Source organism: Bacillus sp. FSL W8-1202, from assembly GCF_038006165.1.
Lineage (GTDB): Bacteria > Bacillota > Bacilli > Bacillales > Bacillaceae > Bacillus > Bacillus subtilis.
Map to the genome: position 1 here is coordinate 3,701,338 of NZ_JBBOUR010000001.1, position 57,671 is coordinate 3,759,008.

Annotated in this window: 58 protein-coding genes and 2 other annotated features (2 of these 60 only partly in view); of the genes, 10 read left to right on the forward strand and 48 right to left on the reverse strand. The window is 43.9% G+C overall.

The window, feature by feature from the left end; genetic code table 11:
* Together NSQ09_RS19620 and iolG are read right to left on the reverse strand one after the other, a co-directional pair.
* On the reverse strand, positions 1 to 1,180 hold the 5' portion of the coding sequence (locus tag NSQ09_RS19620) for an MFS transporter (protein WP_017696346.1). It extends 128 nt beyond the left edge of the window; the window shows 1,180 of its 1,308 coding nt (coding positions 1–1,180); the start codon lies at positions 1,178 to 1,180; its stop codon lies off the left edge, out of view.
* 70 nt (positions 1,181 to 1,250) lie between these two features.
* The gene (iolG, locus tag NSQ09_RS19625; protein ID WP_326043375.1) at positions 1,251 to 2,276 is read right to left on the reverse strand and encodes an inositol 2-dehydrogenase; all 1,026 of its coding nucleotides are present in this window, start codon (positions 2,274 to 2,276) and stop codon (positions 1,251 to 1,253) included.
* A 237-nt stretch (positions 2,277 to 2,513) separates the two neighbouring features.
* Between iolG and NSQ09_RS19630 the strand changes: the two genes are divergently transcribed.
* Positions 2,514 to 3,161 (forward strand): phosphotransferase, encoded by a 648-nt coding sequence (locus NSQ09_RS19630; RefSeq protein WP_003246159.1) that lies wholly within the window; start codon positions 2,514 to 2,516, stop codon positions 3,159 to 3,161.
* Positions 3,162 to 3,206: 45 nt separating this feature from the next.
* On the opposite strand, the gene NSQ09_RS19635 is transcribed toward NSQ09_RS19630, so the two are convergent.
* The gene (locus tag NSQ09_RS19635) at positions 3,207 to 3,329 is read right to left on the reverse strand and encodes a hypothetical protein (RefSeq protein WP_003229707.1); all 123 of its coding nucleotides are present in this window, start codon (positions 3,327 to 3,329) and stop codon (positions 3,207 to 3,209) included.
* A gap of 162 nt (positions 3,330 to 3,491) precedes the next feature.
* Here NSQ09_RS19635 and NSQ09_RS19645 point away from each other — a divergent pair, with 162 nt between their 5' ends.
* The 3 genes from NSQ09_RS19645 (at position 3,492) to NSQ09_RS19655 (ending at position 5,625) form a co-directional block, all read left to right on the forward strand.
* Positions 3,492 to 3,860 carry a DUF5412 family protein gene (locus NSQ09_RS19645; RefSeq protein ID WP_341032536.1) on the forward strand — a complete coding sequence of 123 codons (369 nt, stop codon included), beginning with the start codon at positions 3,492 to 3,494 and terminating at the stop codon, positions 3,858 to 3,860.
* Positions 3,861 to 3,866: 6 nt separating this feature from the next.
* Positions 3,867 to 4,007: a hypothetical protein gene (locus NSQ09_RS19650; RefSeq protein ID WP_017696343.1), complete on the forward strand. Its 141-nt coding sequence runs from the start codon at positions 3,867 to 3,869 to the stop codon at positions 4,005 to 4,007.
* A 163-nt stretch (positions 4,008 to 4,170) separates the two neighbouring features.
* Entirely contained in the window at positions 4,171 to 5,625 is a 1,455-nt protein-coding gene (locus NSQ09_RS19655; RefSeq protein ID WP_017696342.1) for an alanine/glycine:cation symporter family protein, read from the forward strand.
* A gap of 39 nt (positions 5,626 to 5,664) precedes the next feature.
* On the opposite strand, the gene NSQ09_RS19660 is transcribed toward NSQ09_RS19655, so the two are convergent.
* From NSQ09_RS19660 to nadB, 6 genes are all read right to left on the reverse strand, one after another.
* On the reverse strand, positions 5,665 to 6,387 hold the full coding sequence (locus NSQ09_RS19660) for a YebC/PmpR family DNA-binding transcriptional regulator (RefSeq protein WP_017696341.1): 723 nt from the start codon (positions 6,385 to 6,387) through the stop codon (positions 5,665 to 5,667).
* A gap of 103 nt (positions 6,388 to 6,490) precedes the next feature.
* Positions 6,491 to 7,087 carry a spore germination protein SgpA gene (gene sgpA, locus NSQ09_RS19665; RefSeq protein ID WP_017696340.1) on the reverse strand — a complete coding sequence of 199 codons (597 nt, stop codon included), beginning with the start codon at positions 7,085 to 7,087 and terminating at the stop codon, positions 6,491 to 6,493.
* A gap of 147 nt (positions 7,088 to 7,234) precedes the next feature.
* Positions 7,235 to 8,398: a spore coat assembly protein SafA gene (gene safA / locus NSQ09_RS19670; RefSeq protein WP_144452792.1), complete on the reverse strand. Its 1,164-nt coding sequence runs from the start codon at positions 8,396 to 8,398 to the stop codon at positions 7,235 to 7,237.
* Between the two features lie 116 nt (positions 8,399 to 8,514).
* Positions 8,515 to 9,621 (reverse strand): quinolinate synthase NadA, encoded by a 1,107-nt coding sequence (nadA, locus tag NSQ09_RS19675; RefSeq protein WP_017696338.1) that lies wholly within the window; start codon positions 9,619 to 9,621, stop codon positions 8,515 to 8,517.
* Positions 9,608 to 10,477, reverse strand: coding sequence for a carboxylating nicotinate-nucleotide diphosphorylase (nadC, locus tag NSQ09_RS19680; RefSeq protein ID WP_017696337.1), 870 nt, complete (start codon positions 10,475 to 10,477; stop codon positions 9,608 to 9,610). Before nadC ends, nadA begins: the two co-directional genes overlap by 14 nt.
* Positions 10,431 to 12,026 carry an L-aspartate oxidase gene (nadB, locus tag NSQ09_RS19685; RefSeq protein WP_017696336.1) on the reverse strand — a complete coding sequence of 532 codons (1,596 nt, stop codon included), beginning with the start codon at positions 12,024 to 12,026 and terminating at the stop codon, positions 10,431 to 10,433. The genes nadC and nadB overlap by 47 nt, the downstream gene beginning before the upstream one ends.
* Positions 12,027 to 12,128: 102 nt before the next feature.
* On the opposite strand from nadB, the gene nifS reads away from it, so the two are divergent.
* Positions 12,129 to 13,316: a cysteine desulfurase NifS gene (gene nifS / locus NSQ09_RS19690; protein ID WP_017696335.1), complete on the forward strand. Its 1,188-nt coding sequence runs from the start codon at positions 12,129 to 12,131 to the stop codon at positions 13,314 to 13,316.
* Positions 13,276 to 13,818 carry a transcription repressor NadR gene (locus NSQ09_RS19695; RefSeq protein WP_017696334.1) on the forward strand — a complete coding sequence of 181 codons (543 nt, stop codon included), beginning with the start codon at positions 13,276 to 13,278 and terminating at the stop codon, positions 13,816 to 13,818. The genes nifS and NSQ09_RS19695 overlap by 41 nt, the downstream gene beginning before the upstream one ends.
* A 24-nt stretch (positions 13,819 to 13,842) precedes the next feature.
* Here NSQ09_RS19695 and pheA read toward each other — a convergent pair whose 3' ends face one another.
* From pheA to spo0B, 4 genes are read right to left on the reverse strand one after another with little or no spacing between them, the layout of a single operon-like run.
* Complete coding sequence (gene pheA / locus NSQ09_RS19700; protein WP_004398512.1) at positions 13,843 to 14,700, reverse strand: prephenate dehydratase; 858 nt, start codon at positions 14,698 to 14,700, stop codon at positions 13,843 to 13,845.
* Positions 14,701 to 14,716: 16 nt separating this feature from the next.
* A complete protein-coding gene (gene thrR / locus NSQ09_RS19705) occupies positions 14,717 to 15,160 on the reverse strand; it encodes a transcriptional regulator ThrR (protein ID WP_003222630.1) in 444 nt (147 codons plus the stop codon).
* Positions 15,161 to 15,220: 60 nt separating this feature from the next.
* Positions 15,221 to 16,507, reverse strand: a complete 1,287-nt coding sequence (obgE, locus tag NSQ09_RS19710; RefSeq protein WP_017696333.1) for a GTPase ObgE — start codon at positions 16,505 to 16,507, stop codon at positions 15,221 to 15,223.
* Positions 16,508 to 16,540: 33 nt separating this feature from the next.
* Entirely contained in the window at positions 16,541 to 17,119 is a 579-nt protein-coding gene (gene spo0B, locus NSQ09_RS19715; protein WP_004399131.1) for a sporulation initiation phosphotransferase Sop0B, read from the reverse strand.
* 55 nt (positions 17,120 to 17,174) lie between these two features.
* Between spo0B and NSQ09_RS19720 the strand changes: the two genes are divergently transcribed.
* Positions 17,175 to 17,318, forward strand: a complete 144-nt coding sequence (locus NSQ09_RS19720) for a hypothetical protein (RefSeq protein WP_129093560.1) — start codon at positions 17,175 to 17,177, stop codon at positions 17,316 to 17,318.
* 120 nt (positions 17,319 to 17,438) lie between these two features.
* Here NSQ09_RS19720 and rpmA read toward each other — a convergent pair whose 3' ends face one another.
* From rpmA to valS, 16 genes are all read right to left on the reverse strand, one after another.
* Positions 17,439 to 17,723 (reverse strand): 50S ribosomal protein L27, encoded by a 285-nt coding sequence (rpmA, locus tag NSQ09_RS19725; RefSeq protein WP_003222623.1) that lies wholly within the window; start codon positions 17,721 to 17,723, stop codon positions 17,439 to 17,441.
* A gap of 12 nt (positions 17,724 to 17,735) precedes the next feature.
* Entirely contained in the window at positions 17,736 to 18,074 is a 339-nt protein-coding gene (locus NSQ09_RS19730; protein WP_003229669.1) for a ribosomal-processing cysteine protease Prp, read from the reverse strand.
* A 2-nt stretch (positions 18,075 to 18,076) separates the two neighbouring features.
* Positions 18,077 to 18,385, reverse strand: coding sequence for a 50S ribosomal protein L21 (rplU, locus tag NSQ09_RS19735; protein ID WP_003229668.1), 309 nt, complete (start codon positions 18,383 to 18,385; stop codon positions 18,077 to 18,079).
* A 13-nt stretch (positions 18,386 to 18,398) separates the two neighbouring features.
* Positions 18,399 to 18,474 (reverse strand) — a sequence feature (ribosomal protein L21 leader region).
* Between the two features lie 57 nt (positions 18,475 to 18,531).
* Positions 18,532 to 19,398: a stage IV sporulation intramembrane metalloprotease SpoIVFB gene (gene spoIVFB / locus NSQ09_RS19740; protein ID WP_014480452.1), complete on the reverse strand. Its 867-nt coding sequence runs from the start codon at positions 19,396 to 19,398 to the stop codon at positions 18,532 to 18,534.
* Entirely contained in the window at positions 19,391 to 20,185 is a 795-nt protein-coding gene (gene spoIVFA, locus NSQ09_RS19745) for a stage IV sporulation protein SpoIVFA (RefSeq protein WP_004398684.1), read from the reverse strand. Before spoIVFA ends, spoIVFB begins: the two co-directional genes overlap by 8 nt.
* 148 nt (positions 20,186 to 20,333) lie before the next feature.
* The gene (gene minD, locus NSQ09_RS19750) at positions 20,334 to 21,140 is read right to left on the reverse strand and encodes a septum site-determining protein MinD (protein WP_014664846.1); all 807 of its coding nucleotides are present in this window, start codon (positions 21,138 to 21,140) and stop codon (positions 20,334 to 20,336) included.
* A 1-nt stretch (position 21,141) separates the two neighbouring features.
* Positions 21,142 to 21,822 carry a septum site-determining protein MinC gene (gene minC, locus NSQ09_RS19755; protein WP_042975117.1) on the reverse strand — a complete coding sequence of 227 codons (681 nt, stop codon included), beginning with the start codon at positions 21,820 to 21,822 and terminating at the stop codon, positions 21,142 to 21,144.
* Positions 21,823 to 21,874: 52 nt separating this feature from the next.
* A complete protein-coding gene (gene mreD / locus NSQ09_RS19760) occupies positions 21,875 to 22,393 on the reverse strand; it encodes a rod shape-determining protein MreD (RefSeq protein ID WP_004398811.1) in 519 nt (172 codons plus the stop codon).
* Entirely contained in the window at positions 22,390 to 23,262 is an 873-nt protein-coding gene (mreC, locus tag NSQ09_RS19765; protein ID WP_009967915.1) for a rod shape-determining protein MreC, read from the reverse strand. The genes mreD and mreC overlap by 4 nt, the downstream gene beginning before the upstream one ends.
* A gap of 30 nt (positions 23,263 to 23,292) precedes the next feature.
* Complete coding sequence (gene mreB, locus NSQ09_RS19770; protein WP_003229650.1) at positions 23,293 to 24,306, reverse strand: cell shape-determining protein MreB; 1,014 nt, start codon at positions 24,304 to 24,306, stop codon at positions 23,293 to 23,295.
* A 91-nt stretch (positions 24,307 to 24,397) separates the two neighbouring features.
* Positions 24,398 to 25,093 carry a RadC family protein gene (gene radC, locus NSQ09_RS19775; RefSeq protein ID WP_003246034.1) on the reverse strand — a complete coding sequence of 232 codons (696 nt, stop codon included), beginning with the start codon at positions 25,091 to 25,093 and terminating at the stop codon, positions 24,398 to 24,400.
* Positions 25,094 to 25,129: 36 nt separating this feature from the next.
* A complete protein-coding gene (locus tag NSQ09_RS19780) occupies positions 25,130 to 25,699 on the reverse strand; it encodes a Maf family nucleotide pyrophosphatase (RefSeq protein ID WP_004398496.1) in 570 nt (189 codons plus the stop codon).
* A 152-nt stretch (positions 25,700 to 25,851) separates the two neighbouring features.
* On the reverse strand, positions 25,852 to 26,850 hold the full coding sequence (gene spoIIB / locus NSQ09_RS19785; protein WP_103330181.1) for a stage II sporulation protein SpoIIB: 999 nt from the start codon (positions 26,848 to 26,850) through the stop codon (positions 25,852 to 25,854).
* A gap of 133 nt (positions 26,851 to 26,983) precedes the next feature.
* Positions 26,984 to 27,730: a prepilin peptidase gene (locus NSQ09_RS19790; protein ID WP_026113741.1), complete on the reverse strand. Its 747-nt coding sequence runs from the start codon at positions 27,728 to 27,730 to the stop codon at positions 26,984 to 26,986.
* A gap of 138 nt (positions 27,731 to 27,868) precedes the next feature.
* Positions 27,869 to 29,161, reverse strand: coding sequence for a bifunctional folylpolyglutamate synthase/dihydrofolate synthase (locus NSQ09_RS19795; RefSeq protein WP_003229640.1), 1,293 nt, complete (start codon positions 29,159 to 29,161; stop codon positions 27,869 to 27,871).
* Between the two features lie 59 nt (positions 29,162 to 29,220).
* Positions 29,221 to 31,863 carry a valine--tRNA ligase gene (gene valS, locus NSQ09_RS19800; protein ID WP_257986702.1) on the reverse strand — a complete coding sequence of 881 codons (2,643 nt, stop codon included), beginning with the start codon at positions 31,861 to 31,863 and terminating at the stop codon, positions 29,221 to 29,223.
* 59 nt (positions 31,864 to 31,922) lie between these two features.
* Positions 31,923 to 32,145: a binding site (T-box leader), on the reverse strand.
* A gap of 165 nt (positions 32,146 to 32,310) precedes the next feature.
* Between valS and NSQ09_RS19805 the strand changes: the two genes are divergently transcribed.
* Complete coding sequence (locus NSQ09_RS19805) at positions 32,311 to 32,502, forward strand: hypothetical protein (protein ID WP_003222590.1); 192 nt, start codon at positions 32,311 to 32,313, stop codon at positions 32,500 to 32,502.
* An 18-nt stretch (positions 32,503 to 32,520) separates the two neighbouring features.
* Here the strand turns inward: NSQ09_RS19805 and cotN are convergent, their stop codons facing one another.
* The 8 genes from cotN to hemA form a co-directional block, all read right to left on the reverse strand.
* The gene (gene cotN / locus NSQ09_RS19810; protein WP_033882934.1) at positions 32,521 to 33,546 is read right to left on the reverse strand and encodes a spore coat protein CotN; all 1,026 of its coding nucleotides are present in this window, start codon (positions 33,544 to 33,546) and stop codon (positions 32,521 to 32,523) included.
* Between the two features lie 32 nt (positions 33,547 to 33,578).
* Positions 33,579 to 35,297: a spore coat morphogenetic protein SpoVID gene (spoVID, locus tag NSQ09_RS19815; RefSeq protein WP_341032469.1), complete on the reverse strand. Its 1,719-nt coding sequence runs from the start codon at positions 35,295 to 35,297 to the stop codon at positions 33,579 to 33,581.
* Between the two features lie 130 nt (positions 35,298 to 35,427).
* Complete coding sequence (hemL, locus tag NSQ09_RS19820) at positions 35,428 to 36,720, reverse strand: glutamate-1-semialdehyde 2,1-aminomutase (protein ID WP_015384279.1); 1,293 nt, start codon at positions 36,718 to 36,720, stop codon at positions 35,428 to 35,430.
* Between the two features lie 29 nt (positions 36,721 to 36,749).
* The gene (gene hemB / locus NSQ09_RS19825) at positions 36,750 to 37,724 is read right to left on the reverse strand and encodes a porphobilinogen synthase (RefSeq protein WP_015483525.1); all 975 of its coding nucleotides are present in this window, start codon (positions 37,722 to 37,724) and stop codon (positions 36,750 to 36,752) included.
* Entirely contained in the window at positions 37,721 to 38,509 is a 789-nt protein-coding gene (hemD, locus tag NSQ09_RS19830) for a uroporphyrinogen-III synthase (protein WP_021480246.1), read from the reverse strand. Before hemD ends, hemB begins: the two co-directional genes overlap by 4 nt.
* Positions 38,499 to 39,443: a hydroxymethylbilane synthase gene (hemC, locus tag NSQ09_RS19835; RefSeq protein WP_021480247.1), complete on the reverse strand. Its 945-nt coding sequence runs from the start codon at positions 39,441 to 39,443 to the stop codon at positions 38,499 to 38,501. Before hemC ends, hemD begins: the two co-directional genes overlap by 11 nt.
* A 32-nt stretch (positions 39,444 to 39,475) precedes the next feature.
* A complete protein-coding gene (locus tag NSQ09_RS19840) occupies positions 39,476 to 40,306 on the reverse strand; it encodes a cytochrome c biogenesis protein (RefSeq protein ID WP_003222575.1) in 831 nt (276 codons plus the stop codon).
* A 7-nt stretch (positions 40,307 to 40,313) separates the two neighbouring features.
* Entirely contained in the window at positions 40,314 to 41,681 is a 1,368-nt protein-coding gene (hemA, locus tag NSQ09_RS19845; protein WP_041336248.1) for a glutamyl-tRNA reductase, read from the reverse strand.
* 229 nt (positions 41,682 to 41,910) lie between these two features.
* Here hemA and NSQ09_RS19850 point away from each other — a divergent pair, with 229 nt between their 5' ends.
* On the forward strand, positions 41,911 to 42,408 hold the full coding sequence (locus tag NSQ09_RS19850; protein WP_003229624.1) for a hypothetical protein: 498 nt from the start codon (positions 41,911 to 41,913) through the stop codon (positions 42,406 to 42,408).
* A 113-nt stretch (positions 42,409 to 42,521) separates the two neighbouring features.
* Positions 42,522 to 43,672 (forward strand): IS3 family transposase gene (locus NSQ09_RS19855; RefSeq protein WP_087614160.1). Its coding sequence is split into 2 segments (ribosomal slippage): positions 42,522 to 42,795 and positions 42,795 to 43,672, totalling 1,152 coding nucleotides; the frame shifts between segments, so codons are not numbered across the junction.
* A 47-nt stretch (positions 43,673 to 43,719) separates the two neighbouring features.
* Here NSQ09_RS19855 and yihA read toward each other — a convergent pair.
* From yihA to ilvC, 11 genes are all read right to left on the reverse strand, one after another.
* Positions 43,720 to 44,307 (reverse strand): ribosome biogenesis GTP-binding protein YihA/YsxC, encoded by a 588-nt coding sequence (gene yihA / locus NSQ09_RS19860; RefSeq protein ID WP_041336250.1) that lies wholly within the window; start codon positions 44,305 to 44,307, stop codon positions 43,720 to 43,722.
* A complete protein-coding gene (gene lon, locus NSQ09_RS19865) occupies positions 44,304 to 46,628 on the reverse strand; it encodes an endopeptidase La (protein WP_014480468.1) in 2,325 nt (774 codons plus the stop codon). Before lon ends, yihA begins: the two co-directional genes overlap by 4 nt.
* Positions 46,629 to 46,808: 180 nt before the next feature.
* Complete coding sequence (gene lonB, locus NSQ09_RS19870) at positions 46,809 to 48,467, reverse strand: ATP-dependent protease LonB (protein ID WP_004398923.1); 1,659 nt, start codon at positions 48,465 to 48,467, stop codon at positions 46,809 to 46,811.
* A gap of 152 nt (positions 48,468 to 48,619) precedes the next feature.
* Complete coding sequence (gene clpX / locus NSQ09_RS19875; RefSeq protein WP_003229613.1) at positions 48,620 to 49,882, reverse strand: ATP-dependent protease ATP-binding subunit ClpX; 1,263 nt, start codon at positions 49,880 to 49,882, stop codon at positions 48,620 to 48,622.
* Between the two features lie 271 nt (positions 49,883 to 50,153).
* Entirely contained in the window at positions 50,154 to 51,428 is a 1,275-nt protein-coding gene (gene tig / locus NSQ09_RS19880; RefSeq protein ID WP_014477565.1) for a trigger factor, read from the reverse strand.
* A 227-nt stretch (positions 51,429 to 51,655) separates the two neighbouring features.
* A complete protein-coding gene (ddcA, locus tag NSQ09_RS19885; protein WP_144452774.1) occupies positions 51,656 to 52,660 on the reverse strand; it encodes a DNA damage checkpoint antagonist DdcA in 1,005 nt (334 codons plus the stop codon).
* Between the two features lie 118 nt (positions 52,661 to 52,778).
* Complete coding sequence (gene leuD, locus NSQ09_RS19890; protein WP_014480472.1) at positions 52,779 to 53,378, reverse strand: 3-isopropylmalate dehydratase small subunit; 600 nt, start codon at positions 53,376 to 53,378, stop codon at positions 52,779 to 52,781.
* Between the two features lie 12 nt (positions 53,379 to 53,390).
* Positions 53,391 to 54,809, reverse strand: a complete 1,419-nt coding sequence (leuC, locus tag NSQ09_RS19895; protein ID WP_003229604.1) for a 3-isopropylmalate dehydratase large subunit — start codon at positions 54,807 to 54,809, stop codon at positions 53,391 to 53,393.
* A 49-nt stretch (positions 54,810 to 54,858) separates the two neighbouring features.
* Positions 54,859 to 55,956: a 3-isopropylmalate dehydrogenase gene (leuB, locus tag NSQ09_RS19900; RefSeq protein WP_015251530.1), complete on the reverse strand. Its 1,098-nt coding sequence runs from the start codon at positions 55,954 to 55,956 to the stop codon at positions 54,859 to 54,861.
* Positions 55,957 to 55,976: 20 nt separating this feature from the next.
* Complete coding sequence (locus NSQ09_RS19905; RefSeq protein ID WP_087614649.1) at positions 55,977 to 57,533, reverse strand: 2-isopropylmalate synthase; 1,557 nt, start codon at positions 57,531 to 57,533, stop codon at positions 55,977 to 55,979.
* Positions 57,520 to 57,671: the final stretch of a ketol-acid reductoisomerase gene (ilvC, locus tag NSQ09_RS19910; RefSeq protein ID WP_003222549.1), read on the reverse strand. 877 nt of this gene lie beyond the right edge of the window; only the last 152 of its 1,029 coding nucleotides appear in the window; the start codon falls outside the window, past its right edge; the stop codon is at positions 57,520 to 57,522. The genes NSQ09_RS19905 and ilvC overlap by 14 nt, the downstream gene beginning before the upstream one ends.

The following is a 57,671-nucleotide window of genomic DNA, read 5'->3' on the forward strand; positions in this document are numbered from 1 at the left end:
ATGCCGCAAAGATCCAAATCACGCCACCTGCACCGAGCGGCCCAATGAAAAGACTCACGATGCCCGGCGCGATAAACGCACATAAACCAGATCCCAAATTCAACACTGACATGGCAGCACCTTTATTATCAGGTGCAAGCGTCGGCAAAAGCGCGCTTAATGGGACGTACCCTGCTAAAGCCGCGCCGTAGCAGCAGGCAATAATCATGAGCACCCAATACTGATGCCCGATCAGCTGAGGCGTGTAATACAGCGCCAGCGTAAAAATACCGCATCCGACACCGCCAAACCACATGACCGTATTGCGCCAGCCAAGTTTATCTCCGACTGCACCGAAAATGATATTGAACACAATATTCACAAAAAACAGCGTCCCCCATATTTGCAGCCATTCCGAAACCGAATACCCGTATCGTGCTAAATAAGTAGGAAGAAAGATGGCAAATCCAAATTGTCCTATCGCATTAATCGTCTTGACCACTCCGCCGATGCCGACCTTAGGGTTTTCAAACATAATTGTAAATGCCTTCGACAATTCTTTCCATTTCGGCTGATCTTGTTTTTGTATCGGAGTAAATTTATCTTTGTTAAAAAACAAGGCCAGAAATCCGCCTGCCGCCACAAACAGTAAAGCGCTCCAAAGCGTATTGATTTCTCCAAAGGCCGGAACCGCATAGCTGGAATAGAACGGGCCGAGCACGTTAAGGCCGCACGTAAACATAAACCAAAACCATCCGACGGCTTTTCCGAGAATATTTTGAGAGGTGCTGTATGACACCCATACGAGAAAAGAGTATGCAAACAGCGGATATCCCAAGCCTCTAAGAGCATAGCTGCCCAAGAGAGCCGGATAATACATATGAGGAATCGCCCAGCCGATAAAAGCGGCCGAACCGAGGATAAATGCAAGCAATCCGACAGTCATCGTTTTTCTCGGCCCCCAAGTTTGGACAAACGTTCCTGAAAGCCAAGCTGAGATGGTGACAGCAATGCCGTACATGGTAAATAACGATGCGGATTGCTGCATACTGAGACCATGATCAACGAGAAAAGGAGACAGCCAGCCTTGTTCGAGGCCGTCTCCAACCATAAAGATGACAACGCCAATATAACCCCAAACCATGTGAGAAGGAATTCCGATTTTGTTCAAAACATTTCCTTTAGCATGTACTGTATTCATTTTCTCCACCGCCTACTTAAAGTATCAATGGAGTATATACCCAAGCTTGCTGAATTGTAATCCTGTTAGATTAAAAAGCGATTTTTTCAGTGTGCTCAATGCTGACAGGCATGCCAAAAGCAAGCGATTGCTGTGCTGCTCTGGCGATCCTTCCGGCCTGTAAACCGTCATTGCCGGTGCAGGGAGTCTCCTGGTTTGTGCCGATCGCTTCTGCAAAACGGAGAATCTCCTCCTCATATGAATCCTTATAGCGTTCAAGGAAAAAGAAATGCGGTTTATCCTTCATCACAAAATCAGCTGTTGACACCTCAACCGTTGTCGGCCTGCTATTGTCAGCCGCTGCAGAGCCTTTCGTCCCGAAAACCTCAACCCGCTGGTCATATCCGTACACAGCTTGGCGGCTGTTATCAATCACAGCCATGGCACCGTTTTCAAAAGTCAGTGTAATAACAGCTGTATCAATATCACCCAGTTCCGCAAAAGAAGGATTCACCAAAGCCGCCCCTTTGGCATACACTTCCGTCACTTCGCTCCCCAAAATATATCTGGCCATATCAAAATCATGGATCGACATATCCATAAACAACCCGCAGAACGTACGGACATAATCTATATTCGGGGGTTCTGGGTCCCGAGAAGTGATTTTTAATAAATGAGGCGTACCGATTTCACCATTTTCAACAATCGTTTTGATTTTCTTAAAATGAGGATCAAAGCGGCGGTTAAATCCGACTTGAAGTGTTACCCCGTGTTTCCGGACAGCCGCAAGCGCTTCACTCGTTTCGTCCAGAGAGAAACTAACGGGCTTCTCACAAAATATATGCTTTTTCGCCTCGGCTGCTTCTTTGATCATCTGTGCATGTACGGCTGTAGGAGAGCAAATAAAAATAGCATCAATATCAGGATCATGTAATAAATCACGATAATCAGAGGTTATGTATTCAATCTGATGACTGTCGGCCCAGCTTTTTATACGGCTCGCCTGAATGTCAGAGACTGCTTTTATTTTCATGTGAGGAATCCGGCTTATATTTTGAACATGAAGTTTGCCGATGCGGCCTGCACCGATAATCCCTGTCACAATCTGTTTTGTCATGACTTCTTCCCCCTTGATCATTCACGAAAGCGCTTTATTTAAAATTAATACTATCCCATTTGTAAGCGCTTTTCAAGAATGGAAATTAAACGTTCTATGTCTCTTTTATCACAATTCATGCTTATAAGTAGCCTTCTTCTTCAAGACCAGATACACTAGAATTAGGCTCTTTTTCCTGAACAGTTTATGATTTTCCTATAAACAGCTGCATAAAATAGAGCAAAGAAGGTGAATGAAATGCTGACAAAAGCAGAGGCACTGGCCCATACCGTCATATACCGCAAGAACAGCAGATTTGATAAAGTCAAAGAGAAATCCGAGGAATTAACACTAATCGGCAAGGGAAGAAGCGCCTATGTGTTTGCCTTAACAGAAGGCGGTCGAAAAATGGCGCTGAAAGTATTTTTTCCGGAATATCAAGCGACAGCAGTCAAAGAAGCAGCGATCTATGAAAAATTAGCCGGGTCCGCATTCTATCCTGACATTTACGAAACTGGCGATTCATTTATTCTCATGGAATATATTAAAGGTGAAACCTTTTATAACTGTCTGAAGAAAGGCATTGCAATCAGTGATGACATGATTCAGCAGGTTGAAGAAGCGCTTTCTGACGCCCGGGCAGCCGGACTGAACCCGTCAGATATTCATTTGCGGAATCTGATATTGACAGAAACCGGGGCGGTGCGGGTGATTGATGTTGCGAGATTTGAGCAGACAAAAACATGCACGCAGTGGGACGACTTAAAATCCGCATATCATGCACTCTACAAAAAACCGATATTCCCCAAAAAGATTCCGGGTTTTTGGCTGGAGATCATCGCATTTTTATATAAGAAAGATTGGTTTCAAAAGCATTTCGCACAGCGGAAAAGAAAATATTCTTAAATCAAAAAGGCAGCCGCACAAGCGGCTGCCTTTATCATGTATTTTTTACTTTCTGACGGCAGAAATCAGTTTCATTTGTTCAGGCGACAGCTTAATTCGATAGCCTCTCACAGTTAAGTAGACCGCTTCTGGGTCCTTCTCGCCGGAATGACAATACGTTTTTTCCATTTCTGTCTCCCCTCACCCTTTATTGGCTTTATTTCATCTTATCATTGCTTTATTAAGGTAATTTTAAAGAAATGTAAAGATCATATGAATCCGATATATAGTAAAATGAGAGAAAAAAAGGGAGAGAGTCACATTAAGACACGCAGCAACATCCCGCTTATTATGTTTGCCCTGCTGGTCTTCTTCGGCGGCGCCATCTATTGGATGTTATTTTCACTAAAAAGCGTTCCGAAAGGCAATCTCGTCCAATCGGTTGAATCGCCGGACGGCAGCTATACGTTAAACACTTATGTATCCGAAAACACCTTGAGCTTAGATGCAGCCAGAGGTGAACTTGTAAATGAAAAAACACTTGTCAAGAGAACAATCTACTGGAATTACCCGGACAGCCGCCCAGCAGTGACGTGGATCAATCAAAATACAGTGAAAATCGGCAATCAGACTTTACATCTTGATACTGATGAAACGTATGATTGGCGAAAAGATGATCATTGGATCCGTGAAGAACCGCCGCAGGCGTCAGCGAGGTGATGAAACATGAATAAGATAAACGGAACAAATGATGACAAGCATTTCAATCATTTTGTGATTGCTTTATCCTTTATATACGGTTTGACTGAACTAGGCTATTTGTTGCTGAAGGATTTTATAACAATTGCCATAAGTTTGCCTCTGTAGAAAAACGCAGCGTAGTCGATACGCCGCGTTTTTTCTTTTTCCCTTCCTCTTCTTATTGATAATTACAGGTCATATAATGTGACAAATCGATTGTAGAAATAGTTCGATTAGACCAAAATCCTTTTTATACATGTATTCGAATTTGAAGTGAGGGGGAAGCTTGATGGCAGATTTTGTTGCTAGTTTGAATGCGGTCTTATGGAGTACGCCCGTCATTTATATTTTATTGGGAATTGGATTCGCCTTTTCAATTATGACCCGTTTTTTACAAGTCCGACATTTAAAAGAAATGATTGTTCAGATGTTCAAAGGCAAGAGCTCTGAAGCCGGCGTTTCATCTTTCCAAGCGTTATCGATTGCGCTGTCCGGCCGTGTGGGCACAGGAAACATCGCGGGAGTGGCGACAGCAATTGCATTCGGCGGACCCGGTGCGGTGTTCTGGATGTGGGCGATTGCCTTTATCGGGGCGGCGAGTGCCTTTGTAGAATCAACACTTGCTCAAATTTACAAAGTAAAACAAGACGGTCAATATCGGGGCGGCCCTGCTTATTATATAGAAAAAGGCTTAGGCATTAAGTGGTTTGCCGTCTTATTTGCCGCTGCTGCCCTTATTGCAATGGCCTTTCTAATGCCAGGCGTACAGTCCAACTCCATTGCGGCTGGGATCCAAAATGCATTCGGCATCTCTCCTTTCGTCACAGGGTGCGGTCTGGTTTTATTATTAGGGTTTATTATTTTTGGCGGCGTCAAACGAATTGCCAGTGCGGCGCAAATGATTGTTCCATTTATGGCCATTGGATATATCCTGCTGTCTTTGATTATTATTGTCATGAATGTGTCTGAATTACCTGCTGTGCTCTCATTAATATTCAAAAGCGCCTTTGCATTGGATTCCGCTTTTGGCGGCTTGATCGGCATGGCGATTTCCTGGGGCGTTAAACGTGGCATTTACTCAAACGAAGCCGGCCAGGGAACAGGCCCGCATCCGGCAGCCGCTGCAGAGGTTTCTCATCCGGTCAAGCAGGGACTGGTTCAGGCATTTTCTGTTTATATTGACACCTTGTTTGTATGTTCCGCTACAGCTTTCATGATCTTGTTTACCGGCATGTACAATACCCAGGCTGCAGATGGTTCCTTTATCGTTCACCAGCTTAAAGGCGTAGAAGCAGGACCTGGTTTCACACAAGCGGCAATTGACAGTGTTCTTCCCGGATTCGGTGCAGGCTTTGTTGCCATCGCTTTATTCTTCTTCGCTTTTACAACAATTATGGCGTATTACTACATCGCAGAAACAAATATCGCCTATTTAGCACGAGGCAGAGAAAGTAAATGGGCAATGCTTGGCTTAAAACTGATTATTTTAGCCGCCACATTCTATGGTACTGTGAAAACAGCTTCACTTGCTTGGGCATTAGGGGATGCAGGGCTTGGCATTATGGTATGGCTGAACGTCATTGCCATTGTGTTGCTTGCCAAACCGGCGCTTCTTGCTTTAAAGGATTATGAGCGCCAAAAGAAGCAGGGCTTAGACCCGGTCTTTGATCCAAAAGCGCTGGGTATCAAAAACGCTGATTTCTGGGAGAAAGAATACACTCATGATAGTGAACGTGTCTCCTGAACTACTAAAACCGGCCCGATATGACATCGTGCCGGTTTTTTATGAGCGATAGTTTGTATACACTTCTTGAACATCATCGTCATCTTCAAGGATATCTATTAATGTTTCCAGCTTCTCAACAGCCTGATCATCGGCAGCTGCATAGGTATTGGGAAGCATGGTCACCTCCGCCGAAGAAATTGGATATTTCGATTCGAGGGCTGTTTTCACCTCTTCAAAATGCTCAGGCTCTGTGAAAACCTCATATAGGTCTTCTTCAATTCGCAGCTCTTCTCCTCCTGCTTCAAGCACATCAAGCATGAGCTCATCTTCTTCTATTTGCCGTTCAGTGCGGTCTATCGTAATGAACCCCTTTCGTTCAAATAAAAAGGCTACACATCCGCTTTCTCCCAGACTTCCGCCATTTTTATTAAAGGCTGTCCGCACATTTGACGCCGTTCGGTTTTTATTATCTGTTACGCATTCAACCATGACGGCAATCCCTGAAGGGCCGTAGCCTTCATAGGTGATTTCTTCATAACTGCTTCCATCTTGGCCTCCCGCAGCTTTTTTAATGGCTCGATCTATATTTTCATTCGGCATATTGGCGCCTTTTGCTTTTTCGATGACAAGACGCAATGCTGAATTTGCTTCTGGATCCGCTCCGCCTTCTTTCGCTGCCACATAGATTTCTTTTGCCAGCTTCATAAATATTTTGCCGCGCTTTGCATCCTGTGCATTTTTTCTTTTTTGAATGTTTTTCCACTTGGAATGGCCTGCCATGTTTTCACCTTCTTTTTACATTTTCTATGTACACTTTAATAGGAATTGTTCGCTGATGCAAAGAAAAAGGCTGCCGAATATCACTTCCGGCAGCCCTTCCTTCCTAGCGGTTGTTCATTTTATGAAGTTTTCTGAACAGCCCTTTATCTGTTGATACTTGGACGTCACGGCCATTTGCATAGTTGCGCGCTGCTTTTACGACATTATCTCTGTCAGACTTTGTGAACTCTCTGTGGCTTTTGACTGCGATAACTACTCGGTCATCCGATACCATAACTTGTGTGTCATTGATGTTTTTCACTTGTTTCACACGGTTGGCAATTTTTGCAGCCAGTCTTCTGTTTTCTTGGTTGTCATACCCGTTGTTCGCTGCATTCCGATTCATGTTTCGGTTATTCGTGTTGTTATATGTTCCGTCAGTTGCCAAAGGAACACGATCGTCAGCAGTAACACGGTCACGGTTATTTACATTCGTGGTGTTTCGGTTACCGTCGTTCTGATCCTCCATTAATTCAGAAACAGGACCATCGTGGTCGATTCCGTCTCCCTGTCTATCGGCGTCATTTTCATTTGTATAATATCCGATTGGACGGGTATTGCCGTTATTGCGCGTATCATTCATAGCATTATCGTTTGCTCCGCATGCTGTTAAGCCAGCTGTCATTAGAATCAAGCTAGCGATCGTCATTTTTTTATCCAATGGAAAAACCCCCCGTGGACGAATTGAGCATGTTTGCTCGCTTTTATCATGTGCGTATGGGGGGCATGTTAAGCGTGTCAGTTCTCTCCATTTGGCAGTGATCTGCTTGAAAACAAAAAAAGGAACGATTTACATCGTTCCGAACGATCACTCATTTTCTTCTTCCGGCCGGCCAAACATTTGGTTTACAGAAGGCTGATTCGTCATTGGCATAGAAACTCCTGCCGAATATGGGTTTGGATTTAGGTTAGCTGTGCCATATGGCATATTAGGGCTTCCATAAACTCCCATTCCCGAATGGCCAGGCGCAGAGAAATATGGCTGATGATCACCGTCACAGCCGCAGTCGTCATGATCTTTGTATGGCATGTAACCATGAGCCGCAGCAGGCTGGTATGCTCCCATTACTTGGGGAGTGCCGTAATAAGGGCCATACGGCATATGTCCATACGGAGATCCATAAGCCGGAGATGCGTATTGCGGCGCACCGTATGAACCGTAATGTCCGTGATGACTGTTTTCATGATGCTGGTTTTCATAACCCGGGTCATACTGAGGCGATACAAAGCCTGGCTGGTATCCATGCATCGGATGCATTGGAAAAGCCTGTGCCGGATAGTACGGATAGCATAATCCTGTTCCTGGAAGAATTGGCGAAACAGGTACCGGACACGGTACGAAATGAGCCGGATAATGATAATAAGGCTGAACAGCCGGCATCGGCATATTCGGAACTGTGTGATGAACGTTTTCCTCTTCTATACCGCCTACCTCTGGCGCCTTTGGCATATTAGGCATATTCGGATAATTTGCATTTTCCATATTACTCATAGCCTCCTGTTGTGGAAATTGGTCTTGCATATGATACATATGATCCATATTTCCGTCATGATGTTTTTTCGGCTCCTCCGGTTTAGGAGGCGACCAAGGCTGGAAAAGCTGTTTCATATCATAATAATCGTTCACATCAGCTTCAGGGTGCACATTTTCCTGCAAATTAGGCATCTGCGGGACATACGGCATGGACTTCTTTTCTTTCGGCTTTGTGTCTTCTACATCGACAACGGATTTAGGCTTCTCTTTCGCATATGGATGTTCTTGCTTCACACTCCCGGCCGCAGGACTTTTGCCCGCTTTTGGCTCTTTTCTGACCGGGACTCCTTCTGACGGCACTTTTATTTTCATTCCAGGCATGATTAAGTCTGGATTGCTAAGCTGTGTATTGAGTTTTTTCACTTCCTCAACATCGACTCCGTACTTTTCAGCTATTTTCCAGAGCGAATCGCCTTTTTGAACGATATGGATTTTCAACGTTTTCCCCTCCTATGCAAAACGTGAATAGTTCAGCTGTGATTACAATATGTTTCTTCACAACATATGCCTGAACAAAAGAAGTTATGCGTAAAGGAAGGGAAAATATTTCTGATCTACGTGATCGAAAGCATTCGATTCAGGGCAAGGAGTGCATTTTCCTGAATGGCTTTTGGCACCTTGATGACGCCTGAAGGTTCTCCTTTTTCAATTTGTTCCAGCGACCACAACAAATGCGGCAAATCAATTCGGTTCATTGTCAGGCAAGGGCACATGTCAGGGTTGAGTGATTCGATTTGTTTATCTGGATGCTCGTGAATGATCCGCTGAACAAGATTCATTTCTGTCCCGATTGCCCACTTGCTTCCCGCCGGAGCCTGATTGATTGTGTCGATAATATATTTCGTTGATCCGTTATCATCGCTTAGTGTCACGACTTCGTGTGAGCATTCCGGGTGCACAATGATCTGAATGTCGGGGTCTCGCTCTCTCATATCATGGATATTTTTAGTGGTGAATTTCTCGTGAACAGAGCAATGCCCTTTCCACAAAATCACTTTCACATTCGTATGCCCGGATTCAGCTACTAATTCATCTTTCATCGGGTCCCACACAGCCATATCTTCAAGCGCAATGCCCAGATCATAAGCCGTATTTCTCCCTAAATGCTGATCAGGCAAAAATAAAATTCTTTTTTTCTGTGTAAACGCCCATTCAAGCACTTTTTTCGCATTCGAAGAAGTCACAGTTGCTCCGCCATGCTTTCCGACGAATGCCTTGATCTCCGCAGTGGAGTTCACATAAGTTAAAGGTATGATCGTATCTCCAAATATATGCTGAAGCTTCTTCCATGCCCTATTGGTCTGCTGCATGTCAGCCATGTCAGCCATAGAACATCCAGCTCTCATATCCGGCAGGACGACCGTTTGCTGCTCGCTTGTCAGCATATCGGCGGTTTCTGCCATAAAGTGAACACCGCAAAATACGATATAATCCGCATCTTTGTTTTTTTCCGCTACTTGGGCCAATTGCAGGGAGTCGCCTGTTTGGTCAGCAAATTGCATCACTTCATCCTTTTGATAATGATGGCCTGGTATAAAGAGCCTGCTGCCGAACTTTTTCTTAATGGCGGCAACGCGCGTTTCCATATCCTTTCTCGATAGTTCTTTATAACTTTCGGGCATCATATCATTCGATTGTTTGATCACATCAAGAATTGACATAATGGCATTCCTCCACAGATTCATTTGATAACGTAACATCCATACTGATATCTAAACTTTTGACGGAATGAGTCAGAAATCCTAATGAAATATAATTCACACCCGTCCCTTTAAAAGCAGGCAAAGATTCTAACGTAATCCCGCCGGAGGCTTCAGTTTTTATATGATCCGGTGTGAGCTTTGCAAAATGACGGACCGTATCAGGCGGACAGTTGTCAAACATAATAACATCCGCGCCAGCTGCAATTGCTTCCCGCAGCTGTTCCTCCGTTTCAATTTCCACCTCGATATTTACCATGTGCCCCGCGGCCTGACGGGCTTTTTTGCACGCCTCTAAAATAGAACCGCATGCTGCGATATGATTATCTTTAATCATGATGCCGTCATACAAACCGAATCGATGATTATACCCGCCGCCGGCTCTGACAGCATATTTCTCCAGCATTCTGAGCCCCGGTGTTGTTTTTCTCGTGTCACAAATTTTAATCTGTTCATCATCCAGACACCGAACAGCCTCTTTTGTCATTGTCGCAATTCCTGACAGCCTCTGAATAAGATTTAATACAACCCGCTCTCCTGAAAGGAGCGCAGCTGCGGGACCGTGTAACTCGGCAATCACTTCACCTTTATGCAACATGCCCCCATCTGATTTGCGTAATATGGTTCGAACATTTTCGTCCAATAATGAAAAGCCTTCTTTTATGATCGCTGCTCCTGCAAAAATACCCTCTGACTTTGCAACGATCTCCGCTTCACAGCTCTGTTCTCCAAAAATAGACTGCGATGTAAGATCCCCTGTCCCAATATCCTCAAGAAAAAAGTGATTCAGTAATTTTTTCAGCTGTAAATGATTCATTGTTCCAAATCCCTTCGTTTTTTTTGATCTTCGTTCCTTTTTTTGTATGGACAATTTGTTTTCCTTGCCAGCTCACCTCAGCATGAGGAAAATCGGTGCGGAAGTGAGCCCCTCTGCTTTCCTCCCGCAAAAGCGCAGAAAACGTCATCAGCTTTGCAGTTTGCCATAGATGAGAAAGTTCCATCTGCCGAATTGTGATGTCCTTCACATTCATTTTTTGAAAAGGCAGCGTATGAAGCCAGATGCTAAGCTCAATCAAACTGCTTTGTTCCCGCAGAATAGACATGTGGCTTGTCATTTTGCTTTGCAGTTCATACACCTCTATATCCGGCACCTCGTAGACGACACTGGTTTCTAGCCCTGATTGATATTGCCTGTTATAAACCGGTTTTTGGATAATATGCTCTGCTGCCCTTTTTCCAAATACCAGCGCTTCCAATAAAGAATTGCTTGCAAGCCGATTTGCTCCATGTAAACCGGAGCATGCTGTCTCGCCAATCGCATAAAGTCCCGGCACTGTCGTTTCTCCCCAGCGATTAACTGAAACACCTCCCATTAAGAAATGCATTCCCGGAGCAACAGGAATTTTTCCGCTGTGGATATCAACCCCTGCTTTTTCACAAATAGCGGTGATAGTAGGGAAACGCGTTTCAAAATCAGAAATCGCACTGAAGTCTATATAAACGCGATTTCCTTTTGCCATTTCTTCGTGAATAACCCGTGAGACAATATCTCTTGGAGCCAGGTCACCTAAAGGATGCCGTTCAGCCATAATCCTGCGGCCGTTTTCGTCTACTAAACATCCGCCTTCCCCTCTGACAGCTTCTGAAACAAGCCCGTAGGAAACACCATTTTTCACAAGCAGTGTCGGGTGAAATTGAGTAAACTCCAAATCCGTTAATTCCGCCCCGGCCCGGTAAGCCAGAGAAAGACCGTCACCTGTGACAGTGGGATCATTCGTATGGTGAAGAAACAGGTTTCCACAGCCGCCGGCAGCCAGCACAACTTCGTCTGCGTGCCTTACCTTGAGCCGCCCTTTGCTGTCTTTTGTCATGACGCCGATACATCGTCCGTCCTCTATAAGCAAATCTGCTGCCGTTTCATTCTCGATTAACTTGATTTTGCTGTTGATCCGTTTGAGCAAATAATCGATAAGCAGCCTGCCTGTTGCGTCTCCGCCTGCATGAAATATGCGGTTGTATGAGTGGGCCCCTTCTCTTCCAAGACAAACACCGCCTCGTTCATTGCGGTCGAATGGAAATCCACGCTCCAATAGGCTTTGAACCATCATTTTTCCATCATGTAAAACGTCTGCTGCAATAGCTAGATTATTATGGCCGCACCCTGCATATAACGTATCCTCCAGATGGGCTTCAATCGAGTCATCTTTTGCATAGGCCGCAGCAATCCCGCCTTGTGCATAGACAGAATTGCTGTTTTTGACGCTTTTTTTTGTGATAATAGTCACTTCGTATGATGGCGGGAAAGCTGCAGCAAAGGAAAGTGCCGCCGCCCCTGAACCGATGACTGCAATCGTCTTTTTAGACATATGCCACCCTCCTGTTGTTTACACCTGTCTTGACATCTATATTTACACAAGGATAAAATAAACTCAAGAGTTTTTTATGGAGAACGGATGGAGGAAGACCGGATGATTTATTTAGATTATGCAGCGACAACGCCTATTTGTGAGGAAGCCCTTACCGTATATCAGAAGCTTAGTATGGATATGTACGGAAATGCCAGCAGCCTGCATGATGCAGGAGGAAAAGCAAAGCACATACTGGAGTACTGCCGTGAAAAAATCGCCAACATCATTGGCGGAGAAGCAAGCGGCATCTATTTTACAAGCGGCGGCACTGAATCCAATTTTCTGGCCATTCAATCATTGCTAAACGGCCTGCCAAAAACAAAAAGACATTTTATTACGACTGCCATGGAGCATCAGTCCATTCATAATTGCGCTGCTTTTTTGAAACAGCAGGGATATGATGTAACAGTCATTGAACCGAATGAATACGGGCTTATTATTGAGGAAATATTACTAGCCCATATCCGGCCGGAAACAGGTCTTGTATCTATTCAGCATGCCAATTCTGAAACCGGGATCATTCAGCCCATTCAACGCCTGTCTTCATACCTGCACAATAAGGGGATCTTTCTTCATTGCGACGCTGTTCAAACGTTTGGAAAGATCCCGATCAATACAAAAAATCTGGGAGTAGATGCTCTCTCAATGTCCAGCCATAAAATCCACGGTCCTAAAGGAGTGGGGGCTGTCTATATCCGGCCGGATGTCCCTTGGAAACCCGTTTATCCTCTGACTACCCACGAATACGGATTCAGAGCCGGCACCGTAAATGTTCCCGGGATCGGTGCCTTCACTGCCGCTGCAGAATTGATCGTAAGCGAAATGGAAAAACAGATATCCCGCAATGAGGCATTAAGAACATACTTTCTAGACCAAATCCGTATTCGGTCTCTCCCTGTAACCCTTGCGGCAGACACTTCGCAAGCAGAATGTCTTCCGCATATTATAGGGTGTTTTTTTCACTCATTTGAAGGACAATATGTTATGTTAGAATGTAATCGGAGTAATATTTGCATTTCAACCGGCAGCGCTTGTTCTGCAGGTTACCACGGTCCGTCTGAAACAATGAAAGCATTAAGAAAAACCGAACAAGAAGCTCTGCAATTTATCCGCATCTCTTTTGGCAGGCATACAACAGCTGAACAGCTGAAACAGTTATTACATACGTTTACAGTGCTTTGGGAACAAAAGAAAGGAGAATTTGATATTGACCGAAGAATTAAAGCTAATGGGCGCCAACAGGCGTGACCAGCTTCTTCTGTGGCTGAAGGAATCTAAATCACCGCTGACAGGAGGAGAACTCGCAAAAAAAGCGAACGTTTCAAGACAGGTTATTGTACAGGATATATCGCTCTTGAAAGCGAAAAATGTACCGATTATCGCCACAAGCCAAGGATATGTATACATGGATGCAGCCGCTCAGCAGCACCAGCAGGCAGAAAGAATCATAGCATGTCTGCACGGTCCTGAACGGACAGAAGAGGAACTGCAGCTCATCGTCGACGAAGGCGTTACAGTAAAAGACGTAAAAATCGAGCATCCCGTATATGGAGATTTAACTGCAGCCATCCAAGTAGGCACCCGGAAGGAAGTTAGCCATTTCATCAAAAAAATCAATTCTACGAATGCTGCCTACTTATCACAGCTGACCGACGGCGTGCACCTGCATACATTGACAGCACCTGATGAACATCGCATCGATCTAGCCTGCCAAGCCCTCGAAGAAGCCGGCATTTTAATTAAAGACTAAAAAAAGCCCTCTAGTGGGCTTTTTTTATAATTGGTAAGACTGGTATGCACCCAGAAGCCTCACTTTGCAGCCGAGCGCTTCAAGCTCCTGCATGGCTCCTGGAATCAATACATCATCAAACGCTTTCTCAATATCAATAATAAAGAAATAATGGCCTAATCCGGTTTTAGTCGGACGTGACTCAATTTTTGACAAGTTTAAATTTCTCCAAGAAAATGCAGACAGCACTCTATGCAGCGCCCCGGACTGATCATCCTGCGGCAGCATGACCATTAAGGTCGTTTTGGGCCTAGAACTCAATTTTGAATTCACTTCAAAAGATATGTTTTCATCAGGAGACAGGATAACAAATCTTGTATGATTGTCCCTATAATCCTGTATATCCCGTTTCACGATTTTTAATTCGTATGTAGAAGCTGCCATATCATTGGCAATGACCCCGATATTCAGCTCGGGATGGTCACTGACAAACTTTGCTGCCGCCCCGGTAGAATTGGCGTATTCATATGGAACGGAAGGAAAATGTCGATGAAGAAATTTATGGCATTGCGCAATCGCGTGTGAATGTGAGTAAATTTTGTCGAGCTCTTTCCATGCATTCTCTCTAGAGGGATGGACGAGCAAGTGCTGATGAATCGGCAACGTCATTTCACCCACGATTGGCAAGGGCTGTTCATGTATTAAATAGTCTATTGTTAGATTAACAGATCCTTCTAAAGCATTTTCCAAAGGAACAAAAGCAAAATCAACTTCGCCTGCAACGGCTGCATCTATACACTCCGGAATGGTGCGGTAAGCAACATGTTCGGCGCCGTTTTGAAAACAAGAACTGACTGCTAGATGTGTAAATGTAGCTGCTGGACCTAAATAACCGACTTTCATGACGATTTTCTCTCCCTTATGCACCTGAACCTAATATTTCAACCTTTTCTACAAAATCAAACTTCCTGAGCTTATTCATTAATGTATGAATGTCTTCTTCCATTGCCGACGTACTGATAGACAGTGTCACATTTGCTCTGCCTTGAAGCGGAATGGTCTGGTGAATGGAAAGAACGTTGCTTCCAGAATCAGCTACCGCCTGAAGAAGCTGAGATAACGCACCTGACCTATCCTCCAAATGAAAGAAAAGTGTGATAATTTGTTCTTTTACCATGGTGTAGAATGGAAAAACAGCATCCCTGTATTTATAAAACGCACTTCTGCTTAAATCGACCTTTTGAACGGCATCTGCTACTGAATCTGCTTTTTTTCGATCAAGCAGCTTTTTGACTTCTAATGTTTTTCTCATTGCATCGGGCAATACATCTTCACGGACAAGATAAAATGTCTCCTCTTTCATTTGCATCCCCCCTTTAAAATAGAGAGCCTGACACCAGGCTCTCTTTTCAGCCAACATTCATTAATCAATAAATTCAAATTCAAATTCCAGAAGCCTGATTATATCTCCATCCTTGGCTCCGCGTTCTCTGAGTGCTTCATCAACACCCATTCCGCGCATCTGTCTTGCAAACCGTTTAACCGATTCATCACGTGAGAAATCAGTCATCTTGAATAACCGCTCAAGGCTGTCTCCTGAAAGCACAAATACACCGTCTGGATCGCGTGTAATGTTAAATGGCACTTCTTCATTTTCCATCGTGTACATCACACGGTTTTGTGTAAGCTCTTCCTCGTCATACAGCGGGAACTCCGGCGTGTTCTCAAGCTGATTGGCAACCTCAAACAGAAGCTCACGCAGACCTTCTCTTGTCACCGCACTGACCGGGAATACCGGATAATCATCCGTTAGCTTTTCTTTAAAGGCTTCAAGATTTTCCGCAGCCTGCGGCATGTCCATTTTATTTGCAACGATAATTTGCGGACGCTCAGTGAGACGCAGATTGTACTCGCTCAGCTCCTGGTTAATCGTAAGATAATCATCATATGGATCACGGCCTTCTAAGCCTGACATGTCAATGACGTGAACAATAACCCTCGTCCGTTCAATATGGCGCAAAAACTGGTGGCCAAGTCCGACGCCTTGGTGTGCGCCTTCAATCAGCCCCGGCAAATCGGCCATGACAAAGCTGCGTCCGTCATCCGTTTCAACCATGCCGAGATTTGGGACAAGCGTTGTAAAGTGATAGTCCGCAATTTTCGGTTTTGCAGATGAGACAACAGACAGCAAAGTAGATTTTCCCACACTCGGGAACCCGACAAGTCCGACATCTGCAAGCACTTTTAATTCAAGAACAATGTAGCGTTCTTTTCCCGGCTCGCCGTTTTCTGAAAGCTGAGGCGCGGGATTAGCCGGTGTAGCAAAGCGGCTATTCCCTCTTCCTCCTCTTCCGCCTCTTGCAATGACAGCCCGCTGTCCGTGCTCTGTTAAATCAGCGATGACCTGTTTTGTATCATCGTCTGTCACAACGGTGCCCGGCGGAACTTTAATGACCATATCATCAGCATTTCGCCCGTGCTGGTTTTTGGACATGCCATGCTCGCCGCGAATCGCTTTAAAGTGTTTTTTGTATCTAAAATCCATCAGGGTGCGGAGACCTTCATCTACTTCAAAAACGACGTCTCCTCCCTTTCCTCCGTCACCGCCGGCAGGGCCGCCTTTCGGCACATATTTTTCACGGCGAAACGCAACCATACCGTTGCCGCCGTCGCCGCCTTTTACATATACTTTGACCTGATCTACAAACATAATGTCCTCCGTTCTAAACCGTTAAAAACTCCGCTAGTCCAACCCAATCTCAATCAGACATTCGTGACTCGTGATTTCAAAACGCATGATATCAACGTCCTCATATCCATTCTGCCGAATATCATCAAAAGCAGATGGATCGGCAAAGGCGCCGTGAAAATCAAGGTACAGAATCAGCTGTCTGTCAGGATGATCCGTTTGAAGCGAAACCGTTAAATGATTTTCACTCTCTCTGCTGACTGCTTGATCAAACAGATGAAACAGCTTTCTCATCAGTTTCGCCAGCTTTTGATCATAAGCCGACAAATCCTTAATTTCTCCGAGAACTTCATATTCAAGCGTCATATAATGGGTTTTCCAATTAAACGTAAGAAAATCAAACGCCAAATGCGGTGTTTTCAGGTTTGAGAGCTTTGATTCGTGCTTTGCGTCTATAACCATTTCTTCAATCATTTCAAAGACACGGTCATACTTCTGTAAGCTTAAGTTTCCTTTAATCAGCTGCAGCTTATTCATCCAATCATGCCGGGAATGGCCAAGCAGATGAATCAGTTCGTTTGTTAATGCCGTGTCGCTTATATTTTCTTCTTGATTTTTTGAAACATCCTTCATTTTCGCACTCCCAATCATTTAATTTCTTATTTAGGAGTCTGTATAAGTGTGTATTATGAATTATAACAGAGAAGGCTTTGTTAGAAAAACAATTGTTTTCCCAGAAATATCATGTTCCTTTTTTCTGGCTTTGGTTGATTTGCAGCCAGGCAGAACATTTTATGTATTACTGCTTGGGGAACATATCCAGTGGGTTTGAGATATTTATTCTCATTCTTGGCGGGGTCTGCTCGCACATACTCTGCATTTCATTCTAGGTGTTTACTCCGCATATTGCAAAAAAAACTCCAGTCATCATCGACCGGAGTTTTTTGAATCATTATTGAGCTACAGGATATACGCTCACTTTTTTGCGGTCACGGCCGAAACGTTCGAATTTAACAGTTCCGTCGATTTTCGCAAATAGAGTGTCATCTCCGCCGCGGCCCACGTTTTCACCTGGGTAAATTTTTGTTCCGCGTTGACGGTAAAGGATAGAACCGCCTGTTACGAATTGACCGTCAGCACGTTTAGCACCTAAACGTTTAGCCTCAGAGTCACGTCCGTTCTTTGTAGAACCTACTCCTTTTTTAGAAGCGAAAAACTGAAGATCTAATCTAAGCATGTAGCTCACCTCCTATATTATGTTTGTGGTCACACGCAAGTTGTCTTTGTAATCCCGTTCGATTGTCTCCAGCGAAACAATCATGCCTTCAATCAGCAGCTGAGCTTTTTGGCGTGCCTCTGGATCAAGAGATTCAGGGAATTCAAAATAAAAATAACCCCCGTCCTCCCCTATATCAAGAAGCGGCTCGAAGCCCGCGAGCACAATGACCGCGTTAACGGCTCCAAACACAACGGCTGTCACTCCGGCACAAACAAGATCTTGTCCATGTTCAGCAAAATTCGCATGGCCCGTCATTTCAAAAGACAATATGCCTTTATCATGAGACCTTCTGATTGTTGCCTGAATCATGCTTACGCGTTGATTTTTTCGATCGTCACTTTAGTGTAAGGCTGACGATGACCTTGTTTTTTATGAACGTTTTTCTTTGGTTTGTATCTGAAAACAGTGATTTTTTTCGCGCGGCCTTGTTTTTCAACTTTAGCCGTTACTGTTGCGCCTTCAACTGTAGGGTTGCCGACTTTCACGTTGTCTCCGCCAACAAACAAAACGTCTTCAAAAGTAACTGTTTCACCTGCTTCAGCAGCAAGTTTTTCGATGTAAACAGTTTGGCCTTCTTCAACTTTGATTTGTTTACCGCCTGTTTTAATGATTGCGTACATTCTCTGCACCTCCTATTAGACTAAGACTCGCCAGATACCAGGGGGCTGTAAAAGCTCTTAACACCTGTACTGAGCGGTTGTAGCAATGGTGCTACATCCATAACATTAAAAAATATACCAAAATACAAGGCGTTTGTCAATCAGTTTTAGTAGGGCAGAAGCAGTTCCTCCATGGAAGAATTCGTCCGCTTATCGGCAAAGTAAGCGTGCAGCACTTCATTCTCGTCAAGCTGGCTGAGCTTTTGGCCTGATTTTTCTATAATAATCGGATGCTTACAGCCACGTTTGAACTCGGCCATCACATGATAGACTTTATCCTCCGCCTTTACTGTCAGCGGCAGAAGTTTCTCAAGCTCCCTGTTTTTTCCGTAATACCTTTCGAGGAGAAATCTCACATGGATATAGTGCCTTTGCCGATATTCCTCAAACAAGGAAACAGCCAGAAAGACAAACAAAACCCATGCGCTGATTTGCAGAGGAATCACGAATAAAACCCAGCACCCGAGCAACAGGCAGAAGCAGAGCGACGTTTTTAGATTAAGCCGGTGAGCCTTTTGAAAAGGCAGCTGTTTGGAAAACAACAAAAATAACAGTTTTCCTCCATCCAGCGGCCAGATCGGCAGTAAATTGACAAATAAGATAGAAAGATTATAAAAGGTGAAGAGTTCAAAGGTATGCTGATGAATCACTGAGACTTCTGCAAGCATCCAGGCGGCAAACTGAAGCCAGATGTGCTGAAGAGGGCCGGCAATAATGACCGCAAACTCTTCCTTTAACGGCCGATTCCCGTGCTCTTCCACTTCGACCGTTCCCCCAAACGGCAGCAAAAAAACACGCTTGATTCTCCAAGAAAAAAACACAGCCAGAGCAGCATGCCCCAGCTCATGAATCAATACAATCAGGAGCAGACAAAATAATGCTTTCATATGGCCTGTGAGCAAGCCCAGCGCCGCGATAATCCAAAGAAAAGGATGCACATGGATCTTTAAGATAAGGTCGAGCCATTTATTCAAATGAAATCACCTGAATCGGATCAATAAATTTATCGCCGTCTTTCATGGCAAAATAATAGACCCCTTTATTATGATCATCAAGCTTAATCGAACCGAGCTTTTTGCCTTTATCCACAAAATCATATAAAGCAACATCCACATCTTTGAGCTCGCCATAGATACTATAGGTGTTGTCAGCATGCTGCACCTTAACCGTCAGTCCCGTTTGGCTGTCTTTGCTGACTTCAACCACATAGCCTTCTTTTACGCTATCAATCTTATCACTGCTTGTTTCGACTTTAATTCCTTCCCCATTGTCCTGAAAATCCTGCTGTACTTTCCCGGATGCAGGCGCGATCAGATCTTTGCCTACTTCAATCTGCTGTTCCTTATTTTTGTGTTCAGGAGCCAGGAAAGCAAGCGGATTTCCGAATTTGGTTTCGAACCAATGGCTTGCTGAAGCAAATTGAAATTCAGTTTCAAAGGTTTTGGCTACGGCGGGTTTAATCTGACTGACGGGTCCAATGTTTGTTTTATAGGCTATAGCTGAAACGAGAACAAGGCAGGCCGACAGAAGACATTTCAGGATAATTGAATCTGTTTTCACCAATGGGTGTTTTCCGTTGAATGTTGGCATGTTATCTTCGTAGACCGGAAGTGTTCCATGCTTTTCCTGATCCGTTACCATCACCCAGGACGGGGGTTTCTGCTTTTCAGAAACTGTCTGAGTAGAGAAACGTTTTGAGCCGGAAAGCTGCTTTCTTCTTTTCTCTAATCGTTTTCTGATTTCATCTGCTCTGTGACTCATTGCCATCATCCTTTGCATTCGTTGGGTTTGTACATCATATGTCTTGTCCATGGCAAATATTCGGTTTAGTCAAGAACAAAGCAGGCAAAAACAAAAAAACCTGACACAGCATATGCTTTGTCAGATTCTTCTCTTTGATTCTATCACATTAAGATCTTACTCCGAAAAATGACTTAATCTTAGCCATCATTCCTTTGTTTTGCTCTTCAAGCACCTGTAAAGGAACAGATTCACCTAAGATGCGGCGGGCAATATTGCGATATGCAATAGAAGCGCGGTTTTTCGGGTCCATCGCAATCGGTTCACCATGGTTGGAAGCTTTGATGACTTCATCATCATCAGCCACGATTCCGAGCAAATCGATCGACAGATGCTGTACGATTTCGTCGATATCCATCGTGTCACCGTTTTTCATCAGGTGATTTCTGATTCTGTTTACAACAAGCCGCGGCGATTCAACATTTTCTTCTTGCTCCAGCAGCCCTATAATACGGTCAGCATCACGAACAGCTGAGATTTCAGGCGTAGTGACCACAATCGCTTTATCAGCTCCGGAAACGGCATTTTTGTACCCTTGCTCGATTCCGGCAGGACAGTCTATGATGACATAGTCAAATTCCTGTTTGAGCTCTTGGACCATGTTTTTAATTTGTTCAGGAGCAACAGCTGTCTTATCGCTCGTTTGAGCAGCGGGCATTAAATAGAGCAGATCATCGAAACGTTTGTCTTTTACGAGCGCCTGATGCATTTTGCATCTGCCCTCTACAACGTCTACCAGATCGTAAATAATTCTATTTTCAAGACCCATTACAACATCAAGGTTGCGCAGTCCTATATCAGTATCTACTAAGCATACACGCTTCCCTAAAATGGCTAAGGCGGTACCGAGGTTCGCAGATGTTGTTGTCTTACCTACTCCGCCTTTTCCCGAAGTTATTACGATAGCCTCACCCAATTCACATTCCTCCCTCAAGCCTTGTTAGATCAGGTCTTAAATGAGCCAAATGTTGAAGGCGTTCAATGACCATATTTCCGTCTGTATCTAAATAAGCACATTCCATTTCGTTCCCTTTTTGAATGTGGTCTGGGGAGCGATTTAACACATGATTGATTCTTAATTGTGTCGGAAGCATTTCAGAGGCGGCGATGACCGCTTGATTATTTCCATTAAATCCGGCATGCGCGATTCCTTTCAGTGAGCCCAGAACAAAAATGTTCCCTCCGGCCCTGACTGTTCCGCCGGGATTCACGTCACCGATCAGGAGCAAGTCGCCTTTTACCTGCAGCACTTGGCCTGAACGGACAATTTTTGATACAGAAATAATTTCGGCTTCCTCTCTAATCTGCTGTGCTTCTTTTTTAGTAATGACTTCACTGTCAATAGAATGAACAAACAAATCTTTCTTTGACGCAATCAATTCGGTTAGCTGTTCCTCTTGCTCCTTATATAAAAGGCGATTTCCCAGCTTAACATGAACACTGATTTTCTGGCCTTTTCCATCGGTATATTGTTCAATTGACAGCATATTCTGAAGACCATCGAGAAGCTCATCAAAAGAACACGCATCATCCAGATGCAATGTTAGTCCATTCTTTGTTCCTTTTATTGTTACATATTGCTGCTTTTTGGTCTTCACAATATTCACCTCAACAACATACTCATTTCGTCAAAAAAAGATAAAATCCTTTTTACTCATCTCTCAATTCTTTCTTTAGACTCATAAAAAACAATCTAAATGGCAGAACAAGAATAAGAGCTGCTGCAATATTTAATAAAATTGTCGGTATAAACCGGTCAAGCACAAATCCGTTAAACGTCATAATGTCTTTATGAATCAAAGACTGAATGCCGAATACGTAAAATTCGAGCAGACAGACAGCCAGAACTGCTATCAATATCACTACAAATGCGTTTGTATGCAACACTTTAAACGCTTTTGAAGCCAAATAGCATAGCCCTGCAAAACCAAACATGTAAACGCCTAATAGACTTGTATAGTTCATGTCATATAGAAAGCCAAAAATAAATCCGTAAATCATCGCGTGTTTTTGGTTGATAAAAGCCGACATGAATATCAATACAAGCATCAAAAAACGCGGGGCGAGCACTTGGTCATCTGTAACGAAAGGAAAATGCACCAAATCTGTAAAAATGCTTTCCGCAGAAAAAACAAGCATCATAACGAAAGGGAGAAGGAAACGTTTCACGATCCTTCCTCCTCTGTATCGACAGTCGGCACGTCACGGTTAACAACGATCACATTATTTAAATCTGTAAGGTCAGCCGCAGGTTTTACATAAGCAACCTTCGTTAATCCATAGGAATCTGACTCGATATCAGTCACTTCACCGATTGTCAGCCCTTCTGGGAAAACACCGCCTGTCCCTGATGTTTCAATAAGATCGCCTTTTTTCACGTCTTGTTTATCCTTACGCTCAATAATTGTCATCTTAAGACGTTTTTTCTCTTTGTCATATCCTTCGATCAAGCCGTAGCCTTTGCTGCCTTTTTTTCCGGAAATTTTTGTCGCGACTCTGTTATTGCGGTCAGTATCGCTTAAAAGCTGAACAGCAGACGTAAAATTGTTAAGTCCGGAGCTTTTGATCTTGCCGATTAATGCGCCTTTTTCGTTTGTAACGGCCATATCTTTCGCTACGTTTTGCTGAGTCCCCTTGTTAATGGTGACCTGTTTCGCCCAATTATCAGGGCTTCTGGCGATGACCGTTGCTAAAATCGGCTTGTAATCTTTAATCGATTTGACATGGCCAAGCTCGTCACGCAAGGATTTGTTTTCTTCTTCAAGCTCTTGAAGCTTGGCTTCATATTGTGTCTGTCCGTCAAGTTTTTCTCTTAGACGCTCGTTTTCTTTGTATGTGTTTTTTAAATCATTGATGTTCTCAAATATTCCTGCAAAAAATTCGGCAGGCGTATGAAAAATATTTTGAAATACTCCCGTCGTATCGCCGATCACTTTCTCAGGCCAGGTGGTATTGCGGCCGCCCTTCAGCGAAAATCCAATCATAGCCACCAATATGATAATACACAGAAGTAATAGCATTAACCGCTTATTCGGCATCGTGTTACACCTCTTCTATTGAACTCCCGATTATCTAGTTTTCCCTTTGAAAAGATGGATGTGCTCCAGTGCTTTCCCTGTTCCGATCGCTACACAATCAAGCGGATCTTCGGCGATAAGGACCGGCATTTTTGTTTCTTCGCTGATGACTTTGTCCAAATTGCGCAAAAGCGCTCCGCCGCCGGTTAACACTATACCTCTGTCCATGATATCTGCTGCAAGCTCAGGCGGTGTTTTTTCGAGTGTGCTCTTCACTGCTTCGACAATTGTAGATACAGTGTCGCGTAGAGCGTTAGAAATCTCTTTTCCTGTAATTTCAATTGTTTTCGGCAAACCTGTCAGCAAATCGCGGCCGCGGATTTCCATGTTGTCGGATTCTTCAGGAGCTTCTGCAGATCCGATTTCCATTTTAATCGCTTCAGCTGTACGGTCACCGATCATCAGATTGTACGTTTTTCTGATGTAGTTGATAATCGCGTCATCCATCTCATCACCGGCTACACGGATTGACTGAGACGTTACGATGCCTCCGAGGGAAATAATCGCAACTTCTGTCGTACCGCCCCCGATATCAACAACCATGCTTCCAGTCGGTTCCCAAACTGGCAGATTGGCTCCGATTGCTGCGGCAAAAGGCTCTTCAATCGGATACGCGTCACGCGCTCCCGCCTGTCTTGTCGCATCGATAACAGCGCGTTCTTCAACAGCTGTAATGCCTGATGGGACACATACCATTACATATGGTTTTCTGGCAAACATGCCTTTATTTTTTATGGCCTGATTGATGTAATATTTCATCATCGTCGCCGTTGTTTCATAATCAGCGATAACGCCGTCTTTCATCGGGCGAAGAGCCACCACGTTGCCCGGTGTCCGTCCAATCATATTTTTCGCATCATTTCCGACAGCGACAATCGATTTCGTATCCGTCTGCAAAGCGACAACTGACGGCTCTCTCACAACAATTCCTTTTCCTTTTACAAAAACAAGCGTATTCGCAGTTCCAAGATCTATACCAAGGTCTCTAGCACCAATTCCAAACATATGTATGTATCTTCCTTTCTTAAAGCAAAAATACCCTAAAGGGAAAAACTCATAAACTCTATTATAGCTTAATTCGACGAAAAAAAAAGTGTTACAAATATCCTTTTTCCTTTAAACTCACAAATTTTTTATCCCCGATCACCAAATGGTCAAGCAGCTCGATGCCAATCAGGTTTCCGCATTCAAACAGCCGTCTTGTCACTTCAATATCTTCCCTGCTCGGCGTCGGATCTCCAGAAGGATGATTATGAACACAGATAAAGGAAGCGGCAGATCGTTTAAACGCTTCTTTAAACACCTCTCGCGGGTGGACAATAGATGAATTCAGGCTTCCGATAAATACGGTGCGTTTATGGATGACTTGATTTTTTGTATTTAAGTATAAACAGACAAAATGCTCCTGGGTTAAAAAGCGCATATCCTCCATGACAAGATTAGCGCCGTCTTCCGGGGAGCGAATAACGAAATGTTCTTCGTTGGCTAATTTATGAATTCGGCTTCCAAGCTCAACTGCTGCCAGTATTTGAATCGCTTTTACCATACCGATTCCCGGGATGCTTGACAGCTCTTCAACCGATGCTTCCTTGAGCAGGCGCAGCCCGTCAAATGAGCGCAGCAGCCGGTTTGACAGGTCCAAAACAGATTCGTGTTTAGTCCCTGTCCGCAATAATATAGCCAAAAGTTCATGATTCGCTAAGTTCTCGGCTCCGACTTTCAGGAGCCGTTCCCTTGGCTTTTCTTTCATTGGGAAATCTTTGAGTTTTAATGGCAGATCGTGTATGACCAAGCACTCCTTTTCTTTCCCTTCCCGTTTATAGAACCGTCATGCCCTTATATCAAAATGGCGAAGAGCTCTCATTGTTTTTGATATAGGAAGGCCCATGACTGAATAATAATCTCCGTCTATTTTCTTTACAAAAAGCGCGCCTCTTCCTTGGATGCCGTATGCACCTGCTTTATCCATCGGCTCTTTTGTTTCAATATATGTCCAAATCTCTTCTTCACTGAGGGACCAAAACGCAACTTCTGTCTTATCATAAAAAGTCTCGCTGTGATTTTCAGCTTGAATGCTGACCGCGGTTATTACTGAGTGACTTCGGCCTGAAAGCCTCCGCAGCATAGAAGCAGCTTCTTCTTGATCCTGCGGTTTGCCAAGGCATTCGCCGTCAAGGCATACCATTGTATCAGCACCGATAACGATTGCATGCGGGTGGAGATCAGCTACAGCCTTAGCTTTTTGTTTTGCCAACCATTGGACGTTTTCTTCTGGTGAAAAGTTTCGATTTAATTTTTCTTCTACTTCACTGACAATAATGGAGTAGGGCAGCTGGAGAAGATCGAGGAGTTCTTTCCTGCGCGGAGATTGGGATGCAAGTATTAGCGGTTTTGTCATGTTCGTCATCCTTTCAGGGTTTGCTTAAGAAAAAAAGATACTCGTTTATCCTACCAAATCACGAGGCTTGTCACAATTTCAGAAAAATAACTTTTTCATGACAAAATAAAAAAAGCCTGTCACTAAAGGACGAAGGCTCAGGGCACTATCTCTTATTTAACGACGGCTAACAGCTCCTGCTGAGCCTTCCATCCGGCTTCAGCACTTGGGTCTTCTAATTCCTTTAAAGCCTGCAAAATCGCTTTTTTCTCTCCTGTTTCTGACGCTTTTGTTTCACTAAGCGACTTTTCTATTTTCTCTACACTCGCTTTTGTAATGTCTTCGCCGAGAATCGCCTTTGCTGCAAGCTCAGCTGTTTCCTTAAAAGAATCTGTCATATCTGACTCTATTGGTAAGGAAAGCTCCTTGCCTCCCCAGGCTTCAAAATCACTGTCGATTAAAACCTGTCCTAACTGCTGTGAGACATCCTTATCACTGGCTAAGCCCGCGATGACATACGTATACCCGTCATCCTTTGACAGTGACACGGCGGAATATCCTTTTTCGGTCAATTGTTCTGTTAACGTTTCGGCACCCTTTTCATTTGAAAATTTTCCGGCTTGTACAGCGTATGTTTTATATGTACCTTCAGTTTGCGCCGCTTGTTTTTCTGTGCCTGAAGTTTGTTTATCAGTTGAAGTATCCCCTGCTTTTGCCGTTTGGCTGCCTAGAGAATCCTCTAAAGAGGCCGGTGCTGACGCTTCTTTATTCCCCGATATGTTTAACGCGAATAGCCCTAATCCAGTGCCAATGACAGCCGCGAAGGCAATCGTCGCAGCCACTCTTTTTACTGGTTTGGCAGTCCCGGTCTTTCCTTTTGCATAAGACTTTGTTTTTTTCTTTTGAAAAGGAGGAACAACTTTTGGGTCCTCTTTAAACACCTTGTCTTCCTCTGAATCCCAATTGAATTCATCTTCATCAGGATGTTCCTGGGATGCCGCAACCTCTTGTTCTGCCTGTCTTTTTTCCTCCCAATTTGAAAATGTCATGCTTTTATCCGCCTCTGTCTCAGGCGTCTCTTGTTCGTAAACCGTCTCTTCTTTTCCATTAATCGTCACCTTGAGGGCTTTTTCTGCGGCTTTACTGTTTTTTTTATTCTTTCTTTTTTTCAATTCCGCTTCCTCCCTTCATTTGCTTGACCGTTCTTGTCGGCTTTTCATGCTACACACTTTAGCACAGGCAAAGAAAAAAAGAACAAGACTTTTGTCGCCTTGTCCAAAAAACGTTCGTCAAATTTTTCAGCAGTCAGCCCAATGCCATTTTGATATAAAAAGAAATGATAGAGTCACCGTATAAATAGGCTAAAATGCTCCCTGCGGCTATAGCGGGGGCGAAGGGAAGCGGCTGCCTTTTAGCGAGTCTACCAGTCAGAACGGCTGCCGCTCCATATAATGCACCTATCAAAACAGAAAAGAAAAAGGCAGCTGCCAGCATTTTCACACCAAGCACAAAGCCAATCACCGCAAATAATTTAATATCTCCTCCCCCTACCCCCCCATGGGTGATTGCGGCAATTACAGCCAGAAACAGAAATCCGGCTGCCGCACCTAACAGGCCTGCATACCAGGAATCAAGCGGAGAAATCAATCTCGCGGCCGCCAAAAAGGGAAGAAAGAAAATCAATATTCGATTTGGAATCAGCATAAAATGAAGATCTGTCACTGCAACAATAATGAGAAGAGAGATAAACACCACAGCGGGAAACAGTTCCAGCGACGTGCCAAAACGTATTCCTGCGGCGGCAAATAAACACGCTGTCACAAGCTCTGCTGCGGGATACATAAAAGAAATCCTATGCCCGCAGCTTTTACATTTACCTTTTTGAAATAGGAATGACAGGATGGGAATTAATTCTGCAGGAGTTAATGTCCGCCGGCAAAACGGGCATGATGAACGAGGCGCAATAATAGATAGATGTAAGGGGATACGGCACCCGGCCGTATAGTAAAAAGAACCAAGGATAAGCCCAAAGATAAAAAGAATGGATAGCATAGACAACACACCTTTACTCATTGAGTTCTGGTATGGATTGTAGCAAAATGGACATCCTGAGCTCCAATTGGGAATATTCAATTTTACACATAAAAAAACGGCAGAATCTTTTTTTGATTCTGCCGGAGCCGGATGCTTTTATTTCAACCTTTTTCGAATGTCAGAAATAAAGTAAAGAGATCCGGTAATCAGCACAATTTCATTTGAGCCCTTTTTGCTTTCTATGAATTTGATCACATCGTCTGGATCTTCACTCCAGCTTTTATTGCTGATTTCACTTGCATCATAGAGATCTTTTGCAAGAGAAGCACGCGGGAAATCAAAAGAAGCAAAATGAATCGCATGAGCAATGGTTTCCAGTCTTTTAATCATGTTCTGATACGGTTTGTCCTTTAACGCACTAAACACCACAGAAATGCGTGAATTGGCGAAACGCTGCTTCATCGTTTCCGCCAGCTTTTCAACACCTTCTTCGTTATGCGCACCGTCTAAATATACCGGAGGATGTTCCTGAACAAGCTCTAACCGTCCCGGCCAAGCAGCCTTCACAAGCCCGCTCCTTAACGCTTCGTCACTGATATGGGCGATATTCTCCTTATTGAGCCACTCCGCAGCCAAAATGGACAAAGCAGCATTTTGTCTTTGATGGGTGCCAATCAGAGATGTCCGAATATCTTCATAGCATTTCTCTTCCGTTTTGAATGAAAACTGTTCTCCTGCAGGCAGAGCCTCTTCATTGAAAATAACACATGCATCATGCAATGACTGGAACGGCGCAGCATGCCGTTCGGCTTCGTGGCGGATGACCTGTAAAGCTTCCGGCTGGGTAACTGCTGTAACGATTGGAATACCTTCTTTAATAATACCGGCCTTTTCTCCTGCAATTTCTTCAATGGTGTTTCCCAAAATGTTCATATGATCGTGTCCGATGCTTGTAATCACAGTTAAGAGCGGTTCAACCACATTAGTAGAATCGAATCTACCGCCCAAACCTGTTTCAAAAATAACAAAATCGACCTTATGAAATTCTGCAAAATATAAAAATGCACAGGCCGTCATAATTTCAAATTCTGTCGGCTGTCCGTATTCCGTTTGATCAAGGGCTTCAACGTGCGGTTTCATTTGATTGACGAGTGCTGTCCATTCCTCATCTGAAATCGGTATCCCGTTTACGCTGATCCGTTCATTAAACGTAATAATATAAGGCGATGTAAATGTTCCAACCGTATATCCGGCTTCCTGCAGCATAGAACGGATAAAAGCGACAGTTGATCCTTTACCGTTTGTTCCTGCGACGTGGAACGCTCGGATTTTTTTTTCAGGATGTCCTAACCGCGCCATCAGCTGTTTCATTCGGCCAAGTCCGGGCTTCACCCCGAATTTCAGCCTCCCGTGAATCCAGCTGCGCGCATCTTGATATGCAGTAAACAATGATAATCCCCTCTTTTATAAGACAAGGCGGTTTCTCTAGAAACCGCCCCGGCTTTTCATTAACCCTTCAGCTCAGCCATTCGTTTTTGAACAGCGTCACGCTTCGCCACATAATCTTTTTCTTTTTCACGTTCTTCATCAATTACGTGTGCAGGCGCTTTTTTCATAAATCCTTCATTTCCAAGTTTCTTTTGGACACGCTCAACTTCTTTTGTCAGTTTATCAAATTCTTTTTGCAGACGGGCAATTTCTTCATCAATATTGATTAAGCCTTCAAGCGGAAGAATAACCTCTGCTCCTGAGACAACGGCCGTCATCGCCTTATCAACAGCCTCAATATCGATGCCAATTTTAAGCACGCTCGGATTCGTAAAGCGTTCAACATATGAACGGTTCGCTTCGAGGCGGGCTGCTATTTCGTCTGTGCTTGTTTTAATGTACAGTTCAACCTGCTTGCTCATTGGCGTATTGACTTCACTGCGGATATTGCGCACAGAACGGATCAGCTCAACAAGAAGCTTCATGTCAGCTGCCGCTTCAGTATCGGTATGCTCCTGCACTACTACAGGCCATTGACTTACTGTAATCGATTCCCCTTGGTGAGGAAGGTGCTGCCAAATTTCCTCCGTTAAGAATGGCATAAACGGATGGAGCAGACGCATCGTTTGATCAAGTACGTAAGCAAGGATGGAACGGGTAGTTTTCTTAGCCGCTTCGTCTTCTCCATAAAGCGGAAGCTTCGCCATTTCAATATACCAATCACAGAAATCATCCCAAATAAAGTTATATAAATGGCGTCCTACTTCACCAAATTCATATCGATCAGCAAGCTGGGTCACGTGCTCGATCGTTTCATTTAATCGCGTTAAAATCCACTTGTCAGCGACTGACTTTTCGCCTGACAGATCAAGCTCATCGTACGTCATGCCATCCATATTCATTAATGCAAAACGGGAGGCGTTCCAAATTTTATTGGCAAAATTCCAGGTCGATTCCACTTTTTCATAGCTGAAGCGCAGATCCTGGCCAGGAGAGCTTCCAGTCGCAAGGAAATAACGCAGAGAATCGGCTCCGTACTTGTCAATCACATCCATCGGGTCGACACCGTTGCCAAGAGATTTACTCATTTTCCGGCCTTGCTCGTCACGGATTAAGCCGTGGATTAAAACATCTTTGAACGGGCGCTCGCCTGTAAATTCAATGCCTTGGAAAATCATGCGTGATACCCAGAAGAAAATGATATCGTACCCTGTCACGAGAACATCTGTCGGATAGTAGCGTTTAAAGTCTTCAGCCGTTACATCAGGCCAGCCCATTGTGGAGAAAGGCCATAGCGCAGAACTGAACCATGTATCCAGTACGTCTGTATCCTGTTCCCAATTTTCGCTGTCTTCCGGCGCTTCAAGCCCGACATATAGCTCGCCTGTTTCTTTATGATACCAGGCAGGAATACGATGGCCCCACCACAATTGACGGGAGATACACCAGTCGCGGATATTTTCCATCCAGTGTAAATACGTTTTTTCGAAACGGTCAGGCACAAAGTTGACCTTTTCTTCTTTCTTTTGCAGCTCAATCGCTGCATCAGCAAGCGGCTGCATGCGCACAAACCATTGTGTAGAAAGATAAGGCTCCACAACAGCCCCGCTTCGTTCACTATGGCCGACAGAGTGCATATGATCCTCGATCTTGAAGAGAACTCCCGCCTCCTGTAAATCTTTCACGAGCTTTTTGCGGCATTCAAAACGATCCATACCTTGATATTGGAGCGCATTTTCATTCATCGTGCCATCTTCATTCATGACAAGGATGCGTTCTAAATTGTGGCGGTTGCCAAGCTCGAAGTCGTTCGGATCATGAGCAGGCGTAATTTTCACGGCACCTGAACCAAATTCCATATCAACATAGTCATCACCGACAATCGGAATTTCACGATTGACAATCGGCAGGATCACCGTTTTTCCGATAAGGTGTTTATAGCGCTCGTCTTCAGGGTGAACGGCAACAGCTGTATCACCGAGCATTGTTTCAGGACGTGTCGTCGCAATTTCAATTGAGCCTGAACCGTCAGCAAGCGGATAGCTCATATGATAGAATGCGCCTTGAACATCCTTGTAAATCACCTCAATGTCGGATAGGGCTGTTTTTGTCGCTGGGTCCCAGTTAATAATATATTCGCCTCTGTAGATCAGGCCTTTTTCATAAAGCTTAACGAATACTTCCCTTACCGCTTTGCTCAAGCCTTCATCCAGCGTAAAACGTTCACGGGAATAATCTAGGCCAAGACCTAATTTCGCCCACTGGCTGCGAATAAAGTCAGCATATTCTTCCTTCCACTTCCACGTTTCTTCGAGGAATTTTTCACGGCCTAAATCGTAGCGGGATTTGCCTTCTTCACGAAGTTTCGCCTCTACTTTAGCCTGTGTCGCGATGCCGGCGTGGTCCATGCCAGGAAGCCACAGCACATCATAGCCCTGCATGCGTTTCATTCTTGTTACAATGTCTTGCAGCGTTGTGTCCCATGCGTGGCCAAGGTGAAGTCTTCCTGTTACGTTTGGCGGCGGGATGACAACAGAGTATGGCTCTTTTGTCTGGTCACTGCCCGCTTCAAAAAATTTGCCTTTTAGCCAAAAATCATATCGGTCTTTTTCAACCGCTGCCGGATCATATTTCGTCGGCATTGTTTGTTCATTCGTTTCCATCATAACCCTCCAGCATGTTTAAAAATGGCTGAGAACGAAAAAAGAGCTCTTCATCCCTGTAAAAGGACGAAAAGCTCTTTCGCGGTACCACCTTTTTTCATGAACTCTATCAGTTCATGCACTTATAACGGATAACGGGTGTTTCCCGAATTTCTCTACTCTTCTTTCAAGAAATTATGCTCCCGGGCGACCTTCCAATCAGACAACATAAGAAGCCTTTCAGCAAACGGCTTCTCTCTCTGCATGCGCCTTTTTTGTACTCTTCCCGTTCTAAGCAGGTGTATTTATCAGCTCATTGTATACATTATTTATGTTCTTTATTATAGTAAAAGTGTTTTTGATTCGTCAATCATCTTTTCCAAAAACACCGCTATCTATACAGATGGGCAGGCACCTATTGCCCAAGTTTACATATGATGCTTGTAAATGCGTAGAGGAGGATGCACCGTGAAGAAACGTTTCAGCTCTTATTCGCTGCCGCCATGGGTAAGGCAAATTCGGCTTGTATCCGCACAAGTGATTATTCCCATTACGATTTTTCAAGGAATCAGAACCATTTTCTTTCCGACAACCTTTGATGTTTTACTGCTCGCAATCCTAATCTTTTTAGCTTGCGCCCTTCATTTAGAATGGATATAAACAAACAAGTCCGCGCCATTAAGACGTGGACTCGTTTTCAGCCTGAAATTTTTTCTCTTGTTCAATCTGATGAATTTTCATCACAAACGGCTCTATATTTTTCATTTGCCAATAAGCCTTTAATAATTGTGTACATTCCTCTTTTTCATGCTGTCTTTTCCCAGTTTGATAACCGTTCAGCACCTTGTACATGGCTGCCGGATATGCCATATAGCTGAGAAAAAGGCTGACTTCCGCTTCACGCAAAGGGAATGATTTCGTATATCCATAAAACCATTCGACGCATTCCGGACAAGCTTTCGGAAAGCCCCTGAACATTTTTGTATAAAAGCCGAGCAGGTCGTTTTGCGGCGGACCGACAGATGCTCTTTCGAAGTTTGTAAAATATCCGGTCCCGGCATCATTATACAGAAAATGGTGTATAGACAGGCTGCCGTGGTTCATTACAACCCTTGAAACGTCCTTTTCCTTTGCAGACTCATACCAGTCCTCCAGCCGTTCCAGCGCAAAATTCACCGCCGAAATGGTTTCTGAAAAATAGGTTATGGCCTGGAGTTCAAAAGGAGAAAGGTACCATTCCTTCTCCGCTCTATCCACAAACTGCTCATAGAAAATTTTATCTTGTTCCCACTTTTTTTTCGTTTGCCCGTAATAACGTTCAATCTCATCACGTCTAACCTTTAGTTCCTGCGCGGTTCTCTCGTGAAGACGGGCTGTTTCTCTAAATAAATAAGCATGTTTCTGATCCCGCTCTTCCTCTTGGTCAAATTGGAGCCAAGGCATTAAATAGTAAGTATCTCCGTATTGTATGCCTGCTGAGAAAAACTCACCGCTATTTGTTCTGTAAACGGGAACGAATGAACGAAAGCCTTTTTCCTCAATCGCCACCATATGATCTGTAAAATGCTTGCCGCGACCCTCTTTCAATTTTTTCAGGGCAAATACACCGTAGTCTGTATACACTTTCCAAACAAGAGGACTGACAGGCTCAATAAATTGAGCAGTCAGTCCGTATTCCTGAAGAACCGATTGGGTATCTTCCATTTCATTCACCACATTTTCCGATCGCTTACGGTTTACGCATGGCTATTTTTATATTGAGGAATATAGAGAATCTGTCCTGCTTTTAATTCATCATCCAAGGCTAAAGAATTCATCCTGATCAGCTGCTGGGATGTAATTTCATACCGTTCGCATAAACGCTCGATCGTATCTTCCTGCTGCACAATACAAATTTTCATTCTCGAAAACTCATCCGCTTCTTTTGTAAAGAGTTTTGTTAAATAAAGAGAATTATCACTTTCCTTTGTTTGAGGTTCCTTCGTTTCAGCAGCAGGAGCAACCCTAGGAACAGCATCCGTTTCCTTCCTTTCAGTCTCAGAAGATTCAGGCAGCTGGAAGGATTGAAAAGGTGTTTCTTCCTTAGGCTCTTCAGCTGATGGTGTTTTTCTCACTTCAATTTCGAAGCTCTCTTCCTCTTGTTCTTCCTCCTCCAGCAGCTTAGGCGCTGAATAAAAAGAATCCTCCTCTTCTTGTTCAGGCAGGAAGGTACGGTATGCCGGTTCAGGCAATTCTTCTTGAGATGCCTCCTCCGAGCTTGTTTTTTGATTGAAATGGAAATGTAAATCGGCATTGTCATTCTCCATATATACAGCTGAAGCTGTTTCTCTGCTATCTTCTACGGAGAGAGCGGCCTCTGATACACTCTCAAAAGCTTCATCCGGTTCCGCCTCTTCTTGGCAAAGCGCAGGATCAGCCTGATCCGATTGAGCTGCTTCTTCATTTTGAGCCTCTTGGCGCAGCGCATATTCATGATTAGGAGACACTGTTGTTTCCGCTTTTTCCTCTGCAATCACAGTCTCTGAATGAAGCTCAGCTTCCAAAGCAGGCGATTCTTCTGCTCCAACGTGTTCACGAAGCTCAGTCTCCGCTGGAGAGTCTGCTTCTTCACGAACATCCGCTATTGCAGCTGCCGGCTCTGCCGTTTCTTTTTTTGCTTTAACGATCTCTTGAATCTCTATTTCTGAAGGATCAGGTTCTGGCTCAGATTCTTCTGTTTCCGATTCAGCACGAACCTCCGTTTCCGGCACAGCAAGCTCTTCTGACTCTTTCACATCTTCTCTGGCCTCTGGTTCTGAAGCAACCGATTCAGGCGGCTCAGATTCTGCTTTTTCTGTCTCCAGTTCTTCACGGAGCCCCGCTTTCGAGATAAAAAGTTCTGGCGGTTCGGCTGGCGGTTCATGCTGAAGAACTGCTTCCTCTGCCGATGATGCACCCGGTTCTTCTACTACACTATGTGCCGGCGGCTCTGAAAGCTCTTCCTCCCTGAATGCCGCAGGAGCTTCATATAAAGGTATCTCCGGCTCTTTGTCTTGCGTATCATCCAAAAGCCCTTCAATCGCTAAATCAGCTTGAATTGTTAAAATGCGCGAATCCGTCAATTGATAGTCAAATGCGTCAATAAAGACGAAGACATCCTGTAAATGGCTCACTTTATTTTTCGGAATGGTAATATCCACAGGAAAACAGTGAGTCAGTTCCGCACTTCCATCCTCTCTCTTTCTGACTTGTTCAACAAACCGCTTATCTGTATAAATCTCTTCGGTATGTTTGTTTTGATCTATGTTGTACTCACCTGTAAGTTCAAGCGATCCTATGATTGATACATAATCATTTACTTCCTGAACCCTAATATCAGGATCTAATGAAATAGAAAGCAGTTCAGAAACTTCCTGTCCTTTTTGGAAACAGATCGATTCTTCTACAGAAAATTGCAATCGATGATTTTGCGGCAAGTTCATATCCTCCTTTCATCTAATCCTTAAAATTAGATGTCACTAAAGGTGTATGTATGAACTGGAGAAAATATGAGTGGGAGAGCACGAAAAAACCGGCACAAGGAGTCCTTGATACCGGTTTTCACTCTTATCTGCGGCTGATCTCAGCAAATACTTTCTCAGCTGCCTGGATTGTGTTTTCAATATCTTCATCAGTATGGGCCGTTGAGAGGAAAAGACCTTCGAATTGTGATGGCGGAAGGAATACCCCTTCATTTGCCATCCCTTTATAATAGCTTGCGAACAGCTTCAAATCAGATGATTTCGCTGTTTCATAATTGATGACTGGTTCGTTTGTAAAGAAGAAACCGATCATCGAACCTGCACGGTTAAAGGTATGCGGAATGCCATGAGCCTCGGCAGCTTTTGAAATTCCTTCTTCCAGTCTGTCGCCTTTTTTGATGAAATTCTTGTAGGAATCAGGTGTCAGCTGTTTCAATGTCTCTAAGCCAGCCGTCATCGCAAGCGGATTGCCTGACAATGTACCAGCTTGATAGATCGGGCCGCTTGGAGCGATCTGCTCCATGATTTCTGCCTTTCCGCCATAAGCGCCGACAGGAAGTCCGCCCCCGATTACTTTTCCTAAACAAGTCAGATCAGGCGTTACGCCGAAGTAGCCTTGAGCGCAGTTATAATCGACCCGGAAGCCAGTCATCACTTCATCAAAAATCAGCAGGGAGCCGTACTGCTCAGTGATATCACGCAGACCCTGCAGGAAACCTTCTTGCGGCGGAACAACACCCATATTTCCGGCAACTGGCTCTACAATGACTCCCGCAATGTCTTCACCGAATTGCTGGAAAGCAAGCTTTACACTTTCTAAATCATTGTACGGAACGGTGATGGTGTTTTTCGCAATGCCTTCAGGCACCCCCGGGCTGTCAGGCAGTCCGAGAGTGGCAACACCTGAACCAGCTTTAATCAAGAGAGAATCGCCGTGTCCGTGGTAGCAGCCCTCAAATTTTAAAATCTTGTTGCGGCCCGTATAGCCCCTTGCCAAACGGAGGGCACTCATTGTAGCCTCTGTTCCGGAGCTTACCATTCGTACAATTTCTACAGATGGCACACGATCAATGACGAGCTTAGCCAGTTCATTTTCTACTTCAGTCGGAGCACCGAAGCTTGTCCCATATTCAGCCACTTTTTTGAGGCTTTCTACGACGCGGTCATTTGTATGCCCTAAAATTAAAGGCCCCCATGACAAGACGTAGTCAATATATTCATTCCCGTCAATATCAAAGATTTTCGAGCCTTTTCCGCGCTCCATAAAAATCGGGTCCATGTCTACCGATTTAAATGCGCGAACGGGACTGTTCACACCGCCCGGCATGAGTTTTTGTGCTTCTTTAAAAGCCGTTTTTGATTTTTCATAGCTTCTCATCTGCCTCAACTCCTATCAACTGAATAAAATTACTCCGCAAGCCATTTCGCTGCGTCTTTCGCATGATACGTAATAATCAGGTCGGCACCCGCGCGCTTCATGCTTGTCAAAATTTCCAACACAATTTCTTTTTCTTTGATCCAGCCGTTCTGCGCTGCAGCCTTCACCATTGAATACTCTCCGCTTACATTATAAGCGACGAGCGGCAAAGTAAACTCATTTTTTACGTCACGCATGATATCCATATAAGAAAGCGAAGGTTTGACAATCAAAAAGTCCGCGCCTTCCTCGACATCTGATTGTGCTTCGCGGAGTGCCTCCATACGGTTGGCAGGGTCCATCTGATATGTTTTGCGGTCTCCGAATTGCGGTGTGCTGTTTGCTGCATCACGGAACGGACCGTAAAACTCGCTAGAATATTTCACAGCGTAAGACATGATTGGAATATTGACGAATCCTTCTTTATCAAGTGCTTCTCTGATCACTGTAACAAATCCGTCCATCATGTTTGATGGCGCAATGATATCCGCACCTGCTTTCGCTTGGCTGACAGCTGTCTGCGCCAAAAGCTCCAGCGATTCATCATTGAGAATGACTCCGTCTTTGACAAGTCCGCAATGGCCGTGGTCTGTGTATTCGCACAGGCACGTGTCAGCGACAACAACCATTTCAGGGAAGTGTTCTTTAATTTCTGTGATGGCTTTTTGGACAATTCCGTGATCATGGTACGCTTGTGTTCCGCAATCATCTTTTTCTTCCGGGATGCCGAATACGATAACAGATTGAATGCCCAGTTTGACCAGCTCCGCTACTTCATCCTTCAATAAATCTAATGATACATGGTAAACATCAGGCATTGACGGAACAGCTTTTTTGCCTTCCAGCCCTTCAACGACAAAAATCGGATAAATAAAATCTGATGGATGCAAACGTGTTTCCTTTACCATTTCTCTCATTGCTTTTGATGTCCGCAGGCGGCGGTGTCTATTAAATGATTGACTCATATTCTCTCTTCCTCTCTTGACATGCTGCACATTAATTCAAGCATGCCATCTATTGTAAATGTATCAGGCGTATGCGATGTGATGCCGTACGTCAGAAGGGCATCATTTGTTAAAGGCCCAATGCTGATACAGGCCGTCCCATTCGCCTTCCACTTTTTTAATTCTTCTCCCAAGACATGCATAAACGTATGTACGGTTGATGAACTCGTAAATGTTACATAGTCAAAGGAATATTGACCCGCAGCGTCTTTCAGTTCCTCAATGCCTTCTTCATCCGGAATCGTTTCGTAGAGAACCCATTCCTTTACTTCAAAACCGAGCGGGACAAGCTCTTGTTTTATCACATCACGTGACAAATTCCCTTTCATCACGGTAATGGGCTCCCCCGGTTCAGCATGCTGTTTAAGAGCGTCAGCCAATTGTTCAGCAATATACTCCTGTGGCATCACATCAACCGATACGTTATGCGTTTTTAAACGGCGGGCGGTTTTTTCACCGACGGCTGCAATTTTTTTATGCGCAGGGAGAATAAGCTGATTTTCCTTCAGATAAGAAAAAAAGAAGTCTGCCCCATTCACACTTGTAAAAACAAGCCAGCCTGGCGCGGCAAGATCCTCACTTACCTGTTCCGCAACATCATTCGGCAAAGCGCGGCGAAACGTAATCAAAGAGGTTAAAACCGCTTTACCGCCAAGCGCCTCCACTTTTTGCTGAAATGATGTTGCCTGTGCCTTATTCCGGGTGACAAGCACTGTTTTTCCTTCCAACGGAAAATCATTTTCCATCCTCATCAAGCTCCCGTTTTACACGATCAATTAAATCTTTTGCTCCTTTGTCAGCCATAAGAGCGGCACAGCGCTTTCCTACTTCCTCCGGATCGTTTCCGGTGACGGTTTCTTTAAAAATGATTTTGCCGTCAGGTGAAGCGACAAGACCTGTCATTTCAATTTCATCCTGTCCATTTAACACGGAGTAGCCCGCGATCGGAACCTGGCAGCCGCCCTCCATCGCGTTTAAAAAAGCACGTTCCGCTAAGACAGTCCGTTTTGTATATTCATCTGTAAACTGAGAAAACAACGCCAACAGCGCTTCATCCGATTCTCGGCACTCAATCGCCAGTGCTCCCTGCCCCACAGCAGGCAAACAGCGCTCTGGCTCAAGGAATTCGGTTACGACATCTTGCTTCCACCCCATTCTAGAAAGGCCGGCAGCCGCTAAAATAATCGCGTCATAATCCTCTGTTTCCAGCTTTTGAAGTCTTGTATCTATATTACCTCTAATCCATTTAATTGTAAGGTCAGGGCGCTCAATCAAAAGCTGCGCGCTTCTTCTTAAACTGCTTGTGCCAATGACAGCACCTTCCTTCATTTCTGAAAGCTTTACGCGATTCTTTGAAATAAGGGCATCACGCGGGTCCTCCCGTTCAGGAATGCAGCCGATCACAAGGCCTTCAGGCAAAACAGCAGGCATGTCCTTCATGCTGTGCACTGCCATATCAATCTCTTCGTTTAAAAGCGCCTGTTCAATTTCTTTGACAAACAGCCCTTTTCCACCCACTTTTGAGAGTGTAACATCGACAATCCGGTCGCCCTTTGTCACGATCTCTTTAATTTCAAAAGCAAACGAAGGATTGATTTCCTTCAGTTTTTGAATAACCCATTTTGTTTGAGTCATAGCGAGTTTGCTTCGTCTGGAACCTACTTTAATCGTTCTCATCATTTCTTTCCTCCCGAATCTGCTTGGGACATCGTTTAACTGAACCAATGGAATTGCGACAGGCTTCCAAGCAGGAAATAATTGATCATCAGCACCAGAAAACAAGCCGTATTCCACAGTGCAGCGACCTTTCCTTGCAGCTCTTTAATCAGCCTGATATAAAGATAATAGCTGTACAGCAGCAGGACGACAAACGAACCAAGCACTTTGGCGTCAAACCAATACAGCGTTTCTAGTGAGACATATGCCCATATGACGCCGAGAATCAAACTCAGCAGCAGCATCGGAACCCCGATGACATTTAAAACATACGCCATATAATCAAGCTTAGATAAATCTTCTATTCTCAACAGCCATTTTCCCCACTTTTTCTTTTTCAGCAGATGATATTGAAACATATATAGCACAGAAAAAACGAAAGAAAGGGAAAAAGCGCCGTATGAAAGAATCGCCATTGTAATATGAATCACCAAAAGCTCGGATACAAGCTGCCCGGAAAAAGCAGCTGACTGCTGCTCTGTCGGTGAAAATGTGTGAATGGCGATCATAGAAAATCCTATAACATTTGTAAAAAACACGATAAAGTCAACACGTAAAAGCTTTGTCAGTACAAGTGACAGCGTGACAAGCACCCAGGCATAAAAATAAAGCGCCTCTGTCACATTTAATACCGGAAACCGCCCCGTCACCCACATAAAATAGGCCAAATACACGGTTTGCAGAGTCCAGACAATAGAAAGCAACCAGAAGGCCATTTTTCCAGCCTTCCGGTTGTGTTGAAGAAAATCTATAAAATAAAAGAGTACACTTAACGCGTAAATGACGATTGTCCCCTCATTAAGTCTTGCCATTGCAGTATCAATCATTCAGCTTTCACTCACTTACAAGTGGGCTAAAGCCCGCTTTTGATTCAGCCTTCTTAAAAGAGTGGATCTTCTGGCTGCTTTCAACGGTTTTCATCATTTGACGGCCCGCAGCTTCTTCAATATCAAAAATCTGCATAAACAACGCGAGCTTTTCTTCAGAATCAGCATCTGCCGCAAGCTCTTTCACCTTTAAAATCGGATCACGAAGCATTTGGTTAATAATACTTTTGGTGTGTTTGTTCAACAGTTTTTTCTCTCTTGTGCTTAAGTGAGGCAGCTTACGCTCAATGCTGTCCATCGTTTCTGACTGGATGGCAAGCGCCTTTTCGCGCAATGCAGAAATAACAGGCACAACACCAAGTGTATTCATCCATTGTTTAAATTCCACAATGGTTTCTTCAATTAACAGTTCAACTTTTTCAGCTGTTTCTCTCCGCTCTTTCATGTTCGCTTCTACAATGCCTTCCAGATCGTCGATATCATAAAGAAAAACACCTTCAAGATCATTCAGCGCCGGATCTAGATCTCTAGGCACGGCAATGTCGACCATAAACAGCGGACGTCCCTTGCGAAGCTTATTCGCGTTTTCCATCATCTCTTTGGACACGACAAATTCACTTGCACCGGTTGAACTGATTAAAATATCAGCCTCCGCAAGCGCGCTTTCAAGCTGATTCAAGCTTCTCGCTTCACCTGAGAAACGGTCTGCAAGCTCCTTCGCTTTCAAGTATGTTCGGTTAATGACAGTGACCTTGCCGATTCCCTGTCCGTGCAGGTTTTCCGCAGCAAGCTCGCCCATTTTTCCCGCGCCGAGAATCAATATGTGCTTGCTTGAAAGATTTCCGAAGATTTTTTTAGCAAGTTCAACTGCAGCATAGCTTACTGACACCGCATTTGAGCCAATGTCTGTTTCGGCGTGAGTCCGTTTGCCCACTGTAACTGCCTGCTTAAACAGCTCATTAAAAATAGTCCCGATCGTTTTTTCTTGCTGAGCTGTTTTAAAGCTGTCGCGTACCTGTCCGAGAATCTGCGTTTCGCCAATCACCATAGAGTCAAGTCCGCAGGCTACACGGAATAAATGCTCAACAGCGGCATCGCTCTCATAAAACGTTAAGAACGGTGACAGCTCTTCTTTGCTTAATTGAAACCAATCAGCTAAAAACTTTTTTATATAATAACGGCCGGTATGGAGCTGGTCGACTACCGCATAAATTTCAGTGCGGTTGCAGGTTGAGACAATGATGTTTTCAAGAATGCTTTTCTCTTCTTTCAGCTGCACCATTGCTTCTGCCAGCTCATTCGGCTGAAAACTTACTTTTTCACGTATCTCAATAGGGGCGGATTTATAATCTACTCCCACAACAAGTATATGCATCGCTCTAATTACACCCCCAACACCCAATCTTAATTTATAATCATTCTAACATAGAACTCATTATTTATAATAATTATAACATAGTTTCTTTCACAAAATGTGAACAGATTTTAAAATTCTTATGCTATATTAGAAAAAGCTTCAGGGAAAAGAAGCATTCCTATTGACAATACCAAAAACAGCAGAAATTTACTACACATCAGCTCTAAAAAACAAGAAGGTGATATGCATGAAACAAAAATCAATTTTATTCCCTTGTCTGCTGCTTGCCGCTTCTGTATATGCATGGCTAGAAAGCGGTCAAGCCGAACTGTTTTCAGGGCAGGATCAATGGCCTGTTCTCCTCATGTTATTAGGCGCAGCCTTTGTATATCAAGGAAAAAAAGAAGCCGTTACACCCCATTTTTTTATTGGTTTACTTCTCTTCGGGATCGGTTTACACTTTTTTGCCAAGCCGAAATGGGTATGGTGGCCGGATGATTTTGAAATGCTCCTCTTTATGATCGGCTTCTCACTTCTCGTTTCAACCGTTCAAAAAAAAGAATATGTATATGAAGCTGTGTCGATGATTTGTTTTTCCCTGTTTTTATACTTTTTCAAACAAATTATGGCATGGCTTGAGTCTGCGCATATTCCAACAGCGCTTCTGAAGGAGTATTGGCCGTTTGTCTTTATTGGAATCAGTTTATTGTTATTATTGATAAAACGAAAAAAATCTATACGATAAATAAAACCGGTAGAGAATCGGGACTGACCCCATAAGATGAGACAAATAAAAACACCTTCAAGTTTGAATACGGATGATTGTTATCCGAAATTAGACTTGGAGGTGTTTTTTCTATGGGGACAAGAGTGAGTTATCCGGTTGAAGTGAAACAGAAGGCTGTAGAAATGAGATTGGCAGGCGTACCTATGAAAGAGATCATGCAGGAGTTGAATATCAAAAATAATACGCAGATTAAGACATGGGTCAGATGGTATAAGGCTGGTGATACACATCGATTTGAACAGCCTGTTGGTAAGCAATACACTTATGGAAAAGGTCCGGAGTATTCTTCCGAATTAGAGAAACTGCAGGCAGAGAATCGATATCTGAGACAACAGAATGAAGTGTTAAAAAAGTACAACGAATTGGAAAGGAAGTTGATAGCCAAACGTCAGTCGAACTTGTAGAAGAATTGCACAGCACAATGACCGTGCAGGATATCTGTATTCATTTAGGTATCTCTCGCTCGTCTTATTATCGTTGGAAGAAGAATCTGAAGAAAGATCATCCCAAGCGCCATTTAGAAAAACAAATCGGCACGTTGTGCCGAGAGCACCAGTATCGATATGGATATCGAAAAATCACAGCTATATTAAAAAAGAGAATGTGTATTAACCATAAAACGGTTCAGCGTATTATGCAGAAAAATCAGTGGCAGTGCCGGGTTAAGGTGAAAAAGCGCAAGAAGAATGGGCAGCCATATGCCGTGGTCGACAATATATTAGATCGGAACTTTCAGTCTGATCATCCTCTTGAAAAACTAGTAACAGACATCACGTATTTGCCTTATGGACAGAAACAATTGTACCTTTCCAGTATATTGGATGTATATAATGGAGAAGTGATTGCTTTTACGATTGGAGATAAGCAGGACACAGACTTTGTCTTACACACACTTGATCAACTGCCAACACTGCCTGAGAACTGCGTGTTACATAGTGACCAAGGATCTGTGTATACATCTTACGAGTATCAGAAAGCTGTTAAAACAAAAGGCATTACCATGAGCATGTCCCGCAAAGGGACACCCGCTGATAATGCCTCCATCGAATCGTTTCATTCCTCACTAAAGTCTGAAACGTTCTATCTTAACAGCATTGATCGAACCACGACCGCCATCGTAGAACGCACTGTCATAGAATACATTCATTATTATAACAATATTCGTATTCAAACGAAACTAAACAACCAATCACCGATAAATTATCGGCAATTGGCTGTTTAAAAGGTGTTTTGATCCCTGTCTCAAAAACGGGGGTCAGTCCCAATCCTCTACCGGTTTATCATTTTTTTGATCGCTCCCCAAGCTTCGTCTTTTCCCTTTTTCGTTTCTGAGGAAAAGAGAATGAGCTCGTCTTCCGGATCAATATTTAATGTTTGTCGGACAACCTTTGCGTGTTTGTCCCATTTGCCTTTCGGGATCTTATCCGCCTTTGTAGCGATAACAATAACAGGAATGCCGTAATACTTTAAGAATTCATACATCTGTACATCATCATTAGATGGCGCATGCCGCAAATCAACGATCTGCACCACAGCTTTTAATTCTTCGCGTGTCGTGATATAGGTTTCAATCATTCTGCCCCATGCTTCACGCTCAGACTTTGACACTTTGGCAAAACCGTAGCCCGGCACATCCACAAAATGCAGCTCATCATTGATAATGTAGAAATTAAGCGTTTGTGTTTTTCCTGGCTTTGACGACGTTCTCGCAAGATTTTTGCGATTGATTAATGAATTGATAAAAGACGATTTTCCTACGTTCGATCTTCCGGCCAATGCGATTTCCGGAAGCCCCCCTCCAGGGTACTGTTCCGGTTTTACTGCACTGATCACGATTTCTGACTTTGTGACTTTCATTTCTTCTCTCCTACTAAGGCATGTTCCAAAACCTCGTCTAAGTGGGACGCCAATATAAATGTCAGCCCCTCCCTGACGCTTTCCGGAATATCCTCTATATCTTTTTCATTATCTTTAGGCGCAATAATGGTCGTTAATCCCGCTCTATGTGCGCCAAGCGCTTTTTCCTTTAAGCCGCCGATCGGCAGCACGCGCCCGCGAAGCGTGATTTCCCCAGTCATGCCGACTTCACGCGAAACCGCCCGTCCCGTTAAAGCAGAAACAAGCGCTGTTGCCATCGTAATACCGGCTGACGGACCATCTTTTGGCACCGCACCCTCTGGTACATGTATATGAATATCATACTTCTCATGAAAGTCAGGTTCAATGCCAAGTTCTTCTGTTTTGGATCGCACATAGCTGAATGCAGCCTGAGCAGACTCTCTCATAACATCTCCGAGCTTTCCTGTCAGGATTAATTTCCCTTTTCCCGGTGAAAGCGATACTTCAATCGAAAGCGTATCTCCGCCAACGGTTGTATACGCAAGCCCTGTCACTACACCAACTTGATCCTCTGTTTCAGCTTGTCCATATCTGAAAATGCGTTTTCCGATAAAATCTTGAAGGTTCTTCTCAGTAACCGTAATTCGTTTTCGCTCTTCAGCAACAATGGCTTTTGCAGCTTTACGGCAAATTGCGGCAAGCTGGCGTTCAAGGCTTCTTACACCCGCTTCTCTCGTATAGTAACGAATAATATCAAGAATCGCCTGATCACGCAGCTGAAGATTGCTTTTCTTCAGCCCGTGTTCTTTGATTTGCTTTGGAAGCAAGTGATCCTTTACAATTTCAAGTTTTTCTATTTCTGTGTAGCCTGCGATATTAATAATTTCCATTCTGTCTCTGAGCGGGCCCGGGATTGTGGCCAAATTGTTCGCCGTTGCGATAAACAGCACTTTGGATAAATCAAAGGTTTCTTCAATATAGTGATCACTGAAGCTGCTGTTTTGCTCTGGATCAAGCACTTCAAGCATAGCGGATGATGGGTCTCCTCTAAAATCAGATGACATTTTGTCAATTTCGTCTAATAAGAAGACCGGATTCAGCTTGCCCGCTTTTTTCATCCCTTGAATAATACGTCCAGGCATTGCTCCGACATAGGTCCGTCTGTGTCCGCGTATCTCTGATTCGTCCCGAACTCCTCCGAGTGAGATTCTGACGAATTTGCGTCCCAAGCTTTTTGCAATTGATTTGGCTAAAGACGTTTTTCCGACACCTGGAGGTCCTGCCAAACAGAGAATCGGGCCTTTCAGGGATTTTGTCAGCTTCTGGACAGCCAAATATTCTAAAATACGTTCTTTTACTTTTTCAAGCCCGTGGTGCTCTTCGTCCAAGAGACGTCCTGCTTCTTTCAAATCAAGCTTATCATCTGTTTCATCCGTCCACGGAAGAGCAACCAGCCAGTCGATATAGTTGCGGATCACAGAGCTTTCCGCAGAACTTGACGGAATTTTTTCATATCTGTTCAATTCTTTAAGCGCTGTTTCTTTCACATGATCAGGCATGCCTGCTTCTTCGATTTTTTCCGTCAGCGTCTGAACTTCGCCAGTTTTGCCTTCTTTATCGCCAAGCTCTTTTTGGATCGCCTTCATTTGTTCACGCAAGTAGTATTCCTTCTGCGTACGCTCCATCGAACGTTTGACGCGCTGGCCGATTTTTTTCTCAATCTCCAGCACTTCTTTTTCATTATTAATAAAATCAATGACCTTGTTCAGCCTGTCTTTGACATCAGCCGTTTCTAAAATATCCTGCTTATCCTTTAGTTTAAGGGGCAGATGAGAAGCAACGATGTCTGCCATTCTCCCCGGCTCTTCGATATCAGTAACCGCGGCGTACGTTTCGGCCGAGATTTTTTTAGAAATTTTTATGTACTGATCAAAGTGGTCTAGCAAAGTCCGCATCAATGCTTCGTCTTCTGTATCTTTTGAATCATCTTCATGAATAAGTTGAATGTCGACCGACGTGTAATCCTCGTGTTCATTGTATTTGACGATCTGGGCGCGCTTTAAGCCCTCCACCAACACACGAATCGTACCGTTCGGAAGCTTCAGCATTTGCTTAATTTTTGTATAGGTGCCGACAGTGAAAATCTCGTCTTCACCAGGTTCGTCTATCGAAATATCCTGCTGAGTGGCTAAAAATATCATATGATCATGCATCATTGCCTGTTCAAGAGCCTGAACCGACTTGTCACGTCCTACATCTAAATGCAAAACCATCGTCGGGTACACTAATAAACCTCTTAAAGGGAGGAGCGGAATGCTGCGTTTTAATTCTTCTGCCATGTGACTGACACCTCCGTGACTTTAGTATGAACCATTATAATACAACTTTTTCATCCTTGTACAATAAACGGCATGGTTCCATTTTCTATAAAACAGTCTCCTCGTAGTATACCCTTTCTTTCTGATATGAAAAAGGAAAAGATGTCCTTCATGAAAAAAACCCTATTATCAAAATAGGGTTTAAACGGATTCTTTATTGATTTCAATATGAAACGGTTTTTGTTCCGTTGGCGGATTCACTAAAATTTCATCAAGCACTTCCTGGAACGTCTTTACTGCAATAATCTCGATCCCGTCAATCTGCTTTAAGATCGCCTGCTGATTTTCATATGGGATAATCACCTTTTTCGCACCGGACTGCTTGGCCGCTTTTATTTTCGGAATGACGCCTCCGATGGGTTTCACAAGACCGTTCAGGCTGATTTCGCCCGTCATCGCAACGGTATTGTCAATAGGAATTTTGTGTATCGCCGAGAAAATTCCCGCCGCCATCGCAATGCCTGCTGACGGCCCATCAATCGGAATCCCTCCTGGGAAATTGATGTGAATATCATAATCAGAAGGCTTCATTCCCATTGTCCGGAGCACGGTTAATACATTTTCAACCGAACCCTTCGCCATGCTTTTTCGCCTGATCGATTTTGATTGGCTGCCGATGCTTTCTTCTTCAGCTATTCCTGTGATGTTAATTGATCCTTTATCTTGAGCCGCGGTTACACTTACTTCGATTTCCAGAAGCGATCCGCTGTTAGGCCCATAGACTGCAAGCCCATTTACAATGCCAACCTGTGGTTCAACGCCGATTTTTTGCTCGTGCTTTGGAGTAAGCTGACTGGAGTGAATGACCCATTCAATATCCTCAATCGTAATGTCCTTTCGATTCTCCGTTACAGCCATCCCCGCTGCGATTTGAATCATATTGACGGCTTCCCGCCCGTTCCGCGTGTAGCTGGTCAAAAGATCCAGTCCTTCTTCGGAGATATTTTTTTCAATTTTATCCGCTGCTGTTTTGGCAACCGTTTTCAACTCGTCCTTTTCAAGCTCGCGGAAAAAAACCTCCAAACAGCGGGACCGGATAGCTGGCGGAATTTCGTTTGGCATTCTCGTGGTCGCGCCAATCAAGCGAAAATCAGCCGGCAGCCCATTTTGAAAAATATCATGAATATGATTCGGAATTTGTGTATTTTCCTCACTGTAATACGCACTATCTAAAAAGACTTTTCTGTCCTCAAGCACCTTCAGCATTTTATTCATTTGAATAGGATGCAGCTCCCCTATTTCATCAATAAACAGCACACCGCCATGGGCATGGGTGACAGCTCCCTGCTTCGGCTGCGGAATCCCAGCCTGTCCCATCGCTCCGGCCCCTTGGTATATCGGGTCATGGACAGAGCCGATGAGCGGATCGGCAATTCCTCTTTCATCAAAACGGGCTGTTGTCGCATCGAGTTCCACAAAAACAGCCTGCTCTTTAAACGGTGATTGTTTATGTTTTTTTGCTTCTTCCAACACAAGCCGCGCAGCAGCCGTTTTCCCAACTCCCGGTGGCCCATAGACAATCACATGCTGAGGATTTGGCCCACATAAAGCCGCCTTTAATGCTTTAATGCCGTCTTCCTGTCCGACGATATCTTTAAAGCTTTTGGGGCGGACCTTCTCAGATAATGGCTCGGACAAGCTGATAGCGCGCATTTTCCGAAGCTGCTCCATTTCCTTCTTTGATTCTTTATCTATCGTGACCTTTTGTGTCCTTTGATTTTTAAGCAAATTCCAAAAATACAAACCGATGATGATCCCAAAAAACAGCTGAATAAATAACGCGATCCCTGTCCAACTCATGGTGGTCCCTCCTGAAAAACAATTTATGTATCCAATTCATTCCTCTGATTGCTAGTATCTCCCATAGAAGACGGGAATAAACGTTTTTCCGGAAGAGTTGCATGCAAAAAAAACCTCCTGAGTGTTACCACTCAGGAGGTTTGTGCTTATCTTTATGCAGATGTTTTATCTTGGCTTACCTCAGTGCCGTCTTTCAATAAGAGGCGAGGAGGCTCTCCGTGTGTCACAGTTGCCCCGGTAATTACACATTTTTCAATGTCATCACGAGAAGGCAGCTCAAACATCACATCAAGCATGATGCCTTCAATGATAGAACGGAGTCCGCGTGCTCCAGTCTTGCGTTCAATTGCTTTTTTAGCAATTTCAGAAAGCGCTTCTTCTTCAAACTCAAGCTCAACGTTGTCAAGCTCAAGCATTTTCTTGAATTGCTTAACAAGAGCGTTTTTCGGTTTTGTTAAGATCGCAACCAATGCTTCTTCGTCAAGCTTTTCAAGGCTTGCAATAACCGGAAGACGTCCGATAAATTCAGGAATTAACCCGAAACGGAGCAAATCTTCAGGAAGCACTTTTGAAAGAAGATCTTCTTTCTCAAGATCAGCAGCTTTATTGTCGGCACCGAATCCAATCACTTTTTGGCCTAAACGGCGTTTGATGATTTGTTCGATACCATCGAAAGCTCCGCCGCAAATAAACAAAATATTTGTTGTGTCAATTTGAATGAATTCTTGATGAGGATGCTTACGTCCACCTTGAGGCGGTACGCTTGCCACTGTACCCTCAAGAATTTTAAGCAATGCCTGCTGTACACCCTCACCTGACACATCACGTGTGATAGACGGGTTTTCAGATTTTCTAGCCACTTTATCGATTTCATCAATATAGATAATGCCTTTTTCGGCTTTTTCCACATCATAATCAGCAGCTTGGATGAGCTTCAAGAGAATATTCTCTACATCTTCACCCACGTATCCAGCTTCAGTCAAAGATGTAGCGTCTGCAATTGCAAACGGCACATTTAAAATGCGAGCCAATGTTTGCGCCAGAAGGGTTTTACCGCTTCCCGTAGGGCCGATTAATGAAATATTACTTTTTGAAAGCTCAACATCATCAACTTTGCTGTTAGAGTTAATGCGCTTATAGTGATTATACACAGCAACAGCAAGTGATTTCTTCGCTTGATCTTGGCCGATGACATATTCATTCAAAATTTCGCGAATTTCCTGAGGCTTTGGTACGTCTTTAAATTCTACTTCTTCTTCTGTTCCGAGTTCTTCCTCTACAATTTCAGTGCAGAGTTCGATACATTCGTCACATATATATACACCAGGTCCAGCTACAAGCTTACGAACCTGATCTTGTGTTTTTCCACAGAACGAGCATTTTAATTGTCCTTTTTCCTCGTTAAATTTAAACATTCTTTCACCCCTTAATCTTGTCTCACTTTTTCTTTTACCGGCAGAGCAAAAGAAAATGATTCTTGAAACGAACGAGTATGTATTGCATTTTACCATACTTTCCAAAAAGACGGTAACAATGTGTTTCTGACTTGCACATTCTATATGTATGACAAAAAACAGCCCTGCATTAACTATATTGCCCCAAGAAAAAGAGATAACTCATAATTGTACAAAACAAGGCACGAATGATTCGCGCCCTGTTTTATTAGTACTATTATTATGCACCATATTAACGGTTTTCTACAAGAAAATCAATTGCTTTGCGAACTTTTAAATCTTCTTTCATCGCGTCAGTAGAACCGATGGCTTGTTTAATATTTTCAACAGGCATGTTGTATGCTTCAGCCATTTTTGTAAGCTCAGCATCAACTTCCTCATCTGATACTTCAAGGTTTTCCGCTTTCGCAATCGCCTCAAGAGTCAGGTTAGATTTTACGCGTTTTTCAGCATCTTCTTTCATTTGCTCTTTAAGCGCAGCTTCATCTTGGCCTGAGAATTGAGTGTAAAGCTCAAGGTTCATGCCTTGCATTTGCAGACGCTGTTCGAATTCTTTCAGCATGCGGTCAAGCTCAGTGTCGACCATTGCTTGCGGAACATCGATTTCAGCGTTTTCAGAAGCTTTCAGAACAAGCTCTTCACGCAATTTAGCGTCAGCTTCGTTTTCTTTTGCTTCTTCTAAACGTTTCTTTGTTTTTTCAGTTAATTCAGCAAGTGTTTCCACTTCTTCATCGATATCTTTTGCGAATTCATCGTCAAGCTCAGGAAGCTCTTTCGCTTTGATTTCGTGAATTTTCACTTTAAACACAGCTGGTTTGCCTGCAAGCTCTTCAGCGTGGTATTCTTCTGGGAATGTCACTTCAACATCTTTCTCAGCGCCTGCTTCAAGACCGACTAACTGATCTTCGAAGCCAGGGATGAATGAGCCAGATCCTACTTCAAGAGAGTAGTTTTCAGCTTTTCCGCCTTCGAAAGCTTCGCCGTCAACGAATCCTTCGAAATCAAGAACAACTGTGTTTCCTTCTTCAACAGCGCCTTCTTCTTTTACAACAAGTTCAGCTTGACGCTCTTGAAGGGCTTTTAGTTCGTTTTGAACATCTTCGTCAGTTACAGTTGTGTCGTCTTTTTCAATGCCCAGGCCTTTGTATTCGCCAAGCTTCACTTCAGGTTTTACTGTTACTTTCGCAGTGAAGATTAAGCTTTCGCCTTTTTCGATTTTTTCAACATCGATTTCAGGACGGTCTACAGGCTCGATTCCAGCTTCTTCAACCGCTTTAGGGTATTCTACAGGAAGAAGAATATCCAAAGCATCTTGGTAAAGAGCTTCTACGCCAAAGCGCTGTTCGAATAATCCGCGAGGAATTTTACCTTTACGGAATCCAGGAATTGAAACTTGTTTTACTACTTTTTTAAATGCATCATCAAGTGCTGTTTTAAACGTTTCAGCATCAACTTCAACCGTTAAAACGCCTTCGTTGCCTTCTTGTTTTTCCCATTTTACAGACATGTGTTTCCCTCCAAAAATCTATTCAGATTGTGTCGGTCTTCCATTCTAAAGCAATCATTCGGCTTCGTCCAACAAAAACAAAGCTGCCAAAGATCAGAATCATTATGTATAGATGTTAATAATGAACTGCAAAGCCTGTCCAACCGTATTTCTTATAACCCGTTATACACAAATACAACCACTATATTATAACATAACACATAGCGCTTTCAACTATATGGCGCGATTTACAAATAAGAAATTTCTTCAATATCTTTTAACATTGTGCAAGCTTCATCGAGTTCTCTGTCGGTAAATTCATAAATCATATGAAGTTCTTCTCTTTCAATTTCAATCCCGTGCATCTCGTAACCGACTTTATGCAGGGCAGCCGCCCAAAGGTCAGCCGACAGCAATTTCGGCTGGAACGGATATAAAACGTACAAATGTCTTCTCCACAATTCTTCTACTGCCGCATATAAGGTTGGATTTTCATTTCCAAGTGTCTCATCCAGCACCCTGAGAACACGGTGCAGAATCGGGGCGGCATCAGGCGGAACAATCTCAGACGGTTCAATTGTCAACGACTCGCCAAATTTGCTAATGTGTACAGGTTTACTGTACTCATGCTCAGCCAACAGCATGACTATCATCGTTTTGATAATCGGATGGGCTGAGGGGTCTTGGAGGATTGTTTTGAGCAATCCTGTATACTTTGCTACGTTACGGTCTTTTAAGGAATGGATGAGATTCATTTGCTCCTCAGGGCTTGCCAGCACTTTCTCGGTGTCAATTGTATCCTCATATTCTTCGGCCCAAGCCTCGTCCTCACGATCTGGATCGGTCATTTTCCGGCTGAAATCCAGCAGCTTATAAAATTGCTCGGCGCTTTCTGCCGGCAGCTGATTTTCTTCCAAAACGGCTTCAATGGTGCTTTTTACTTCCTCGTATTTTTTGAGCTGAATTAAGATGGTCATGTACACCTGCAAAACCGTAAAATAATGGCCATAACCTTCTTTGAGCATCTTCTCGCACACGCTTTCTGCCTCTTCCAGCTCGCCCAGCTCTAAAAAGCAGATGGCCATCCCTAAGTGAAGATCGGATTCAGTATCATCATATTTCATCGCTTCTGAAAACAGTTCAAGCGCTTCTTGATACTTTTTTTCCTTGAGTGATGACATCCCTTTTTCCACAAGGCGGTCTTTCAGATGAGGAAAAGGAATAATTTTTGCGTTTTTCTTGTCATGCGTCATACCTATATTCCTTTCAGGCATTTATTTTGTTCAAGTGTATCAACACCTGTGAACAAAAACAAGAAATGAAAGGTTTCACCAGGCAAAAAAAGCCGCCGGACAAATACCGGCCGCTTTTTCAGGCTTGAAGCCAAGAGCTTCTTTGTGATTCAAATTGCTTGATTTCATCTTCCAGCAGCAGCGTTAATGAAATTTCATCATATCCGTTGATCAGCATCTCTTTCCAATGCGGATCAACTTCAAATGAAATTTGATTGCCTTCACTATCATGAATCAGCTGCTTTTCAAGGTCAACAGTCATTTGCAATGACTGGTTTTCATACTGGCCGACAAGCTGTTTCCAATTGTCATATGGCATGCGGATCGGAAGCATGCCGTTTTTAAAGCAGTTCTGATGGAAAATATCAGCGAATGACGGCGCAATGATAATTTTAAACCCATAATCATCAAGTGCCCACGGAGCGTGTTCACGCGATGACCCGCAGCCGAAGTTTTCTCCTGCTATTAAAATGGAAGCTCCTTGATAAACAGGCTGGTTTAATTCAAATTCAGGGTTCGGTTCACCATTCGCATCATATCTCCAGTCAAAGAATGCAAAACGCCCGTAGCCTGTTCTTTCAATCCTCTTCAAAAATTGCTTAGGAATAATCTGGTCTGTATCCACATTGATCCGATTTAATACGGCTGCTTTCCCCGTATGTGATTTCAAAGGTTCCATCTCGCGCACTCCTTACACAACTGTTTTTTCCTGATAAAACTTTCTGACATCAACGAAGTGTCCGTGAATGGCAGCCATCGCAGCCATTGCCGGGCTGACGAGATGTGTTCTTGCACCTTTTCCTTGTCTGCCCTCGAAGTTGCGGTTAGAGGTTGATGCACAGCGCTCTCCCTCAGGAACAACATCATTATTCATACTCAAACACATGCTGCATCCTGACTCTCTCCATTCAAATCCAGCTTCCAAGAAAATCTGGTCAAGCCCTTCTTTTTCAGCCTGAAGCTTCACGCTTTGGGATCCGGGCACGACGATGGCCCTTACGCTGTCAGCTACCTTCTTCCCTTTGATCATGTCAGCAGCCTGTCGAAGGTCAGTCATGCGGGAATTTGTGCAGGAACCGATAAATACGTGCTCCACTTTAATGTCTTCAATTTTCTGATGAGGAGTCAGTCCCATATATTCATAAGCGCGAATCGCTTCTTTTTTATCATCTTCTGCAGAAAAGCTTTCCGGCGCAGGAACTTCAGAATCGACAGGAAGAACCATTCCCGGGTTAATGCCCCATGTCACCATAGGGGAAATTTTGTTGCCGTCAAGGACGATAGATTTATCGTAAACAGCGCCCGGGTCTGTGCGCAGCGCCTTCCATTCCTCTACGGCCTTGTCAAATTCTTCGCCTTTTGGCGTGTACTTGCGATTTTTGCAATATTCAAACGTCACCTCGTCAGGTGCAATCAAACCTGCTCTTGCTCCTGCTTCAATTGACATGTTACAAACAGTCATTCGTTCATCCATCGTCATATTTCTGAATACTTCCCCAGTGTATTCAATGACGTAGCCTGTGCCGAATTTAACACCGTATTTGCCGATGACAGCAAGGATGACATCCTTTGCCGTTACCCCTTTTTGAAGCGTTCCATCTACGCGCACTTCAAGTGTTTTTGGACGTTGCTGCCAAAGTGTCTGTGTGGAAAGGACATGTTCAACTTCACTCGTCCCGATTCCAAATGCAAGAGCGCCGAAAGCGCCATGTGTTGATGTATGACTGTCACCGCACACAATCGTTTTCCCTGGAAGCGTTAAGCCCAATTCAGGGCCAACGACATGGACAATCCCTTGATCCACGCTGTGAAGATCGGCAAGGCGCACGCCAAATTCCTCACAGTTTCTTTCAAGCGCCGTTACTTGGCGTTTCGCAACTTCATCCTTTATCTCAAAACGATTGACAGTTGGGATGTTGTGGTCCATTGTCGCAAATGTGTTTTGGGGTCTTCTGACCTTTCTTCCCTTTTGTCTCAAGCCTTCAAATGCCTGAGGAGACGTCACCTCATGAATGAGGTGCAAATCAATATAGAGAAGATCCGGCTTTCCCTCACCATGTTTTACAATATGCTGATCCCAAATCTTTTCGATGATTGTTCGAGGCATCATCTTTTATTTCCTCCCTCTACCTAGAGCTAAGACCGCTTAACGTAAGCTGTCACACATTAGAAATTGTATTTTCACTCATGATTGCTGCCTTAACTTCCTCTGTAATGGCCTGAGTGCTGCTGAACTCTTCACCCCGTGCCAAGTCTCTTGTTCTTTTTCCGGAAGCCAAGACTTTGTTTACCGCATCTTCTACAGCTTTCGCTTCCTCTTCAAGCCCGAAAGATGTTCTCAAAAGCATTGCCGCTGACAATATGGCTGCGAACGGATTTGCCATCCCTTTACCGGCAATATCAGGCGCGGAGCCATGAACAGGTTCAAACAGATGAAGACCAGAGCTTGATAGGCTGGCTGACGGGAGCATTCCGAGCGAGCCTGTAAGCATGGACGCTTCATCGCTTAAAATATCACCGAACATATTTTCAGTCACCACAACATCAAATTGATTCGGTGCATAAATTAGCTGCATGGCCGCGTTATCCACAAGCATGTGCTCAAGCTTCACATCAGGAAACTCTTGTGCAACGTCCTCAGCCACTTCACGCCACAGCCGGCTTGATTCAAGAACATTCGCTTTATCTACAGAGGTCACTTTGCCTTTTCTGGCTGCCGCCATTTTGAAGCCCTCTCTGATCACCCGTTCAATTTCCGTTCGCTTATAAAACAGTGTATCTACTGCTTCCTGCTCACCTTCAGTGTTTACATAGCGTTTGCTCGGCTGGCCGAAATACAAGCCGCCTGTGAGCTCACGAACGATAACGAAATCAACATTATCTATATATTCTTTTTTCAAAGGCGAAGCGTCAGAAAGGCTTTCAAATACCTTCACAGGCCGCAAATTCGCAAACAAATCAAGCTGTTTTCTGATGCTGAGCAGCCCTTTTTCCGGTCTCAGTTCCGAAGGATTTTGATCCCATTTCGGTCCGCCGACAGCGCCAAGCAATATCGCGTCTGCATTTTTACAAGCAGCAACGGTTTCCTCCGGGAGGGGGTTATGATGTTCATCAATAGCCGCCCCTCCAATCAGGCCATATTCAAATTCAAATTCATGGTTAAAGCGTTCGGCAACACTTTTCAGTACGTCTGTCGCTGATTCTAATACTTCAGGGCCGATCCCGTCTCCGGGCAATAGAGCAATACGTTTCTTCAAGTTAACCGTTCTCCTTTCTTTTATGATCCGACAGCTGTGTGGTTTTTCAACCCACTCATATTCGACTGGAAAACCAATTGACGGTTTACTGCGTTCAAATAGGCTTTCGCTGATGCTTCTAATACGTCTTGCGCTATGCCCCGCCCTGCTGATTCTTTTCCGTTCACCAAAACTCTTACATACACCTGGGCAAATGCATCTTCGCCTTTTCTGTTAGACTGAATGCGGTAGTCTAAGAGCTCCACGTCCTTATCGATGCAGCGCTCAAGCGTATTGTAGATTGCTTCCACGCTTCCAGCTCCAGTTGCAGCTTCCTGAATAAGCTCTGCGTTTTCTTGATTTTTCAAAGATAGAGTAGCCGTAGGGACCTGACTTGTTCCGTAATGTACTTGCAGAGAAAGAAATTCATACCCAATCTTGCGATCTGTTACTTTTTCTTCTAAAATAAGAGAAACAAGATCCTCATCAGTGATTTCTTTTTTCTTCTCAGTCAACTCTTTGAACATCGTAAAGAATTTATTAATCTCTTCACTGTCAAATTGGAATCCTAAAGCAGTCAGCCGGTCTTTAAATGCGTGGCGTCCGGAATGTTTACCTAGGACAAGCGCATCTGCGGTTACGCCGACAAGCTCCGGTGAAATAATTTCATAAGTCGATTTTTCCTTTAAAAAGCCGTCCTGATGGATGCCTGATTCATGAGCAAATGCATTATCTCCAACAACCGCTTTGTTGCGCGGGACAGCCATGCCTGTCAGTTTGCTTACTAAATCACTTGTTCTCTTAATCTCGTTCAGAGTAATACCTGTTTCGACTTGGTAGAAATCTTTTCTGGTATGGAGGGCTACGGCAATTTCCTCTAATGCCGCGTTTCCGGCTCTTTCACCGATCCCGTTCACAGCGCATTCGATTTGATCAGCGCCATTTTCAATCGCAGCAAGAGAGTTTGCGACTGCCATTCCCAAATCATCATGACAGTGGGCTGAAAGCTTTGCTTTGTGAATGTTCGGAACGTTTTCTTTCATATATTTAAAGATATTTCCGTATTCCGCCGGGGCCAGGTAGCCGACAGTGTCCGGAAGATTGATAACACTGGCGCCTGCGTCAATCACTTTCTCGACGATTTCTGCTAGAAACGGCAGTTCAGTGCGGCAGGCATCTTCAGCTGACCATTGCACAATCGGAAAACGTTCTTTTGCGTATTTCACCATTTCAACCGCTCTTTCAATGACTTGCTCACGTGTCATTTTCAGCTTGTGCTTCAAATGAATGTCCGATGTGGCGATAAAAACATGAATTCTCGGATGAGCACCTTCTTTTAACGCTTCCCAAGCAGCATCAATATCACCTTTTACACAACGGGCCAGACCAGTTACTGAACAATTTTTAATGGTTCTTGCGATTTCCTGAACAGCTAAAAAGTCACCTCGGGACGAAGCGGGAAATCCCGCTTCAATGATATCTGCCCCGAGTCTTTCGAGCTGCTTAGCTATGGCAAGTTTCTCCTGTGTATTCAAGTTCACTCCAGGGGACTGTTCACCATCACGAAGCGTCGTATCGAAAAAATTAATTTTGCGCAACGGAGACCACCGCTTCCTTCTTCTTGCCTTGTTTCACAAACGGCATCATTTCACGAAGCTTTCTTCCCACTACTTCGATTTGATGTTCGTTCTCGCTTGCATTGATAGCGTTGAAACGAGGACGGTTTACTTGGTTTT

Excerpts from the sequence above, each read along its gene's own strand:
- obgE (WP_017696333.1), bottom strand. The coding sequence starts at position 16,507 with ATGTTTGTAGATCAGGTCAAAGTATATGTAAAAGGCGGCGACGGCGGC.
- rpmA (WP_003222623.1), bottom strand. The coding sequence starts at position 17,723 with ATGCTTAGATTAGATCTTCAGTTTTTCGCTTCTAAAAAAGGAGTAGGT.
- hemB (WP_015483525.1), bottom strand. The coding sequence starts at position 37,724 with ATGAGTCAATCATTTAATAGACACCGCCGCCTGCGGACATCAAAAGCA.
- NSQ09_RS19720 (WP_129093560.1), top strand. The coding sequence starts at position 17,175 with ATGAATTATAACAGAGAAGGCTTTGTTAGAAAAACAATTGTTTTCCCA.
- leuD (WP_014480472.1), bottom strand. The coding sequence starts at position 53,378 with ATGGAACCTTTGAAATCACATACGGGGAAAGCAGCCGTATTAAATCGG.
- nadC (WP_017696337.1), bottom strand. The coding sequence starts at position 10,477 with ATGAATCATTTACAGCTGAAAAAATTACTGAATCACTTTTTTCTTGAG.
- valS (WP_257986702.1), bottom strand. The coding sequence starts at position 31,863 with ATGGAAACGAATGAACAAACAATGCCGACGAAATATGATCCGGCAGCG.
- NSQ09_RS19635 (WP_003229707.1), bottom strand. The coding sequence starts at position 3,329 with ATGGAAAAAACGTATTGTCATTCCGGCGAGAAGGACCCAGAAGCGGTC.
- leuC (WP_003229604.1), bottom strand. The coding sequence starts at position 54,809 with ATGATGCCTCGAACAATCATCGAAAAGATTTGGGATCAGCATATTGTA.
- NSQ09_RS19840 (WP_003222575.1), bottom strand. The coding sequence starts at position 40,306 with ATGATTGATACTGCAATGGCAAGACTTAATGAGGGGACAATCGTCATT.
- nifS (WP_017696335.1), top strand. The coding sequence starts at position 12,129 with ATGATTTATTTAGATTATGCAGCGACAACGCCTATTTGTGAGGAAGCC.
- lonB (WP_004398923.1), bottom strand. The coding sequence starts at position 48,467 with ATGAGTTGGACAGGGATCGCGTTATTTATTCAGCTGTTTTTTGGGATC.
- nadB (WP_017696336.1), bottom strand. The coding sequence starts at position 12,026 with ATGTCTAAAAAGACGATTGCAGTCATCGGTTCAGGGGCGGCGGCACTT.
- yihA (WP_041336250.1), bottom strand. The coding sequence starts at position 44,307 with ATGAAAGTCACAAAGTCAGAAATCGTGATCAGTGCAGTAAAACCGGAA.
- hemC (WP_021480247.1), bottom strand. The coding sequence starts at position 39,443 with ATGATGAGAACGATTAAAGTAGGTTCCAGACGAAGCAAACTCGCTATG.
- NSQ09_RS19630 (WP_003246159.1), top strand. The coding sequence starts at position 2,514 with ATGCTGACAAAAGCAGAGGCACTGGCCCATACCGTCATATACCGCAAG.
- NSQ09_RS19655 (WP_017696342.1), top strand. The coding sequence starts at position 4,171 with ATGGCAGATTTTGTTGCTAGTTTGAATGCGGTCTTATGGAGTACGCCC.
- NSQ09_RS19780 (WP_004398496.1), bottom strand. The coding sequence starts at position 25,699 with ATGACAAAACCGCTAATACTTGCATCCCAATCTCCGCGCAGGAAAGAA.
- thrR (WP_003222630.1), bottom strand. The coding sequence starts at position 15,160 with ATGAAAGAGGAGACATTTTATCTTGTCCGTGAAGATGTATTGCCCGAT.
- pheA (WP_004398512.1), bottom strand. The coding sequence starts at position 14,700 with ATGAAAGTCGGTTATTTAGGTCCAGCAGCTACATTTACACATCTAGCA.
- NSQ09_RS19730 (WP_003229669.1), bottom strand. The coding sequence starts at position 18,074 with ATGATTCAGGCAACAATCAGAAGGTCTCATGATAAAGGCATATTGTCT.
- hemL (WP_015384279.1), bottom strand. The coding sequence starts at position 36,720 with ATGAGAAGCTATGAAAAATCAAAAACGGCTTTTAAAGAAGCACAAAAA.
- NSQ09_RS19650 (WP_017696343.1), top strand. The coding sequence starts at position 3,867 with ATGAATAAGATAAACGGAACAAATGATGACAAGCATTTCAATCATTTT.
- spoIVFA (WP_004398684.1), bottom strand. The coding sequence starts at position 20,185 with ATGAGTCACAGAGCAGATGAAATCAGAAAACGATTAGAGAAAAGAAGA.
- nadA (WP_017696338.1), bottom strand. The coding sequence starts at position 9,621 with ATGTCAATTCTTGATGTGATCAAACAATCGAATGATATGATGCCCGAA.
- NSQ09_RS19790 (WP_026113741.1), bottom strand. The coding sequence starts at position 27,730 with ATGCTATCCATTCTTTTTATCTTTGGGCTTATCCTTGGTTCTTTTTAC.
- NSQ09_RS19660 (WP_017696341.1), bottom strand. The coding sequence starts at position 6,387 with ATGGCAGGCCATTCCAAGTGGAAAAACATTCAAAAAAGAAAAAATGCA.
- NSQ09_RS19850 (WP_003229624.1), top strand. The coding sequence starts at position 41,911 with ATGAAACAAAAATCAATTTTATTCCCTTGTCTGCTGCTTGCCGCTTCT.
- rplU (WP_003229668.1), bottom strand. The coding sequence starts at position 18,385 with ATGTACGCAATCATTAAAACAGGCGGTAAACAAATCAAAGTTGAAGAA.
- spo0B (WP_004399131.1), bottom strand. The coding sequence starts at position 17,119 with ATGAAGGATGTTTCAAAAAATCAAGAAGAAAATATAAGCGACACGGCA.
- cotN (WP_033882934.1), bottom strand. The coding sequence starts at position 33,546 with ATGGAAGATACCCAATCGGTTCTTCAGGAATACGGACTGACTGCTCAA.
- mreC (WP_009967915.1), bottom strand. The coding sequence starts at position 23,262 with ATGCCGAATAAGCGGTTAATGCTATTACTTCTGTGTATTATCATATTG.
- lon (WP_014480468.1), bottom strand. The coding sequence starts at position 46,628 with ATGGCAGAAGAATTAAAACGCAGCATTCCGCTCCTCCCTTTAAGAGGT.
- hemA (WP_041336248.1), bottom strand. The coding sequence starts at position 41,681 with ATGCATATACTTGTTGTGGGAGTAGATTATAAATCCGCCCCTATTGAG.
- hemD (WP_021480246.1), bottom strand. The coding sequence starts at position 38,509 with ATGGAAAATGATTTTCCGTTGGAAGGAAAAACAGTGCTTGTCACCCGG.
- clpX (WP_003229613.1), bottom strand. The coding sequence starts at position 49,882 with ATGTTTAAATTTAACGAGGAAAAAGGACAATTAAAATGCTCGTTCTGT.
- tig (WP_014477565.1), bottom strand. The coding sequence starts at position 51,428 with ATGTCTGTAAAATGGGAAAAACAAGAAGGCAACGAAGGCGTTTTAACG.
- ddcA (WP_144452774.1), bottom strand. The coding sequence starts at position 52,660 with ATGACGCATGACAAGAAAAACGCAAAAATTATTCCTTTTCCTCATCTG.
- iolG (WP_326043375.1), bottom strand. The coding sequence starts at position 2,276 with ATGACAAAACAGATTGTGACAGGGATTATCGGTGCAGGCCGCATCGGC.
- mreB (WP_003229650.1), bottom strand. The coding sequence starts at position 24,306 with ATGTTTGGAATTGGTGCTAGAGACCTTGGTATAGATCTTGGAACTGCG.
- NSQ09_RS19645 (WP_341032536.1), top strand. The coding sequence starts at position 3,492 with ATGTTTGCCCTGCTGGTCTTCTTCGGCGGCGCCATCTATTGGATGTTA.